The sequence below is a fragment of the Campylobacter majalis genome (genome assembly GCF_905120465.1).
Lineage (GTDB): Bacteria > Campylobacterota > Campylobacteria > Campylobacterales > Campylobacteraceae > Campylobacter_A > Campylobacter_A majalis.
Window position 1 is genome coordinate 57672 of record NZ_CAJHOF010000002.1, and the last position, 57671, is coordinate 115342.

The window sequence follows — 57671 nt, forward strand, 5'->3', positions numbered from 1 at the left end:
AAATGATGTAATTGTAACTAAAAAAATTACATTTTACAAAAGTGGAAAGTATGATATAAGTATAAATGTTAGCAATGATGCTGATTATTTTATAACTACAGGACTTAGACCAAGTGTTGCTATAGATGCATATACTGTGCATGGTGCTTTGCTTAGGCATGTCGACAATAAACTTAGCGTCTTAGAAGATGGTGATGTAGATGCAAATGAGAAATATAACGACATAAATGTAGCTGCTGCTTCAGATAGATACTATACTAGTTTATTATATGCATTTGACAAAACATTTAATGTTGTTATGAGTGTTGATGACGCAAAAAATGCATTGATTTTTATAAAAGGAAGTCAAAATTTTAACGCTTCTGGATACATAGGACCAAAAACAAATAGCGTTTTAAAATCAATCGATGAGCGTTTAAGTGATGTTGTTGAATATGGTTGGTTTACTTTTATCGCTAAGCCTATGTTTAAATTTTTAGATTTTTTACATAACTATATAGGCAACTGGGGATGGGCTATAGTGGCTCTTACTATTATAATTAGAGTTGTGCTTTTCCCACTTACTTATAAGGGTATGCTCTCTATGAATAAACTAAAAGAATTAGCTCCAAAAATGAAAGAGTTGCAAACAAAATATAAGGGTGATCCACAAAAGCTAAATACTCACATGATGGAGCTATACAAGAAACACAACGCAAATCCAATGGGTGGCTGTTTGCCGATATTGCTTCAAATTCCAATATTTTTTGCAATTTATCGTGTTTTGTTAAATGCTATTGAGCTTAAAGGGGCAGAATGGATTTTATGGATTAATGATCTTTCTGCAATGGATCCATTTTTTGTTCTTCCGATATTAATGGGGGCTACGATGTTTTTACAACAAAAGCTTACTCCTACGACATTTACTGATCCTATGCAAGAAAAGATTATGAAGTTTTTGCCATTAATCTTTACATTTTTCTTTGTAACATTCCCAGCTGGTTTGACGCTTTACTGGTTTGTTAATAATGTGTGTTCTGTGATTCAACAAATTTTTGTCAATAAGCTATTTGAAAAACAAAAAAACAAAAATGCGGAGGCAAAAGTATAATGCGTATAGAAGCACCAACGCTACAAGAAGCTTTTCAAAAAGCAGCAGAGAAGTTAAAGTGCTCTGTTACAGAGCTTGATATTAAGGTTATACAGCATCCACGTTCTGGTTTTTTGGGTTTTTTTAAACAAAATGCTATTATTGATGCAACGCTTGAGACTTTAGCCACCCAAAATGTAGAAAAAACCGAAAAACGTGAAAAAAATAAACAAGAAAAAAATCTTAGCGAAAAACAAGAACGCAACCCTGAAAAACAACATAAAAATGAAAAAAAACGCGAAAAACGTAGAAATAAAAAGCATAATGAACCAAAATCACATACTGATGAAATTAAAAAACAAAATAGCATAAATGATCCATTTGTCGAAAAAGATGAGACAAAAGCGACAGAGTATATCATAAAAAAGACAGATGAAGTTGTGATAAAAAAAATTGATAGCAAGACCATACTTGATACATCAATTATTGAAAATTTTAATGCAGACACACCGGTTAAAATGGATGAAAAGCAAAAAAAACAAGAGCAAAAGGTTGTTATAAATTTTGATGAAATTTTACCTATTATCAGATCTGATTTAGTTAAACTGTTTAAAGTTAGCAGCTTTAGTATAAACAAAATCGAAGTTAGTAAATATAGTGATGATTGTGTTTTGATAGAATTTGATGGAGAAGATGCTGCACTTTTAATAGGCAAAGAGGGTTATAGATATAAGGCTATTTCATACTTATTGCATAATTGGCTTAACTCAAAATATAATTTATCTGTTAGACTAGAAATTGCTGAGTTTTTAAAAAATCAAGAAAATACGATGGAGCAATACCTTCAAGGGGTTATTGAGCGTGTTGAGCAAAATGGAAAGGCTCAAACAAAACCACTAGATGGTGTATTAGTTAAAATTGCACTTGCAAAACTTCGTGAGAAATTTCCAGATAAATATGTTGGTATTAAATCAAATGGTAATGAGAAGTTTGTAGTAGTAAATGAGTTTTTTAAAAAATGATACAATAGTGGCTATTGCCACAGCTCATGGTATAGGCTCAGTTAGCATTGTTAGGGTTAGTGGTGATGATGCTTTAAAAATTGCACTAAAACTTACAAAAAAAGATAGTTTAACTCCACGTCACGCTACATTTGGTGGTGTTTATTCGCTTGATGGTGAGTTTATTGATGAAGCGGTGATGATATATTTTAAATCCCCTGCAAGTTTTACTGGTGAGGATATTGTAGAATTTCAAACCCATGGTGGAATTGTGGTTTGTGATATGATACTAAATGAACTGGTTAAGGCAGGTGCTAGAGTGGCCAATCCGGGAGAATTTAGCAAAAGAGCGTTTTTGAATAATAAGCTAGACTTAAGCAAAGCAAATGCTATAAGCTCACTTATAAACTCAAAAAGCGAAAGTGCGGCTAAAATTTTAGCACGTCAGATGCGTGGTGAGCTTGAAAAGTATGCTGATGATATGAGAGCAGGGCTTGTAAGGACGCTGGCTTATGTGGAAACTAGTATTGATTACGCAGATGATGATTTGCCAGATGATTTATTGGCTCAAATACAAAATATGTTAAAAGATAACATAAAAAAATTAGATAATATTGTAAGTATTTCTGAGCGTCGTCGTGGTTTAATAGACGGATTTAAGATAGCAATTATTGGTAAGCCAAATGTTGGAAAAAGCTCTATGCTAAATGCTTTGTTAAACTATGAAAGAGCTATTGTCTCAAATGAGGCTGGAACAACAAGAGATAGGGTTGAAGAAAGCTTAAAAATAGGCACTCATTTGGTTAGGATAATTGATACTGCTGGTATTAGAAATGGTGCTGGTAAAGTTGAAGAGATAGGCATAGCTCATTCGTTAAAAGCAGTAGATGAGGCAGATATTATACTTGCGGTTTTTGATGTTTCGCAAGAATCAGATAAACAAGACGATAGGATATTAGAAATTTTATCAAAGAGCGATAAGAAGATTTTTTATATTTTAAATAAAAGCGATTTGCAAACAAAATTTGACAAAAACTTAACAAATCCTTTAAAAATTTCAACAAAAAACAGTCTTGAGAGTGTGACAAATGCTATAAATGAGTATTTAAATACGCAAGACAGTAGCGAACTTATGCTAAGCCAGACATCGCAAATCACAGCATGTAAAACTGCAAGTGATGCCTTAAAAAGGGCAAGTCAGATATTAAGTGAGAGCGAGCTTGAACTGTTTGCATATGAGATAAATGTAGCAATAAAATGTATAGCAAGCATGACTAGACCGCTTGAGTATTCAGAGGTGCTTGATGAGATGTTTAGTAGTTTTTGCTTAGGAAAGTAGGTAGTGATGAAAAAGATGTGGTCTGGTAGATTTGAGAGTGATAGTAGCAAACTTTTAGAAGAATTTAACGCTTCAATTGGATTTGACAAAAATTTATATGAACAAGATATAGCTGGTAGTAAAGCTCACGCAAAAATGCTAGGCGTTAAGGGCATAATTAGCAAAGATGATGCTGATAATATAATTACTGGGCTTGATGTAGTTTTGTCAGAAATAAAAAGCAAAAAGTATGAATTTAAAACCGAAGATGAAGATATACATATGAGTGTTGAAAAGCGCTTAAGTGAGATTATAGGTAAAGAACTTGGTGGTAGATTGCATACAGCTAGATCCAGAAACGATCAGGTTGCACTTGATTTTAGACTATATGTTTTAAAACAAAATAGGGAAATTTTTACTAAAATTTGTGATTTTATTGATACATTGGTTGAAATTTCAAAAGAGCATATTGACACATTGATGCCTGGATATACACACTTGCAACACGCTCAGCCTGTGAGTTTGGCATATCATTTAATGGCATATGCTTTTATGTTTAAGCGTGATTGCGAAAGACTTATAAGTAGCTATGAGAGAAACAACCTTAGTCCGCTTGGTTCAGCCGCACTTGCTGGCACACCTCATCGTATCGATCGTGAGTTTGTAGCACGTGAGCTTGGATTTGCTGGAGTTACACAAAATGCTATGGATAGCGTGAGCGATCGTGATTTTGCACTTGAGATTTTATTTAATATCTCTGTATTGATGATGCATACTTCGCGTTTGTGCGAGGAGCTTATATTGTGGAGTTCTCAAGAATTTGGCTTTATTACAATAAGCGATACATACTCAACTGGAAGTTCTATAATGCCACAAAAGAAAAATCCAGATGTAGCAGAGTTGATACGCGGTAAAACTGGTAGGGTTAATGGCAATTTGATTGCACTTTTAACGACAATGAAGGGTTTGCCATTAGCTTACAATAAAGACATGCAAGAAGACAAAGAAGGGGTGTTTGATAGCGCAAATACAGCCTTAGCTTCGATTGTTATACTAAACGAGATGACAAAAGAGATTAAATTTAACACCAAAAATATGTTAAATGCTACTAAAAAAGGGCATTTAAGTGCAACTGATTTGGCTGATTATTTAGTACGTGAGAAAAATATTCCATTTAGAATAGCTCATTTTATTACTGGAAAGGCGGTGGCATTTGCTGAGAATTTAAATCTAGATTTAAGCCAATTAAATGCAAATCAACTTAAACAAATTGATGAAAATTTAGATGAAAATGCTATGAAATTTCTGGATCTAAATGCTTCAAAAGAGGCTAGAAGCTCACTTGGTGGCACAGCAAACGAGAGTGTAAAACTCCAGATTAAACAGATGAATGAGTGGCTAGAAATAACAAAAGGCTATTTTAAAAAACAAGGATAAAAACTCTTAGCAAGTTGGCTAAACATTCAAACTAGCTATAAATTTTACTTGTAGTAATAAACGCGACTATGCATATCAAAAAATAAACCGCAGTGTTTATGGCTGTGAAAATTTTAAGTGTAATGATGTCTTGTAGAGCTAGTGAATGTTTTATAGTGTGATGTTATTGTGAGCGTGAAAAAAGTGACGAGTAAGTTTTGCTTAGTTTTAGTCACAAAAATAAAAATCCAACCCACTTTTTTAAGTAATTTAAAGGCATATTATAAATTAAATTTTCATCTTTTTGTTATCTAATTTAAAACTCTTCTAAATGAAATAAGAAATTTGCTTTACTATCTAAATTTAACTATTCTGCATTTAGTAAAACTTAAAAACTTCTCAAGCCATAAAGGGCGACGGTAGCAACCAAAGCACTACCGCAAAGTGATGTTTGTTTAAAATATCCCAAACCCAAAGGGCGATGGTATCCAAGTAAAGCAATGACTAGATAGGTTTTTGTAAGCTAAATAAAGCAGGGTAAAAATATCAATGCTATTTATATATTTGTCTAATGTAAATTTATTTTTGCCTTTATTATCCTACAATGCCAAGTATCTACTAATTTATTAATATTTAACTCTACACTGTTATTAGTAACATTTTTGGCAAATTTAACTTTCATTAAGTTTTATAAATTTAGTTATTTTATAAATTTCAATTTTAAAATAGTAATTTGTGATGAGGGTGCTTTGTTATTAATAGCTGTAAATAAAGTCAATCATGATCCTTACCATCTGTGCTAGATAGCAAAATTTTAAGGTTTAATTTTAAAATTTAATCAAATATTAAAAATGGCACTTGTAAAACATTTCTTATAATCTTAAATGGAGCCAAAAGCGTATCTTGTAGGACTTGAGTTTCGTATTTTGGCTCACTCATTGTGCCACGAATTTTAATGAGTGTTGAAAATGTGCGATCCTTGCCTAAAATTATCTGATTTATAAGTGGTATGTTTGAGATGATACCACTAGCTTCTTTTAAAAATTCAAGCTCTAAGTTGATGTTAATCTCTCCGGTTTTTATATCTATTTCTCCACTTCCTAGTATGTCAGCACTGCTACCTGATATCTTAATCGCTATAAATTTAAGCACATTTTTATTTTTTTCAAATAATATTTTGCCATTTTTTGCTGTAAAGCCGTTGCTATTAAAATCTGGTGTTTTCAAGGAAAGAAGAGTTGGTATAGAATCAATAAAACTAAGTAGTTTTTGATAAAAAGTATAGTCTGTAAAATATGTATCATAAAAGCGAACTTCGCCTTTAAAATTATCAACCAATCCTACAACTTTTGCCTTAAATTTTCCGCCACTAAAGCTTTGTTTATTTAAAAATTGATTTATATACTCTCCGCTTATATCGCGCACTTCTAGATTTATGTGCTTATCAATTTTACTAAAATTTATCCTTCCGCCATCAGTATTTGAGCCAAATTTTATCTGCTTTGGAGCAATTAATACTTCGTAATTTGGAAGCTTTAGTGTGCGATTAATATCGGTAAAGATGATGTTTGAGTTTGTTGCACGTGCTATAAACTCACCATTTTCATTATTGCTATCTTGATCTAAATTTACAGTTATATCGATATCTTTTACGTCGATTTTTACGTCGTTATTTTTGGTACTAAATTTGATTTTTTCACTAGTGCTTGTGCCACTTATCTTGTCATCTTTTACTTTTATGTAAAAGCTGTCTTTTTCATATTTTTTGCCATTTTTTGATTGTAGTGGCAGATTAAATATGATATTTTGTGCAAAAATTTCATACTCATTAAAATCATCTGTGTTAATTGAAATTTTATCAGCGGCTGATATATTAAGTGATGATAAAAGCTCTGAGTTTGGCACAAAGCGTGTTGGATTGTGCATGGTGATTTGATTTTTTTTACCAAAAACAAGCGATAAATCAAGCGTATGAAAATCAAGCACTGTATCATCACCGCTAAAGTCCAAAGTAGAGTTAAAATTTTGACTATTTAGGTTTAGTATGCCAAGTTTTTGAGTGTTTAGATTAAAGCTTTTAAGCACACCTTTGATGGTTGCCTTTTTATTTTTTAGATCAAATATTGCATTTGCATCAGAGTTAAAAAAATCCATGCCAAAATCAAGTGCGTTTATAATCATTTCATTTGTGTTGTTTAGCAAAATTTCGGCATTTTTGGACTTAAAATCGGCATTTGCAATTTTTAATTTGGCGTTTTTTGTTGTAAATTTTCCATTTGCAATGACATTAAGCGTGTTAAAATCAATGTCTAAATTTAGCCTTGCGTTCATCTCTCCAGCTGTTTGCGTGATAGGCACATCAATGCCATATGCTTTTAATATCGCATTTATATGTTTGTCGTAGATTGAGTTTGTTATGATGTTTATGTTTATTCCTGGATTTTCATCTAGAGCAAAAATATCTCTGATGTATAGACTAGAGCCGTCTAATTTTTTATTGACATAGGTTGGATTGTGAAGTTTAAAATTTAAAGTTTCGTTTGCCAAAGTTATATTTGCATCTTCTACTTTTATGGGTTGTAGGCTTTTATCTAGCATAACTTCTAGATTTTTAGCTTGAGCACTCGCATTTAGATCCTTTAAAAAAAAGTCATTTGTTTTTAGGTTAATCTTGCCGTTTATTTCATTTACATGATATTCATCAGCCACGATATAGCCATAAATCCAGTTTTTTATCTCTTTATTTAGTCCGATTTTTTCATCAAGACCGACCATAAAATGTCCTAGTGAATAAGCACTCACATCATATATTTTATATTTAATTATCTCTTTTTTAAGCACAAAATCAATCTTGCCGTTTAGTTCATAACTATCAAATGAGCCTGAAAAAGCGAATTTTTTATCTTTTAAATTTGTACTTAATTTGCCTTGTAAATTTACAGCAAAGTCTTTAAACTGCATTTTATTGATTGTGATTAAATCAGTCTTGTTGTCTAGCTCATCTTCTATATTTAAATCAGCTAAAAAGTATTCACTATTTATAAAAATTTTGTTGTTTTTGTATAAAATTTGTATGTTATTGTTTGCGATTTGTAAGTCTTTTATTAAAATTTCATGAAAAATTTTATCTATAAAATACATATAATTGCTTAATTTTAAAAACTCCTTTGCGGAATTGTCATTAAAATTTTCATCGTTTTGCAACGATATTGCAATTTTATCTGCTTTTAAAATAATTTTTTTATCTAGTTTTATATATAATTGTTTTAAATTTATATTGCCAAAAGTAAGCTCATCGATATCGATGCCACGACTTAGAGCCAAACCAATAGAGAGTATAAATATGATAAAAAATGTAAAAATTACCCCTATTATTTTAGTGCTTTTTGATATTATTCTCATTTTTTCCCTATCGTTGCTGTTTTATCTATCGCGACCTATCGATACAAGTAGGGTTGTATATATCCCAAAAGGAAGCGTGAGCGAGATTATAGCATATTTAAGCGATAGGAATTTTAAATTAAGCATAATTGATAATTTTGTCGTTAGAGCATATGGACATATTCAATCAGGTTGGATAGATATGCGTCAAACAAAGCTTTCTAGACTTGATTTTTTAAAGAGATTAACTACGGCAAAAGCCGCCATGGGCGAGATAACTCTTGTGCCTGGTGAAACAGCGGAGGTATTTTTACGCCAAGTAGCAAAAGATTATGAGCTAAATCATGAAATTTTGCTTAAATACTATTATGAGCTTAGTCCTATTAAGGATGGTTTTTTGGTGCCAGATACATACAAAATTCCATTAGGAATGAGCGAACATCATTTAGTGCGTCATCTTATGCAAATTGCTACAAATGTGCATCAAAACCTTAGTAAAAAGGTTTATGGTGAATACAATCAAAGGCGTTGGGAAAAGATTTTAGTAATTGCTTCAATCATACAAAAGGAAGCAGCAAGTATCGATGAAATGCCGCTTGTATCATCTGTGATATACAACAGGCTTGAAAAAAGAATGAAATTACAAATGGACGGCACGTTAAATTATGGCATATATTCGCACGAAAAAATTACAGCACAACGAATACGCCAAGATGATAGCGAATATAACACTTATAAAATTGATGCTTTGCCACCAGCTCCGATATGTGCCGTGTCTATTGACGCTATAAAAGCAGCCATAAATCCAGCAAAGAGCGATTATTTGTATTTTGTGCTAGATAGAAAAACAAAAAAGCATCGTTTTAGTAAAACACTGAGCGAACATAATGCAAACATGAAATAAAAGGAAAAATATGAATGAAATAATATGGACAAAAACCGACGAAAGCCCATATATTGCAAGTGTTTCATTACGTGCAATGTTGGATATGATGCTAAAAAAAGCAGATATTAGATTAAAAGTGCTTGATATAAGTCTTGCTGGTAGAATTTTGTCCGTATTTAATATGGCAGACGATGAGCTTGAAATTTTAAGCAATATTATTAAAAATCCAAATGCAAATATTATAAAATTGCCAAATATATCAGCTACAATTTCACAGCTAAAATCAGCTATTAAAGAGCTACAAAATGCTGGGTATGATTTGCCAGATTATCCAGATGAAATAAAAAATGACAATGATAAAATTGTGCTTGAAAAGTATAAAAAAGTTTTAGGAAGTGCTGTAAATCCAGTGTTAAGAGATGGAAATTCTGACAGAAGAAGCACAAGAGCTGTTAAAGAGTATGCTAAAGCTCATCCGCACTATATGGGCGAGTGGGAACGTGATAGTAAAACACGAATAGCTTGTATGAGCTGTGGGGACTTTTATGCAAATGAGATGGCTAAAATTGCATCAAAAGATGAAATTTTGCGTATTGAGTTTGTGGATAAAAATGGCAAAAAAACAATTTTTAAAGACGATATAGACGTAAAAAAGGGCGATGTAATAGATGCTAGTTATATGCAAGTGGGTGAGCTTATTAAATTTTATAAAGACGAGATAAAAAAAGCAAAAAGAGATGGCTTGGTTTTTAGTTTGCACCTAAAAGCATCCATGATGAAAGTAAGCGATCCTATTATATTTGGACACTGCTTAAGGACATATTTTGATGAAATTTTCATAAAATATAGTGATGATTTGCGTTATTTTAAGCCAGAAAATGGGCTAAAAGAGCTATTTACAACGCTTGGCGATAAAGAAAATGGCAATAAGATAATTTATGAGTTTAAAAATATGCTTGATGGCGTGTATATGTTAGATAAAGACACTAGCAATTTTCACGTATCAAGTGATGTTATTATAGATGCTTCTATGCCGCAACTTTTAAGAAATTCTGGCAAATTAAAAAGCACAGATGGTATTTGGCGTGAGTGTGTTGCTGTGATACCTGATAGGAGTTATGCTGGGGTTTATCAAGCTGTTTTGAGTGATTTTAAAAATAATGGTATGCTTAATGTTACAACCCTTGGAAGCGTTAGCAATGTGGGATTGATGGCTAAAAAGGCACAAGAGTATGGAAGCCATGATAAAAGCTTTATAGCACCAGATGACGGAGAGATAGTTGTTTTAAGTGATGATGGGCTTGTATTTAAATTTAATGTAAGCAAAGGCGACATATTTCGTATGTGTTTAACTAGGGCTGAAGCGATTTCAAACTGGATAGATTTGGCTAAAAGTAGAGCTAAAAGCACAAGTCATGATATGATAGTTTGGCTAGATGAAAATAGGGCTGTTGATAGACAGATGATAAAACTTGTAAAAGATGGGCTTGATGGTGTTTGGTATGAAATTTTAAGTCCAGAAAAAGCGTGTGAAAAAACACTACAACTTATACGAGCTGGTAAGGACGTGATAAGTGTGAGTGGAAATGTTTTAAGGGATTACTTAACAGATCTATTTCCGATATTAGAACTAGGAACAAGTGCAAAGATGCTATCAGTAGTGCCACTACTAAATGGCGGAGTAATGCTAGAAACTGGAGCTGGAGGCACTGCGCCAATGCTAAGTCGCGAATTACAAACGCAAAACCATATGATTTGGGATAGCTTAGGTGAGTTTTTAGCATTAAATGCTTCACTTGAGCTTATTAAAACACCAGAAGCAAAAATTCTAGCTACAACGCTAGATTTGGCAATAAGCGAGTATTTAAATAACAATAAATCACCACAAGTTCAAGTAGGTGCGCTTGATACTAGAGGTAGTCATTTTTGGCTTATACTTTACTGGCTTAGAGCTTTAAAAGATAGCGAATTATCAAGTAAATATGATGAAATTTTAGCAAAATTTGAAAAACAAAAAGATGAAATTTTAATGGAGTTTAGTAAAGTTCAAGGTGTTGGAGTGGATTTTGGTGGCTGGTATTATTTAGATGATAAAAAACTACAAAATATCATGAGACCTAGTAAAATTTTAAATCAAATAGTGGATAATGCATGAAAATAAGTATAATTGGAGCCGGAAACGTAGGGGCTAGTATCGCATATGCACTAGCTATGAGAAATGTGTGTGATGAGATAGTTTTGCTTGATATTTATGCTGATGTGGCAAAGGCAAAGGCAATGGATATAACACAGGCAAATATTGTTTTTAATAGTGATATTTTTGTTGTTGGTGGCGATGATTATGAGCTTTTGCAAAATAGCGATATCGTGGTTATTACAGCTGGTAGTCCAAGAAAGCAGGGTGAGAGTAGGCAGGATTTGCTTTTAAAAAATGCAAAAGTTGTTAAACAAAGCACAATTCATATCGTAAAACACGCACCAAGTGCAATTATTATAGTAGTTACAAATCCATTAGATGAGATGACGTATGTTGCATTTAATTGTAGTGGTTTTAACTCTTCGCGTGTAATAGGCATGGCTGGAGAGCTTGATACAGCAAGGCTTAAGTTTGAATTAAATAAACATGCAAATGTTAAAATTTCAAACCTGACTTCGTATGTAATTGGTGCTCACAATGATGAGATGACTATTGTTAAAAATGGCTGTAATATAGATGATTTTGAAAAGATACAGATGCTTGCTAGAAAGGGTGGGGCGAGTATAGTGGCATTGCTTGGAACGTCAGCATATTATGCACCGGCAGCTGGTGTAGTAAAAATATGTGAAGCCATTAAGAATGATAGCAAAATAAAACAAAGTGTTTGTTTGGCAATAGGTAAAGATTTGGCTATAGGCGTTAGAGCTATAATTGGCAAAAACGGTGCACAAGAGATTAAAAAAAGTGATGAAATCTCAGAGCAAAGCAAACAAAATATCATAAAAAATATTAAATTTTTAAGTGAAATTTTGTAATTTTTGCGTGTTTGGCTTGAAAATTTAGTTTAGTAAAACCAATTAAAATTAATACAAGCCATTTTAAAGCAAACGGCAAAGTTTGTGTATGTTATTAAAATATGCTTTGCTTGGTTTTTAGGAAAATTATTAAAATCAATAATGGTTTTTTCAAGTAGTGAAACTAAAAATCTCATTAAAGTTAAATTAATTATTGTTTATTATTTGTTTTAAATATGTTTGTTATGCTTAGATATTTGAATTTATAATTAAAATTTTATAAAAATATTTTGACTTTAAAGTTCTTTCATTGGATAAATGCGGTTATTGTAGGCAAGGCTCAAATTTCTTTTTGTTTAAATTTAAGCCTTATTTGTTTTATGAATGCGTTATTGCTGTTTTTGTTAATTCGCAGTGTTTTACGCCTTTTAATCCAGCCATAGAGTCGCTAAAAGCTATGATTTTACGAGCCTCACCCTTTAATACCAACGTTTCTAAACAATTATGGTGATCTAAATGCACATGTGTGGTGCATACGATATCTATTTCGGCATCGTGCTGCAAGTCAAGCATACGAAGCACTAGGTCGCTGTGATGATGTGTGTAGATTATGGTTAAAACTCCAACTAGCTCTATACTGTCATCTTCCCAATTATCTTGTATCATTTTTTGGCGGATTAGATCTCTTATGTATTCGCTTCTTGAAGCGTAGCTTTTGCCATCAACTTTAGCATCTAGTTCCACTAATAAAGACTGTGGTAGCGATACGCTAAATCTTATTATGTCATTTTTATCGTTCATGCTCTTCTCCAATTAGTGCGTATTGTAGCTGACCTATGCATATATTTGAGTCATTTGCACCAAATTTTATATTTTCGTAATATTTTATATCATTTTGTTTTAAAATAAAATGAAGCCTTTTTGTTAGTTGTTGATTTAAAAACACACCACCAGATAGCAAAATTTCACTTTTTTGCTCTTTTGCTATGGCTAAAATCACGTTTGCTAAGCCATTTATAAATGCAGTTGCTGCTACTTTTGGTTTATCTTTTAATGCGTTTATAAATGCTTTTTTGTATCCTATTATCCCATTACATATTTCAAGCTCATAAGCTACATCTAAGCTTTCATCATATAGTGCTTCTAGCTCCATGCCACTTTGTGCTTCATAGCTTATACTATATTTTCTTAAAATAACAGCGGCAAATGCGTCAAATATCCGTCCAATTGAGCTTGTTTTTACACAATTTTTAGCCGCAAAGTGTAGCTTTGTTAAATTTTTAAGCTTTATTTTGTCAAAATTTTGCAAAAACCAGTTGGCTTCTTTGATTAAATCATATTTTAATATTACACTAAGTGCTATTTGCGATATGTTTTTTATGCTATTTTCGCCACCAATTAATAAAATTTCATCAAATTTATATAGCCTTTTTATCTCACGCCCTTTGATTTTAAGAATCTCTCCGCCCCATATATTGCCATCTAGACCGTATCCTGTCCCATCAAAAGCAAAGCCAACATACTCTTTTTCGATACTAAGATTATTTTCAAAAATAACACTAAGCAAATGAGCTTGATGGTGTTGTGCTTTTATGATGTTTAGCCCTAGCTCTTGTGCGTATTTTGTATTTAAAAAATATGGATGCATGTCGGCTATAGCGTAGTCAAATTTTAATTCATAAGTATCAACAAAAAGTTTTAAAACACTCTTAAATCTATCAAAAGTTGCTACATTTTTTAGGTCCCCAATATATGGGCTTATCATTATAAGAGAATTATGATAGATAGCAAATTGATTTTTTAGCTCCGCACCAAGTGCTAAAATCGTGGCTTGTTTTTTGTATTTTGTATGGATAAAATATGGATGAAGTCCGCGTGAAGTCCTGACAAAATAGTGCTTGTCGTTTATAACATATGCTATACTATCATCACTTGGACTATAAATATCTCGATCGTGATCTAAATAGTAATCTATGACATCGTTTAAGTGATTTTTAAGTGAAATTTCATCATATATTACTGGTTCTGCGGATATATTTGCACTTGTTGCAATGATGGCACAGTCTAAATACTCAAATAAAGCTAAATGTATGCCACTAAAGGGCAGCATAATGCCAAGCTTATCAAGATTTGGTGCTACGTTTTTGGCGATTTGGCTTTGTGCTTTGGCTTGCAATAACACGATTGGTTTTAAATTTGATTTTATGAGTTGCTCTTCGTGTTTATTTATATTTGCTATGGTTTTTGCTTGTGATATGTCACGACACATTATAGCAAATGGCTTATGTGGTCTTTGTTTGCGTTCTCTTAGTGTTGATACTGTTTGTTCGCATGTTGCTTTACATATTAAATGATATCCACCAAGACCTTTAACGGCTAAAATTTTGCCATCATTTATTAGTTTGGCAGCTTGTTTGATTGCATCATTTTTTATGGATAAAATTTCTGCATTTTTTGTTTTTAGCGACATTGTTGGACCGCAATCAGGGCAAGAAATCGGCTGTGCGTGATACCTGTGATCAAGTGGGTTTGTGTATTCATCATGGCATGTTTTGCACATGTTAAATTTATTCATCGTGGTATTTATGCGATCATATGGTAGTGCTTTTATGATTGAAAATCTAGGGCCGCAATTTGTGCAGTTTATAAATGGATATTTATAGCGTGTGTTGTTTGGATCGTTATACTCTTGTTCGCACTCATGGCATAGTGCAAAATCAGGCAAAATCGGAGCAAATTTCTTATCGCTTTTTGATTCAATGATGCTAAAATCATTAAATTTATCATCACAATCTTGCTTTATAATCTCATCAATCCTAGCAAGTTGCGGAAGCTCGTTAAACAGTGCTTTTTCAAACGCTTTTATATCATTTTGATTGGCCCAAATTTTTAGCTTAACGCCACTATCATCATTATACACTTCGCCATTTAGATTAAATTTCTTTGCTAAAGTATATATAAATGGGCGAAATCCAACACCTTGAACAAGTCCAGAAATTTCATATCTTACGCCCTGTTTCATGGCTATTTTTTTATGATATCGTTGTCTTTTATATAGCTTAAAAACTCATCTCTTAATTTTTGCTCTTTATGTGCGATAGCTTCATCTTTGCTAAATGTTTTTGCTGTATTTTGCTTTGTTTCTTTTGTGTTGCTTGTCATCTCTTTTTTGATCTGCTTTAGACTATCAAAAAAATCATTCATACTATATTCCTTTAAATTTGTATCTGCAAAGATTAACTATTTTTTTCTAAAAAGTGTATTAATTTATAAAAATTTTAGGAAAGTTTGGCTAAAATCACACTTTCTTTTACAAAATACCAATTTGTTGCGCTCGTAGCTCAGCTGGATAGAGCATTTGATTGCGGTTCAAAAGGTCAGAGGTTCGAATCCTCTCGGGCGCGCCACTTCTAAGATTTATCCTTATTTTTCAAATAACTTTTTTTGAGTTTTTTAAAATTTATTTTAATCAAAACAACTCTAGTTTTAAATGTTTAGCCAAAATTTCTTATTTTTTTAGTATAATCTTGCAAAATTAATTAAACTAAAGAAAATGAGCTATGGATTTTGAAAATATACAAAAAATAATAAAAGATATGGAGGCTGAAATCTCAGCTTTTGGCGAGTATGAAGAAGAGCTAGAGCCTTATCAGAGCGTAGCGGAATTTAATGCAAACATAGATGCATTAAAAGATAAAATACAAAAAGATGGAGATGAGACTGTATTTTTTAAAAATGTATTTAATACGCAAGATTATTATGAAAACATAAGCTCATATCTAAGCCAAATTCAAGTTTCAATTGAGCAAAAAATAAAAAAATCTGGCGTAAGTCCACAGGCAAATTATAATTTGCAACAAAGTCTAAAACTAGTCACTGAAACTATTGATTTATTAGTGATAGAGTATGGCAATTTGGTAAAAAACGACAAAAAAAACTTCTTTAGTCAAAACGGAACAAGGCGCAATAAAATCCGATTAACGCTTTCAAATTTAGTTGAGCTTAAGAAAAAAATTGAAAATATTATCTATAGGGACTCTAAAATCGTATCAAATGTGCTTTTAAAGGAATTTAAAACACTTTATACATTTTTTGCAAACTGTATAAAAGTTGCTAAAAGCAGACAAGATGAGCTTTTGCTTGTTGAGGTAGCGGGGATATCTGATAGGCTTATGAGTATGATATATCCGGTATTTCGCAACAAAAGCCTTAGTGTGTCAGAACTTATATATTATTATTTATTTTTTGAATTAAGAGAGTTAAAGGCTAGTGCGATAGGAAACCGACTAGCCTAATTTTTAGGCACCAAGTGCCTTTTTAACCTCGTCACTTGCCATTGTGATATTCCACTCAGGCTCCCATACTAGATCTATCTCGCACTCATTTATGCCATCAACTCTTAAGGCGGCATCTTTAACCCAGCCAAGGATTAACTCATGAAGAGGGCATGATTTTGTAGATAGTGTCATTGTGACTTTTGCTTTATCATCGCTTACACTTACATCATATATAAGCCCAAGCGAAACTATATCAAATCCGACTTCTGGATCAACTATAGTGCTAAGTTGTGCGTAAATTTTATCTCTCATTTGTAACTCCAAATTTTGTATATTTAAAAAAGTTTATTACATTTACTGCAACTAAAATAATGCTAATTAGCATAAAGATCATTGAAATTTTAGCATTTATAATGTAAGTAATTAATGCTAAAATATTAAATGCAAGTGAGATATATGCTTGGCGTTTTAGCATCATCTCATCTAAAAGCGGCACTTTAGCCTTGCCAACATATGGGCTTACGTAGTGATACCAAATCAAAAACGGTGCAATTTTATACAAATGTCCTACTATAAATGGATACAAAAATCCATAAATTAAGATAAACGAGGCTATGTATGTTTGGTTTATATAAAATAAAATAATAAACAAAGCAAGACTAACAAGCGATAAAAGCACGTTTAAATTCCAGTAATCATATGCCTTTCTTACGCGGTTTTTCATTATCAAAAACGCTTGTGATATGAAGCAAAATAGTGCTAGTCCTATAAAAATAATAGCTAAAATTTCACTAAAATATAGCAAAAATCCAGCCACTACAAATAAGACAAGTGAAATTTTACTAAGCATAAAACTGATATTATGAGCTAGTGCAAACATCGGTAGCAACACACTTGCTACACCAACTATTATAAAAAACACAAAGCCAAGCACAAAGTATATGTGATAATAAAGTGCAGTTGTAAAATCAATCGCAACCAAACCGCTAAAAATCATAACTAATAAAAAGCCAAGCACAATGCCAACTAAAAGATAGATAGATGAAATTAAAAGCGTAACACTAGCAAAACTTCTCTTTTTTGTCTTTAAAAAACTAAGCAAAAATGTAATATCAAAAAACAATAAAGATACAAAAAGCAAACCACCACCAGCATGCAAAAGTGGCATTGTTGATGTGATCATGCCATAACTAAGCAACAATGCACCAGCCACAAATGCAAATAAATTTAAAAAAGCACCTTTAATGCTAAAAAATGGCTCTTCAAGTATCACAGATGTTAGCTGATATAGTGCACCTATAATAATACTCATAGCAAAACCAACAAAAAATACATGCATAAAACCAGCCGTATTTAGGGCTGTAAGTGAGCTAAAATCAGCCTTTAAAAATGCCAAAACACTAAGTATAAGGCAGATCATACCAGCTATAAAATAACCGCCGACTAGTCTAAACGGCGGTGCAAATGTATTAAGTAGCATGTTTTATCCGTGACAAACTTGATTTGTGTTGTATTTTTCAGGCTCAACACCATCTTTGAGACTAAAAGTTAGCTTAACTTCTTCGCCATCTAAATTCTCACGCTCGATATTAAATTTATCTTGTATTTTTGGGATTAGACCAGCCGGATATTTGTGATTTATCATTACAACTTTTGTGCTTTTATCATTTATCATGTTTAGTGCCACCATTGCATTTACCATTGGTTCAGGTGGAACGCATGGACGTGAATCAAATCCTATGATTTGAATATCATTTTTGATTGTTTTATAAAAGCTCACACTGGCACCTTCGGCTTTAAACTCGCTCCAATTTTCAAAAAAACTCATTTTTTCTCCTTGATTTAATAAAATTAGGATAATTATACTCTTTTATAATTTTTTTTTATTGATTTAAGTCAAAAATTTAGCACAGTTACGCAATATTCAAAAAAATTAGTCATAATTATGTTACAATTTAATAAAAAGAAGGCACAATATGAAAAATTTAAGTATTTCTAAGAAAATAATACTTAGTGTGGTTTCGTTACTATTTGTTAGTTTCGTTCTGCTTGAAATTATTATTGTAAATGAGATAAAAAAATCATCTAACAATATTGCGACAAATAGCTTAGAAATGCTTAGTGAATCTGTGTTTTATTCTCTTCGTTCGGCTATGAATTTAGGTGACGCTGAGGCTATAAGATCATCGCTTGAATTAAACTCAAAGATAAAAAATATCAGTGAATTAAAAGTGTATAAATCAAACTCGGTTGCTGAGTTATTTGGTCTAGAGCGTGTTAGGGTTAGCGATGATGAGATAAGACAGCAGTTTATAACGCCAGGAAGCAAAAGATTAGAGGTTTATAAAAATGATGAGCATTTTGTAAGGCTCATAAAGCCACTTATGGCAGATAGTGAGTGCTTGGCATGTCATGTAAATGAGAGTGAAAATAATGTGCTTGGCGTGATGGATATGTCTTACTCTTTAAAAGATATAGACAATGATATAAAATCACAAAGCTATACTCTCATAGCTCTTTTTGTTGTATCTCTTGTTTTGACGCTAATTGTGATAATATTTACACTAAGAAGTGTTGTTATAAAGCCGATTGAAGAGTTAAGATATACTACAAAAGATTTAGCTGATGGCGAGGGTGATTTAAGGGCAAGAATAAAAGTAAAAAGTAGCGATGAGATCGGCAAGGTTGGGTATAATGTTAATACTTTTATTCAAAAAATTGAACACACCATACAAAATGTTACGACAAGCTCTGAAAATATAAGCAATCAAATAAATACTTTACGAAATAACTCATCAAGGTTGGCTAAAAGCTCCCAAAATGCAAAAGAACAAGCGGAGTTGTCGCATAAATTAACAAAAGATGTCGGAGATGATTTTACATTTGCAAAGCAAATGGCTAACAATGCCGTATCACTATCTCAAGAGTCAAATGCAAGTCTTGATGATGTATTAAATACGCTAAAAAATGTAGTTGATAGTATAAATAAAGCTAGTCAAAACGAAGAGGCCTTGGCTATAAAAACGCAAGAAGTAGCAATGCAAAGTGAAAATATAAGTAAAATTTTAGGCATCATAGATGATATTGCTGATCAAACAAATCTTTTAGCACTAAATGCAGCCATAGAAGCCGCACGTGCTGGAGAGTATGGGCGTGGCTTTGCGGTTGTTGCTGAAGAGGTGCGAAAGTTAGCCGAACAAACAAGTTCTCAGCTAACAGATATACAGATAAACTCTAAGAATATTATTTACGGAGTATCTGATTTAAATACTTCGCTTAAGCAAAATGCGTCTGATATCTCTTTGATAAATAAACGAGCAAATGAGCTTATGGATATGGCGTATCACTCAAAACAAAGCACTAGCTCATCCATAAACATCATAAAAGATGTAGAAAACAAAACACAAACAAGTCTAACAAATGTGTCTAATTTGTTAAATGAGAGTGAAAAATCTCTAAAAATTGCAGATGACAATGAAAAAATTTCAAAAGAACTATTGCAAGTGGCTTCAGTTTTGGATGAAATTTCAGCCGCATTAAAAAATGATTTAAGTAAATTTAAAGTATAAAATTAGACATTTTTATATAATTAAACAATGGTGTGCTTAAATTATAATTGTTTTAATGTAAAAACTGTATAATTACCTTAAATTGTGAAATTAGAGGTTATTTATAATGTTGAATAAAAAAATAGCTTTAAGCATGATGGCTTGTAGTGTTATTTATGCCAACAGCGATCTTAATTTAATCAATGCAAATGATTTGCAGGTTTTTGGTGACGGAGTTGTTATAGGTATAGCAGATTCTGTCGTTAGAAAAACACACATAAGCTTAAAAGATAAAGTTGTTGATGAGAAGGTTTATAAAAGTGGCGATTTTAGCGTAGAAACGCACGGTTCTCATGTTGTGTCTATCGCAGTTGGAAATATTTTAGATATGGATAAGCCTAGAGGCGTAGCAACTAAGGCTAAAATTTACGCATTTCAAAATACTTCACAACTAGGCACAATAAGTCCTAAAATTTACGATTATTTTAAAGATAAAGATGTAAAGATTATAAACAATAGCTGGGGGTCAAATTTATACCCAACGGCTGGACTTCAACAAGGACTTGGTAGTAAATATCAACCGGAATTAACCAAGAATGAGCTTTTAAGCAAGGTTGGAGAAGCTGCAAAAGATTTAATTAGATTGTCGCAAGAAAAAAATATATTAAGCATATTCGCTGCTGGAAATGAAGGAATGCCAGGATCTAGCATACAAGCTTCTATGCCATATTATGATGAAAGTTTGAGATCTTGGCTTGTGGTTGGGGCACTAAACTCAGCAGGGATTAGTAAAAATCAAAATGGCAAAATTGTAATAAGCAAAGATGGAATTTTCGAAAAAAGCAACCATTTTAGAAAGGCTGGGCTTTTTTCCATAATGGCACCAGGCACAAACATAAACGCGGCATATTCAAGAAATGATAATGATTTTATAAAAATGAGTGGCACATCTATGGCAGCACCTTTTGTAAGCGGTGTGGCTGCATTGGTGCAAGAAAAATTCCCATTTTTAAATGGCAAACAAATAGCAGATGTGATTTTAAGCACTGCAAATAGTGATTTTGAGTTTCCAAGTATAATAGTAAAAACTATACCGGATGGAAGCAAGGTAAAATATGGCGTCATATATATAAACAAAGATGTTCCAAAAGATGAAAATACAATCCGAAACGATTTAAATAAGGCAGGATATGATGCAAATAAAATTTTAAAAAATAAATATGAAGATTATGATGCGGCAAATAGTTTAACAAACTTAAATACTAATTTTGCCATCAGACTTAGCAAAGAAGAGGTCTTTGGTCAGGGTATTTTAGACGCCAAAAAAGCTTTGAATGGACTTGCTTTGTTAGATATAAATAGGATGGACGATAGTGATGTAAAAACATTTTTAAACAATCAAAAAGAGGCTTATTATACCATAGATACAGCCGATAAAATAGCCGTGTTTAGCAACGACATAGACCAGAGAAAATGGGACGATAAATATCATAGAATAAAAGGTGAACAAGCGTATGGGACATATGATGAATACTATAATAAATTTCATCCAGCCCAAAATTTACCTCAAAATTTAAGAAATCTAAATGCAGGACTTATAAAGGACGGAAGTGGGACTTTAAGACTAGAAGGCGATAATAAATACCAAGGGCTTACGGTTATACAAAATGGAACCTTAAATATATCAAAAAGAGCTGACGGAAGTGGTGGCGTGATAAGCGGTGGAGTTTTAAACCAAGAAAACGGCATTGTAACTGGAAATGGCGTAATAAAAGGTGCTGTGCTAAATAGGGGAACTTTTATGCCAGGAAATGATGATTTAGATAAACTTAAAATCGAAAACACATACACGCAAGAGGGGCAAAATAGCAAAATAGTGCTAAGCTTTGATAAAAGAGGCAATTCAAATCTAGAAGCTAACAGATATGATATAAAAGGTGGAACGCTAGAATATAGACCTTTAAAAAATGAGTTTTACGCAATCGGACACAAAGTGCAAATGCAACTTGGAGGATTAAAAGAGCATTTGGATAAATTTAGCGGCATTAAAATATACGGAACTCAAACGCTTGATTTTGTAGTATCTAATAGTGATAAGTCTATCATAAATGAAGATAAAAATTTGCCTTATTCTGATTTGATACCATTAACTCCAGCCGAGAAAGTAACCCCTTTAACGCCATTAATTCCAGCTAATAAAGTAGTTCCTTTAACCGTTTTGCAACCTGCTCAAAAAATTCAAAATGATGATGTTTTGGTTATAAAACCGGTTTTAAAGCCAAATGCCTATGAGGTTAAAGATAGTACAATAGGAAGTGCTTTAAGAGGCATACGAACTCGAAACAATTTAAGCAGTCAATATCAAGAAATATTTGCTAAGATTGATAGTGGTGCAGGTGAAATTTTAGACAGTATTTCTCAAAGTGGAGTTAGTGAGGCTATACCTAGTATAAATCAGCCTTTATATGAGCTTAGCAGAATCAATACTCTATCTATTTTAAAAACTCCAAGCACTCAAAGTTTTGCTGTAACCCTTGCTAAAAATCCAATTTATGTGGCTGGTTTAAGCGATGAAATGCTAATAAAATATGTTAAGGATACATTAGATAATGCAGCTTATAAAAACACTTGGTATATAACTCCAAAATACAAAAAATACAATAATGATAAATTTAATGGCAAAAGTGTTGGCTCCGAGATCGGATTTTATAGAATTTTGGAAAACTCAGATATTGTTGGTTTTGGATTAAATTATTTAAAAAGTGATTTAAATTTTAGATATTCAAATATTAAAAGTGATGCGTTAAATGCGGTATTTAGCTATAGTTTTGATATGAAAGATTATAAAATTTTATCAGGACTTGGCTTTGGAATTGGCAACAATGACGTAGAAAGAAAGATATATCTTGTAGATAATAAGATTAGTGCAAATTATAAAAATTCTATCTTTTTAACTCAGCTTGGACTTGCCAAAGACTTCGTAATTAACGATTTAGTAATAACTCCGATCGGTTATCTTAATGCTGGCTTTATTACACAAGATGCCTTTAATGAAAGTGGAGCAGCTTTTGCAAAGAGTTACGATAGAGTGAGACAAAACGTCTATTCTGCTGTATTTGGATTTGATACTCAGTATCATATTTTGGATAATCAAAAGCTAACTTTTAGTGTGATGTATGAAAAAATTTTAAGCGGAAAAAATATTAAAAGCAGGGCAAAATTTGTAGATTTTGCTGGATATAATTTTGAAGAAAGCACGAAATTAATCGATAATAATTTGCAGTTTAATGCAGATTGGGAAATTTTGCTTAGTAGCGGAGTGTTTTTTAAATTGGGTGGAAATTTTGAGTATTCAAAAAATCAAAATAATTTCTCAGCCCAAGCAAGTTTTGGATATAGGTTTTTATTTTGACATGAGTTAAACTTAGAAAATTTTCTAAGTTTAACTTGCCTGTTTAACATTAAAATGTAGATTTAGGATCTGATTGACTTCTATCCCAGCCTTGTTTTGCTCCGGCAAGTAGATGAAAATGCAGGTGCATGACCTCTTGTCCGCCGTTTTCTCCGCAGTTTGTTATCAATCTATAGCCACTTTTATCTACACCGATAAATCTAGCTAATTCTTGGATAAAACTTAGCATTTCGCCCATTAAACTTGGATCAAATTCTTGAATATTTTCAAAATGCTTTTTTGGAATAATTAGTATGTGTATTGGTGCACGCGGATTTATATCACGAAACGCTAGAAATTTTTCGTTTTCTAGCACTTTGTTGCACGGCAATTCACCAGCTACAATTTTTTCAAAAATTGTCATTTTTAGGCTCTCCTTTGAACTTTTTTTAATTTTTCATCGACAAAATTATAGCCAAAATTCAGTGCTTTTTAGCCAAGTTTTAATAAAAATTATATAAAATTAAATAAAATTTTTAAAAGGTGTTAGTTTTGAAAGACTATATAGATAAGATAACTCATTGCATGAGTGTAGCAGAGCTTGAAAAGGTTAGGGTTGAAATTTTTGGCAAAAAGGGAATCTTGGCTAGTGGATTTGCTAAACTTAAAGAGCTTGATGGTGATGAGAAAAAGGAATTTGCAGCTAATTTAAACAAGATGCGAGACGAGCTAAATGAGTGCATTGAGAGTAAAAAATCAAAGCTTTTAAAGGCTGAAATTTTGACCAAAATGCAAAAAGATGCTGTTGATGTTACACTTTTTAACGAACCAGTTGCGAGTGGTGCATTGCATCCAGTTATGGACGTTATGGACAGGATTATTGAGTATTTTGTATCGCAAAATTTCTCACTAGAGACCGGACCGCTAATAGAAGATGATTTTCATAACTTTGAGGCTTTAAATTTACCAAAATATCATCCTGCACGTGATATGCAAGATACATTTTATTTAAATGATAATAGACTTTTGCGAACCCATACAAGTCCGGTTCAAATACGCAAAATGCTAAGCACGCAACCGCCCATTCGCATGATAGCTCCAGGCACTGTTTTCCGCCGTGATTTTGACCTAACTCATACTCCGATGTTTCATCAAGTAGAGGGCTTGGTAGTTGAGCCAAGTGATAATGTTAGTTTTGCAAATCTTAAAAGTATGCTTGAGGGCTTTTTAAAACATATGTTTGGTGATGTAAAAGTTCGTTTTCGTCCTAGCTTTTTCCCTTTTACGGAGCCTAGTGCCGAGGTTGATATAAGTTGCATATTTTGCCATGGAGAGGGCTGCAGGGTATGTAAGCACACAACTTGGCTTGAAGTGCTAGGCTGTGGGGTGGTAGATCCTAATGTCTTTAGTGCAGTTGGCTATAAAAATGTAAGCGGATATGCATTTGGTTTAGGAGTAGAGCGATTTGCGATGCTGCTTCATAGAGTGCCTGATTTGCGTTCGTTATTTGAGGGAGATTTAAGATTATTGGAGCAGTTTAGATGATAATTTCAAAAAATTGGTTAAATGAGTGGATTGATTTAAGTAGCGTTAGTGCGGATGAGATTTTAAAAACACTTAATTCAATAGGGTTAGAAGTAGATGGATGCACCAAGGTAAAAATTCCAGAGAAAATAGTAATTGGATATGTAAAAAGCAAGGAAAAACACCCAGATGCCGATAAGTTAAATATTTGTATGGTTGATGTCGGCAGTGATAGTTTGCAAATAGTATGTGGTGCTAAGAATGTTGAAGCAGGGCAGTTTGTTGCTGTTGCTTTAAATGGTGCAGTTATGCCAGATGGTATGCAGATAAAACGTGCAAAATTACGTGGCATTGAGAGCAATGGTATGATATGCTCATCAACCGAACTAGGTCTAGCAAAGACAAATGACGGAATCATGGTGCTTGATGAGAGTATAGGTAGGCTTGAGCTTGGCAAAGAGTTAAATGAGTATGATATATTTAATGATGTTATTATAGAAGTTGATATTACGGCAAACAGAGGTGATGCAAATAGCATACATGGAATAGCAAGAGAGCTAAGCGTGGCACTTGATTTGCCGATTAAAGAGCGTTTGGCGTATGTTGATGGTGAAAATTTACCTGGAATTGGCAGAATTTTATCGCTTCACACACATGAGAAAGTAAAAAGCTTGCATATGTTTAGAGCGTTTGAGCTTATGCAAAATCCAAGTGAAAATTTAGTAACAAAACTAAGACTTGCTTTGATAGAATGTAGTGAGACGCATCCTATGCGTAGGCTATGCGAATACGCTACGCATTCAACTGGCGTAATATTTAGAATGTATGATTTTGCTAAAATTTCAACAGATGAAAAGATAAGTATAGATATTAGCGTTGGAACACATCAAGAAAGCATACTAAAAGTAGATGATAAAATTTTGGGCGTAGCTGGTGTGTATCAGAATAAAGATACAATGATAGATGAAAGCTCAAAATTGATTTTGTTAGAGGCAAGCTATGCCGATCCTAGTGTAGTAAGTGAGTATGTTGGCGAAAATAAAGACATCGTAAAGACAAATGAGCTTTATCGCTCGACTCGTTCAAGTGAGCCAAATTTGGCCTTAGGTATAGATCCAATTTTTGAAAGATTATCTTCTCAAAATATAGCAAAATTTTATGCAGGGCACCAGCTAAGTGCAACAAAAACTGAAGTAAAAACTATAAGCTTTACTATTACAGATATAAATAAAATGATAGGTCAAGATGTGCCTAAAATAGAGATTGTAAGAATTCTAAAAAAGCTTGGTTTTGACGTGGCATTTACACAAGAAAGCGAGAATATAAATGTTAAAGTGCCTAATTATAGATATGATATTATAAATATACATGATGTTTGTGAAGAAATAGTTAGGATAGTTGGAATTGATAATATCGCAAGTGCTCCAATGAAATTTAGTGAATCAAATAGGATAAACGACACTCTAAAAAGATATAAATTTGCTTTAAACCTTAGAAAAAAGGCAGCGGCTGTTGGGTTTTATGAGAGTGTGCATTATGTCTTTGATAGTAGTGATGAGCTAAGAAAACTTGGTTTTAAAGAGTGTAAAACTTCAATAATAAATCCTATAAATAACGAGCTAAACGAACTACGCCCAACGCTAGTAAATCACTTGCTAAAATCGTGTGAAAAAAATAGTAAAAATCAAAAAAAATCAATTAAATTGTTCGAATACGGCGAGGTTTTTGATGAAAATGCAAATCAAAGCATGAGATTTGGCTTTGTAGTAAGTGGATTAAAATTTGAACCAAGTTTAAATAACGGCACAAAGGTAGCTCAAGTTGATTTTATGGGTTTTGCTAGCATGATTCAAGGCATAGTTGGAGAGTTTAGTTTAGTGCCAAGTAGCGAGATGGGATACTTAAGCCCATTTGAACAGGCAAAAATTATAAAAAATGGCGATGAGATAGGCTATATAGGCAGAGTTAGTATAGATGTTGCGAGTGAGCGAGATTTATCAAAAACATATGTAAGCGAGATATATTTTGATAGGCTAGCAAACACAAACATTCAGGCACAAGCTTACTCTAAATTTCCAAGTATTAGTCGTGATTTAAGCCTAATCATTCCAAAAGATATGAAATTTAAAACAATAAAAGATAGCATAAATTCCCTTGGTTTAAATGTGCAGTTTGCTCCAAGTGATATTTATAGCTCAGATGAACTTGGCGATAATGTGAGCTTAAGTATAAAATTTACATTTCAAGATATGCAAAAAACGCTTGAAGATGAAGAAGTGGCTTGCTTAATGGATAAAATTTTAGCCAAGTTAAAAGATGATTTAAACATAGGTATAAGATGAAAATAAAAGCCATAAATGAGCCAATAAAGGCTGAAATTTCAAATATCGCATCTGATAAATCTATATCGCACAGAAGTGCTATATTTTCGTTGCTAAGCGATAAACCAAGTAGGGTAAGAAATTATCTAAGAGCAGAAGATACACTAAATACTTTAAAAATAGTGCAAAATTTAGGTGCCGATGTAATCGATAATGGCGATGAGATACTTATTGTGCCTCCAAATAAAATTACTGAGCCAAAAGTTGTATTAGAATGCGGAAACTCTGGCACAGCAATGAGAATTTTTATGGGATTGCTTGCGGCTCAAGATGGGTTTTTTGTCCTTAGTGGCGATGAATATTTAAATAAGCGACCAATGGCAAGAGTAGCTAAACCGTTGATTAAAGTGGGTGCTAAAATTGATGGCACAAGCAAAGGTGACAAAGCACCACTTTGTATACGAGGTGCGAAATTAAAATATTTTAGCTATCAAAGTCCAATCGCCTCAGCACAGATTAAAACAGCACTTTTACTAGCTGCACTTTATTCAAATGGATGTGAGTATAGCGAAAACGAACTAAGTAGAGACCATACCGAACGCATGTTGGGCGGCATGGGTGCAGATATAAAAATAGATAATTTAAATATTAAGCTAAATCCTATGACTAAGCCATTAAATCCGCTTAATATAGACGTGCCAAACGATCCAAGTTCGGCATTTTTTTATGCTGTTGCTGCTACGATTATCCCAGGTTCGCATATAGTTCTTAAAAATATCTTGTTAAACAAAACTCGCATTGAAGCTTATAATGTTTTGGCAAAAATGGGAGCGATTGTAAAATTTCATAAAAATAGTGAAAAATACGAAGATATAGGCGATATAGAGATAGCCTACTCGCCTTTAAAAGCAGTAGAAGTAAGTGAAAATATATCTTGGTTGATTGACGAAGCACCAGCTCTTGCCATAGCATTTGCTAGTGCAAATGGAACCAGTAAATTAATAAACGCAAAAGAGCTTAGAGTAAAAGAGTGCGATAGGATAGCTGTAACGGTTGCTGGGCTTAAAAAGTGCGGAATTGAAGCTAAAGAGCTTGAAGATGGTTTTGTGATTACTGGAGGTAATCCGACATCAGCTATCATTGATAGTCATGGAGATCATCGAATAGCCATGAGTTTTGCCGTGCTTGGATTAAGGTGCGGAATGATAGTTGAAAAAAGTGAATTTATAGCAACATCATTTCCAAATTTTACGCAAATTTTAAGAAAAATAGGAGTGAGTGTTGAAGATTGAGCTTGCAAGTAGTTATGGTTTTTGTTTTGGTGTTAAACGAGCTATAAAAATTGCTGAAAACGCAAAAGATGCCGCTACTATCGGACCTTTGATACACAATAATGAAGAAATAAATAGACTAAGACAAAATTTTAACGTAAAAACACTTGAAGGCATAGATGAGCTTACAGATGAAAAAAAGGCTATAATTCGCACTCACGGCATAACAAAAAGTGATTTGGAGCAGTTAAATAAAAGTGGCATAAATGTCATTGATGCAACTTGCCCATTTGTCACAAAACCACAACAAATTTGTGAAAAAATGAGCAATGAAGGCTATGATATAGTTATATTTGGAGATGAAAATCATCCAGAGATAAAGGGCGTAAAATCATATGCTAAAGGCAATGTTTATGTTGTATTAGAAGAAGATGAGCTTAAAAATGTCAAGCTAAATCAACGCGTTGCTGTTATAAGTCAAACAACAAAAAAAATTGAAAAATTTATGCAAATTGTTAGTTTTTTGATGCTTAAAGTAAAAGAAGTTAGGGTATTTAATACAATTTGTAATGCAACATTTGAAAATCAAGAAGCAGTTGATGCTTTATCAAAAAGGGCTGATGTCATGATAATAATAGGTGGCAAAAATAGCTCAAACACAAAGCAACTTTATTCAATTGCAAAGCAAAATTGCACTGATAGCTACTTAATAGAAAACGAAACTGAGCTAAACAAAATTTGGTTTAATAACAAGGATTTATGCGGAATTAGTGCTGGTGCTTCTACCCCTGATTGGATTATACAAAAAGTTATTGATAAGATAGAAAATTTCAACTAATTTTGATTGAAATTTTACTCTTTTATCTAATAGGTAATATCGAAAATTTTATTATTAGTAAAATTTAAAATTTCAAGCACAATAAAGCGATTTTTAGATAAAATCAGAAACTTTGCACTAAAGTGCGAGACATAAAATACAAAGGATCAAGATGGCTGTGAACAGAAAAGTTCAATTTGAGGTGGAAGGTATTGACGAGAGTAATGATTTCGCCGCGATGTTAGAGGAGTCTTTTAAAAGGACTGAAGAGGATAGCGAAGGCACTATCGTAGAGATAAGAGGTGACGAGGCTTTAGTGGATGTGGGTAAAAAATCCGAAGGCAGATTACCACTTAGTGAGATAACTGACGAAAATGGAAATTTAATCTATAACGTTGGTGACACTATAAAGGTTGTAATTACTGGACGCGGAGCTGTATCACACAAAAAAGCACTTCGCAAGGAAAAAGTAAAAGCATTTATTCAAAACTACAATCCTGAAACACATCAAGACGCTTTTGATGTAAAAATTATAAGCAAAAATAAAGGTGGATTTGTAGCAACTGATAATAATGGTGTTGAGTTTTTCTTGCCTAAGACTCAAAGCGGATTTAAAAACGCAAATGATGTTGTCGGAAAAAGCTATAAAGTGAAAATTATCAAAGTTGATAATGAAGAGCAAAGCATCGTGGTTTCACGCAAAAAGCTACTTGATGAAGATAGAAGAAAACGCAAAGAGGCTCTTTGCGCAATAGTGGAAAATGCCGATGTGATAGAAGGCACAATTAAAAAAATAACAACTTATGGCATGTTTGTAGATGTTGGTGGAGTTGATGGCTTAGTTCATTATAGTGAGATCAGCTACAAAGGTCCTGTAAACCCAAGCTCTTTATACAAAGAGGGTGATAAAGTAGCCGTAAAAGTAATGAGCTATGACAATGAAAAACGACACTTATCGCTATCTATAAAAGCTGCTATGCCAGATCCGTGGGATGAAATAAAAGATGGATTGGAGGTTGGCGATACGATAAAAGTAACAATTAGCAATATCGAACCTTATGGTGCATTTGTTGATTTGGGTAACGACATAGAGGGATTTTTACATATATCTGAAATTTCATGGGATAAAAATATAAAAAATCCAAAAGATCATATTTGCGAGGGCGAAGAAATAGATGTAGAAGTAATTGAAATAGACGCAAACGATAGACGATTAAGAGTAAGCTTAAAAAATTTACTTCCAAAGCCTTTTGATGAATTTAAAAAAGATTTTAAAGAGGGCATGGTTACAAAAGGTCTGATTACTAGCGTTACAAATTTTGGTGCATTTGTTAAAATTGGCTCTGTTGAGGGATTGTTGCATAACGAAGATGCTTCATGGGATAGAAACGTAAGATGTAAAGATCTTTACAAAGTAAATGATGAAGTGGAAGTAAAAATCACAAAGATTGATGACAAAGAGCAGAAAATTTCTCTGAGTGCAAAAGAACTAAAGCAAAGTCCAGTTCAGGAATTTGCATCAAAATACAAAGTTGGCGATATAGTCAAGGGAACAATACGTGATATTAAGGATTTTGGCGTATTTGTTGAGCTTGGAGATAATGTTGATGCACTTATTCGCAAAGAAGATTTAGGCAGTGCAGATATTGATGCATTAAAAGTAGGCGATGAGATTGAGGCGGCTATTGCATTTATTGACGATAGAAAAAACAGAATTAGACTAAGCGTTAAATTTCTAGCTCGCCAAAAAGAGCGTGAAGTGCTAAATGAGATAAATAGCGACGACAAAATGACATTGGGCGATCTTATCAAGGATCAGCTTAAATAATAAATGAAAAAATACACCCTTTTAGCTGTAGTTGTTTTATTGCTTCTTGTGCTGGGGGTTATTTGCGTGGCTTTGTTTAAGTTTGCAAATCAAACTAATCCAGAGCCACTTTTAACTGAAAATTTTACTGAAAATTTAAATAAAACCAATGTAAATAAAAATAAAAGTTGGATGAGTGAGTTGGCAAATGTTACTAAAAAAGACTACTCATTAGCTGCGAATGAGATATATATCGAGTATGCTAGACCTATAAAAGAGCAAAGCAAAACTGCGTATCAACTAAACATAAACAAAAATGATATTTACTCTATGTTTTGTGTTACTCAGACTTTAAGAAATGCAAATGTTGATTTTATGGTTGTTAAAGACGGTGTGCAAAGCCTTATATTTTTAAATACAACTGATTCAGAAATTTTGAGTAAAATTATAACGGAACTTAGAAATTTTAATATACAATCAAACGTAACAGAGGTAAGATTATGAAAACCATTATTGTTTGTGACGCTTTGCATCCAATCGCAATACAATTACTTAAAAAAGAAGACGATTTAAATATAATTGATGCTGTAAATACTCCAAAAAGCGAACTATATAGTATGTTGGCTGAGGCGGATGTTGCAATTACAAGAAGTCCAACAGATGTTGATGAAAAATTTTTAAGTTCTGCAAAAAAACTTAAAGCTGTTGTTCGTGCTGGTGTTGGAGTGGATAATGTCGATATTGATGGATGCTCAAGACGTGGCATAATCGCTATGAACGTTCCTACTGCAAACACAATTGCTGCTGTTGAGCTAACTATGGCACATATGTTGGCTGCTGCTAGATCGTTTCCTTATGCTCATAATGATTTAAAAGAACATAGAATTTGGAAGCGTGAAAAATGGTATGGGGTCGAGCTTTTTGACAAAAAGTTGGGCGTTATAGGATTTGGCAATATTGGCTCACGTGTGGCGGCTCGTGCAAAAGCATTTGGTATGCAAATAATAGCTTACGATCCATATATTGATCCGGCTAAAGTTGTTGATATGGGTGGGGTTTATACTAAAAATTTTGATGATATTTTGCAATGTGATTTTATAACTATCCATACGCCTAAAAACCAAGAAACTACAGATATAATAGGCAAAGATGAAATATATAAAATGAAAGATGGAGTAAGGCTGATAAACGTTGCTCGTGGCGGCTTGTATAATGAAGAAGCTTTATATGAGGGCTTAAAAAGTGGCAAGATAGCCTTTGCTGGAATTGATGTGTTTAGTAAAGAGCCAGCTACTAATCACCCTTTGCTTGATTTACCAAATGTCAGTGTGACAGCTCATCTTGGTGCAAATACTGTTGAAAGCCAGCAAAATATAGCTATTCAAGCTGTGGAAGCGGCTATAAGTGCAGCACGTGGGATAAGCTATCCAAATGCTTTAAATTTACCAATTAAAACAGAAGATTTACCGCCATTTGTATCACCATATATCGAACTTACAAGCAAAATGGCTTTTTTAGCCGCTCAGATTAATAAAAAAGCCATAAAATCAATCCATGTTGAAGCACATGGTGAGATAAGCCAATACGTAAAATCAATGCTTACTTTTGCACTTGTTGGTGCCTTAAAGGAGCATTTGGGCGAGAAGATAAACTATGTTAATGCTAAATTTATATGTGATGAAAAAGGCATAATCTATGATACTAGTGTATCTGGAAGCAGTGTATTTAAAAATAAAATTTCAGTCAAAATAGTAACAGAAACAGATGTTGCCATAGTTCGTGGAACTGTTTTTAATGAAAACGAACAACGTATAGTCGAGATAAATGGCTTTAAGACGGATTTTAAACCAAAAGGTAAGATGATAATCTTTAAAAATAACGATATACCAGGCGTAATCGCACAAATTAGTTCGCTTTTGGCAGCTGAAAATATCAACATCGCAGATTTTCGCTTGGGTCGTGATAATTACGGCAAGGCACTTGCGGTTATACTTGTTGATGAAAAAATTAGCAAAGAGCTATTGGCTAAACTAAACGCTTTGGAAGTGTGTGTTTGGGTATCATACGTCTCTATATAATACATGAGATGCAATTAATATCAAGGCTTTAGATGAGAATTTTTATCATTGTTTTTTTGATTTTTATATTTATTTTGCTTTTTGGGCTTTTGATATTTGCCGTTAGACAATACTTAAGCAGTGGTTTTGTGTCTAATAAAAAAACAACTTCAAAAGCTGAATTAAGTGCAGATAAAGAGATTGGTATAAATGAGCTTTTGCAGCTTGTTAGCGACAATAATATAAGCAGAAACGATCTATTTAGGTTATCGCAAATTTTTACAAAATTCTCCTTTCCGCCTAAAACCGGCAACGAACTTAGTAATGAGGCAAAGCTTTATTTGGATTTTGTTTTGCTTGTTGCTAGTCATAAAAATACTGATGCCAAACTTATAAGTTTTGTAAACAAAGAAAGTAAAGTAAAAAATCCAGCCTACGCCGTAGACATAGATCAATATGAACAAACAGGCATAGAACAGCGTAAAAATAGAAAATAAAATTGTTTTAAGAAAGAGACCATATGCTTTTTAACTCATATGAATTTATATTTTTGTTTTTGCCAATTGTATTTTTTGGCTATTTTTATCTAAACAAAAACGCCTTATCATATCCTAGCTAAAGGCTTTTTGGTTGCTTCATCTTTGTTTTTTTATGCCTTTTGGAATGTGCTTTATCTTGTGCTTATTTTAGGCTTCTATGATTTTTAATTTTTTGCTTAGCAAAAAGCTGATTAGTAGCCAAAATAGTCCAAATAAACGAAAAATTTTAATCTTTGGTATAAGTGCAAATTTGGCTCTGCTTGGCTATTTTAAATATGCCGATTTTTTCATAGATAACCTAAATTTTGCCCTAAACTCCGACATTTCAAGGCTAAATTTACTTTTGCCACTTGCTATTAGCTTTTTTACATTTCAACAAATCGCTTATTTAGTCTATATGTCTAGCGGGGGGGGCGCACCGCTATAGCTTATTAGATTACGCACTTTTCGTTACATTTTTCCCACAGCTTATCACGGGACCAATCGTTCATCACAAACAGATGATGTCGCAATTTGCAAACATTCGCAACAAACTCATAAACTATAAAAATATCGCACTTGGACTTTTTATATTTTCTGTTGGACTATTTAAAAAAGTTGTCATAGCTGATAGTTTTGCTGTTTGGGCAACAAACGGCTTTGATAAGGCAGAAATTTTGACATTTTTTGAAGCTTGGGCTACTAGCCTTAGCTATACATTTGGGCTTTATTTTGATTTTAGTGGATATTGTGATATGGCAATCGGTGTAGCACTGCTATTTAATATCTGTCTGTCGATAAATTTTAACTCTCCTTATAAATCGCTTGACATTCAAGAGTTTTGGCGTAGATGGCATATAACACTTGGTAAGTTTTTAAAAGACTATATCTATATCCCACTTGGTGGCAATCGCCAAGGAAAAGCACGAACATATATAAATTTAATGACTACTTTTATAATCGGTGGCATCTGGCACGGAGCTGGCTGGACATTTGTATTTTGGGGATTTTTGCATGGCTTGGCGCTTGTAGTGCATAGATTTTGGACTTCATTTGGGATAAAGATGAATAAAATTCTTGCTTGGTTTATTACATTTAACTTTGTAAATTTTGCTTGGATATTTTTCCGTGCAAAGGAATTTGATGATGCAATAAAGGTAATAAAGGGTATGGCAGGGCTTAGCGGAGTAGTCGTGCCAACATTTTTTGTAAGATTTGCTTTTTGGGTCAGCTGGGTATTGAAAGTGGAGCTTGGCTTACAGCTATTGCAAATAATGATAGTAAGAATTTAATCATATATCTTATACTCTCTTTTGTTTTTATTTTATATTTTAAAAATAGCATTGAAAAAATAGTATGTTTAAAATTTGGTGTTGCAACTTCTATATTTTGTGGATTTTGCCTTGCTTTGTTTGCTTTGTCGTTAAATAAAATCTCTGAGTTTTTATATTTTAATTTTTGAGGTCTAAAAATGTCTGTTAAAAAATGGCTAGTCTTGTGCTTTTTTATATCGTTTTGTTTTATTTTTATTATTTTTATTATTTTTATGTTTAATTTTAAGGTCGATAGCTTAGGAATTATTTCAAGCGATAAAAATTTTTTAGCGAGGGCTGCATTTGAGTTAGAAAATGGAAAAATAGTCGCCAGAATGCAAGACTATGATGATAGAATTTTAACAAAACACAGGCTAAACCACGCCACAGTAAAGGCAAAAACCATTGCCATAGGCTCATCTAGAACGATGCTTGTAACTAAAAATATGTTTTCTAAGAAATTTATTCCTTTTAAAAATTATACAGTTTCTGGTGATTATGTGGCAATTACCCAAATTTATCTAGATAAATTTAACAAATTCCCTGAAAATATCATAATCGGAGTTGATCCTTGGATTTTTAACTTTTATAATGGACAGATTAGATTTGTCTTTATTTATGATGAGTATCAAAAGATGTTGGAAAAATTAGCCATAAAAAGTAAAGATAATAAAAATAAAATATTTAAAAATTTTTTATATCTCTTTTCGCTTGAATATGCAATTAAAAACTATAATAATATGGATTTAAATTTTTATATTTCAAACACTATACAGATTGACGATTTTGTAATAGATACCGATGGAGCTAGGTATAACAAAATAAGATCTTTAAATCCCGAAAAGGTTAAACATGAGGCAGTCGCATACACCAAAGGCGATGTTTATGGCTTGGTAAATTTTAAAAATATCGAAAGGGAGTTATTTGAAAAATTTATAATATTCTTGCAAGAAAATGGCATAAATGTCTATATTTATCTTTTGCAATATCACCCTTATGTTTATGATTTTTTATCTCAAAATGCAAAATATAAGATTATAAATGATATTGAAAAATATCTGATTGAATTTGCCAAAGATAAAAACATTAAGCTTTTTGGATCGCATAATCCGCATATTTTAAATCTTGACGACTCTTATTTTATAGATGGAATGCACCCTTTGCAAGAGGCTTATTTTAAAATTTTTACAGATTTATTTAAGTAAATTTATCATAATAAAAACAAAATTTAGCTAATATCTCACAAAAATTTAAAGGCAAAATTTTGCAAAGATACCCAACAAAACAGATTAAAATCAGAGATGTAAAGATCGGTGGAGACGCTCCGATATCCGTGCAGTCAATGACATTTTCAAAGACAAAGGATGTAAAAGGCACATTAGAGCAGATAAATCGGCTCTATTTTGCTGGTTGTGACATCGTGCGTTGTGCGGTTTTTGATAAAGAAGACACGATCGCACTTCGCGAAGTGGTTGCTCAAAGTCCGCTACCAGTCGTGGCTGATATTCACTTTAATCACAACTATGCTGTGATCGTGAGTGAATTTGTCGATGCGATCCGTATAAATCCTGGCAATATCGGCTCAGCAAAGCACATCAAAGCGGTCGTTGATGCGTGTAAGCAGCGAAATTTACCGATACGAATCGGCGTAAATTCTGGCTCACTTGAAAAGCAGTTTGAAGATAAGTATGGTCGCAGTGTTGAAGCTATGGTGCAAAGTGCGCTGTATAATATAAAACTGCTTGAAGATTTTGATTTTACAGACATTAAAATTTCGCTTAAATCAAGCGATGTCGAGCGGACTATGGCGGCATATAGGGCACTTCGTCCGCTGGTTCATTATCCATTTCATCTTGGTGTAACTGAGGCTGGAACGACATTTCACGCGACCATAAAGTCAGCCATAGCACTTGGTGGACTTTTGATGGAAGGTATTGGCGATACGATGCGGGTTAGTATAACTGGAGAGCTTGAAGAGGAGATTAAAGTAGCAAAAGCGATCCTAAAAGATAGCGGTCGTCAGCGTGAGGGGCTAAATATCATCTCGTGTCCGACCTGTGGGAGGCTGCAAGCGGATTTGATGGCGGCTGTAAAGCTAGTTGAAGAAAAAACAAAGCACATCAAAGAGCCATTAAATGTGAGCGTAATGGGCTGTGTGGTAAATGCGATTGGAGAGGCAAAAGGTGCTGATGTAGCGATAGCCTTTGGGCGTGGTGATGGGCTTATAATGCGTCACGGCGAGGTTGTAGCAAAGCTAAAAGAAGCCGAGCTAGTCGATCGCTTTTTGGCTGAGATTGATGATGAGATAAAATCAAGAGCGTGAGTTTAAATCGCTCTGAAATTTTAAGAAATTTGGCTTGGTTTTAGAGCTAAATTTAGCTGTATTAGGCAAAATATAAAACAAGTAAAGGCGGCAAAGTAAGGCAAATTTAAGCCGCCAAAACAAAAGGAAAAATATGGCAAAAGCAAAATTTGAAAACATAGATATGCACAACCTTTATGACCTTGATATGGAGCGTGCAATACTTAGTTCTATTTTTTTAAATGCCGATATCTTAGGTGACTTGATTGATATTTTAAAACCGCAAGACTTCTTTTTAAAGGCACATTCTGATATATATAAAGCGATGAATGAGTGCTTAAATGAAAATAAACCAGTTGCAACAGGATTTATAAAAAACAAGCTTGGTATGGCTTATGATGAGTCAGTAATGGTGGAAATTTTTGATATAAACGCAATAGTTGATGTTATAAGTTATGCAAAAGAATTAAAAGAAAAGTCAATTAAGAGAGGTTTGGTTAAATTAGCTCAAAAAGTTCCAGAAAAAGTGAGTGAAGATAGAGCTACGCGTGATATTGTCGATGAAATTTCATCAGATATATATTCACTAACTGATGCAACTCGTCAAGGGGTGATGAAAAAGTCTCCAGAGATAATAAATGATGTTATTGAGTATCTAAAAGAGCGTGCAAAAAATAAAGATAGTGTTGGGTTAAATACTGGCTTTCATATGCTAAATCAAAAAACAAATGGTTTTAAAAATGGAGATTTGATAATCGTAGCTGCTCGTCCAGCGATGGGTAAAACTACGCTTTGTTTAAATTTTATGCAACATGTGCTTGAAGCAGACAAGGGTGTCGTGTTTTTCTCTTTAGAGATGCCAGCGGAGCAGATTATGATGAGAATGCTCTCAGCTAAGACTTCAATCCCACTTCAATCAATCATTAATTCGCAAATGAGCGATGATGAGATAGCTAGAATGACTGATGCGTGTGAGTATATGAGTAATAAAAAACTATTTGTGTTTGATAGTGGTGAAGCAAATATTCATCAAATACGAACACAAATGCGCAAACTAAAGGCGTCAAATCCTGAAATTTCGCTTTGTGTTATTGATTATATTGGGCTTATGACAAGCACTAGCAATTTTAGTGAAAGACATTTGCAAATTGCTGATATTTCGCGTGGATTAAAGCTTTTAGCACGTGAGTTAAATATGCCTATTATTGCACTATCTCAGCTTAATCGTGGATTGGAAAGTAGGGCAGATAAGCGCCCTATGATGAGTGACTTGCGTGAATCTGGTGCGATAGAGCAAGATGCTGATGTAGTGTTGTTTGTGTATCGTGAAAATGTCTATTTAGAGCGTGAAGAAAAAGAAAAAGCAGAACAAGCCAAAAAAGATGGCAAAGAGTATGTTTCAAAATTTAATCCAAATAAACTAGAAGAAAATGCAGAAATTATTATCGGCAAAAATAGAAACGGTGAGACAGGGCATGTTGATGTGAAATTTCATAGTAGATTTACTAGATTTGTTGATCCTAGTTTTGAGCCTGATGAGATTGTTGAGTTTAATGGCTAGTGCCACTATTTAAAAATTTAAGGCAATTTTTATATTTTTTATTAGTTTTATTGGTAATTTTTAGTGCCAATATCTATCTAAAATGGCGAGAATATCAAGACTTTTTGGAACTAAATGAGCATGAAATAGTTGCCAAAATACAGCGTGATTATTTTAAAAGAAACAAAAATGGCAACAAATACAGAGTTTTGCTCTTAGATGCTAAAAAATACTCTTTTTATACTGTTGCTACTAAAAATACTAAAATTTCAGATTATGTAAGAGTTGAAATTTTTACCCTTGATGTGACGTTTGCTAGTTATTTAAAAGGTAGATTTTATATGCCAACATCTAAAATTTCTAGCATAAATTTAGCAAAAAACACAAAAGACAAAGCTATAAATTTCATCGCTTCACAGCATCAAAATAGTAAAATTTCAGAGTTTTACACAGCTTTGTATTTTGCTGAGCCTATTTCATCTGAGCTTAGAAGCGAGATTACAAAATGGGGTGCATCGCATTTGATTGCTATTAGCGGATATCATTTGGGTTTTATTTTGAGCGTGTTTTATCTGTTTTTAATGCCTGCTTTTAAGATGATTTATGCTAGATTTTGTCCTTGGCGCAACTTTAAGATAGATATTTTTTGTATATCATTGCTATTTTTAAGTGGTTACTTTTTGATTTTAGGCGTTGTGCCTAGCTTTTTTAGGGCATTTGTTTTGGTGCTTATAGGATTTTATTTTGCTTATAAAAATATTAAAATTTTAAGTTTTGAGACACTTTTTATAGTTGTTGCAATTTGTATATGTGTTTATCCGTCTTTGATTTTAAATATTGGATTTTATCTGTCTGTTATGGGCGTTTTTTATATATATTTATATTTGCATCATTTTAGAGATGTTTGTGGGAAAATGGCTCATATTTTTTGTCTAAATATCTATATGTTTTTTGTAATGCAAGTTTGTGTATTATACTTTTTTCCTCTTATTAGTTTTCAACAATTTGGTGTTTTGGGGTTAAATTTCGTATTTTTGTTGTTTTATCCTATAAGTGTGCTTTTGCATATTTTTGGATATGGTTGGCTTATGGATGAGATATTGTTAAAATTTCTTGCTACGGATTTAAACCATGTAAATGCCGAAATTTCAACATTTGAATTTATTGTTTATAATATTTTAAGCATATTTGCTATCAGATCAAAATTTTTAAGCATTACTGTTTTGTTTATTGGCATTTTGACATTTTTGTTTTTGCTCTAAATAACTAGCTATTTTAAGCCCATATAAAAAAATAATCCACGACACATATACCCACAGTATAAAAAACAACATAACTGAAAATGAACCATAAATGCTTGAGTATGTTTTGTTGCTCATAGCATAATAAACAAATGCACTTTTTCCTAGATACCACACCAGTGAGCCTACAAATGAACCAATTAGTGCATTTTTAAAACGCATAGGTTCGCTTACGCTTATTAGATAAACCACGCAAAACATTATCCAAATCACAAGATATGGAAAGACACTTAAGAAATTCAAGCCACTTGTGTATTGGTTTGAATTTAGTAAATTTTGAATTAAATTAGACAGATAAAAGCTAAGAGCAAGTCCCATTGGAGCCAGCGTTAAAAGTGTCCAGTATGAACTAACCAGGCTCCATAAGCTTCGTTTTTTTGCTTTTGTTATTTTTAAGATTATCCTTTCATATTGTGTAAAAAACATTGTGCTTGTAAAAACAACAGCGACAAAGCCCATGATGCCTAAATTTACACTATTTTTCATAAAATTTTGCAAATATTTGCTCATAACATCTTGATGCGTTGGAAGCATTGAGTTAAAGATAAATTCTTCTATTTTTGAATAATATTCTGTAAAAACTGGCATTTGTGTAAATAACGAAAGAGTGATTAAAAGAAGTGGGATAATTGACATAATTGTATGAAAGCTAAGACTAGAGGCATACATGTTTATATTGTTGTCTTTTATGTCTTTTAAAATTTTAATATATTTTTTGCATTTTTCTTTCATTTTTATCCTTTTGTTTTTACGATTAAATTATTTATGATTAACTTATTATCTAGTTCGTATTCATAAATTATTTGTCCAAATTTATTTAAGGCATCGTTTAAACTCACACCATATTTGCAAAATTCTAAAATTTCATCTTTTTCTTTGAGCTTTAAAATATAGTTTGATTTAAATTTCATAGCAAACTCATCTATATCATCTATTAATGTCGCCTTGCCATCTTTTAATAGCTTATTTGTTCCATTGCTTTCATTGTATCGTTGTGGCAATACATAAATTGGCACTCCGATTTCATGGGCTATTCTTGCACTTTGCATTGAACCGCTATTTATATCGGCTTGTGCGATTACAAGTGCTTTGCTAAGTGCAACAACTATGCGATTTCGCTCTAAAAACTGATGCTGTAATGGTGTTTTGTCTGGCTCATATTCGCTTATAGCTAAAGCATTTTGATTGATTTGTGATAGTATTTTGGAATTTGTGCGAGGGTAGAGTATATTTAGCCCATTTGCATAAACGGCTATAGTGTATGGATATGCTGCTTCATGTGCTGTGATATCTACGCCTAATGCACCACCACTAACTACGCAAACACTATAGCTTTTTAAAGCATAGGCTAGATTTTGAACCATATTTTTTGTATATGCTGATGCTTTGCGTGAGCCAACTATTGCGACTTTATTCATGCTAAGTAAATTTTTATTGCCTAGGTAATTTAGTTTTTTGGGTGGATTTTTTAATCTTTTTAAGTCGTCTGAAAGCTCATCTAGGTTTATTAAATTCATTCGTAATACTTTATGATTTCGTTTAAATATACAACATCAACATTTTTTATAATATGATCCTTGTTTTGATTAATTATTTGCATTGTATTTTTTCTAGGATGAGCGATTGCGATAGCATAACCGTATTTTTTGGCTTTGGCGATTGCATTATCAAGTTGTGCTTTTATGTTTTGTAGCTCATTTGAGTCATCTAAAAATATATCTCTTGATATATAAGGATTGTTGTATTTTTTTGCAATTATTGGCACTTGTGTGTCTGCACTTGTGCGTGAATCTACAAAAATAAACCCATATTTGTTTAATGCCTTATATAGTCTATCCATCGCTGTTTGATTTGATGTAAATTTACTGCCAGTATGATTGTTTATATATTTTACGTTTTTAAAATCTTGCTTAATTTGTGATATTTTTTTATCGATGCTATCATAACTCTCATCTGTTTTTATTGTTGTTGGCATTGGATTTTTATCGAACTTTGCTTGCAGTGGAAGATGTATCATATAAAATTGAAAATCACGTGCTAAAGATGGTGTGTTTGGCGATGCAGTAGTTTTTGGAAAAAAGGATGGCGTTAGCTTAAGTCCAGTTTTTTGTATCATTTTTACATGTTCTTTTGTGGCTACATCATCTATTATTATTACAAGCTTTGGTTTTTCACCTTTTATATGTTTTTTTATATCTTTTTTTTGTTGTTTTGAGTCTTTTTTGCTCTCTTTTTGGTTTTGTTTTGGTTTTTCCTTGCTTATGTTGCTATCTTGTTTTTCTTGAGTTATTGTTGGTTTTATTATGTTTTCTTGTTCTGTTTTATTTGTGTTATTGTTTTCAAATTTTGGTTTTTTTGATACGTTTGTATCGGCTATAATTATTTTATCTTTTGATGGCGAAATTTGCTCTTTTTTGATTTCTGGTATTTTTAGCTCTTGTTTTGATTTTTCAGGATTTTGTTGTGATTTATATATGATTTTTGTCTGCTCTTTTTGCACATTTTTATCACTTTGTGTTTTTTGTTGTTTGTTTTGTGTTTGTGTTGATAGAGCGACTGTTTCATCTTTGTTTTTTGGGTCTGTAAAAATTTTAGTTAAATTTTCATCTTTGCTAAAACTGATATTTTTTTTGAAATTTTGCTTATTATTTTCTGATTTTGTTTCGTTTTGACTTAGCTTTTGTATATTTTCATTTACTATTATTGTTTCGTTTTGTTTTGGGGTAACACTATAAAAATGTGAAAAAGATAGCACAAAAAGTCCTACTAAGCCCAAAGTTACTAAGGATAAGATAATGTATGTTTTTAGGCGTCCATTTAAGCCTTTAGTGCTTTTTTTAGGACGCCTTTTTGTTGTGGATTTTGCCAAGGTTTAGTTTTTGTTTTGATCTATTAGTTTGTTTGCACCAATCCATGGCATCATCGCACGAAGTTTTTTTCCGGTTTTATTTAATAGGCTTCTTTCGGCAATGCCACGCTCAGCGTTCATTCTAGCATATCCTGTTGTTTTTTCAAGGACGAAATTTTTAGCAAAAGTGCCATTTTGAATCTCTTTTAAAATTTCCTTCATTGCCTTTTTGCTATCTTCGTTTATAACGCGAGGACCGCTTACATAATCACCGTATTCAGCAGTGTTTGAGATAGAGTAACGCATATCAGCCATGCCACCTTGATACATTAAATCAACAATTAGTTTTAGCTCATGCAAACACTCAAAATATGCCATTTCAGGCTCATATCCAGCTTCTACTAGCGTTTCAAACCCAGCATTTACTAACGCACAAAGTCCGCCACATAATACCGCTTGTTCGCCAAATAGATCGGTTTCTGTTTCATCTTTAAATGTAGTCTCAATGATTCCAGTTCTGCCACCACCTATTGCACAAGCATAGCTTAGAGCTATCTCTTTTGCTTTGCCGCTTGCATTTTGTTCTACTGCTATTAAGTCTGGAATACCACCGCCATTTACAAATTCATTTCTTACTGTGTGTCCTGGTGCTTTTGGAGCGATCATAATTACGTCAATATTTTCTGGTGCTTTAATTTGTCCAAAATGGATATTAAATCCGTGTCCAAATGCGATTGCTGCACCATTTTTTAGATTTGGTTCGATCTCGTTTTTGTAAATTTCAGCTTGGAACTCATCTGGAGTTAGTATCATAACTACATCAGCTATTTTTGTAGCCTCAGCGACTGTCTTTACTTCAAAGCCTTTTGCTTCAGCCTTACCCCAGCTTTTTCCGCCACGTGCAAGTCCAATTACGACATCTACTCCACTATCACGTAAATTTTCGGCATGTGCGTGACCTTGTGAGCCAAAGCCTATAACGGCTACTTTTTTACTCTTGATGATGCTTAAATCACAGTCTTTGTCATAATAAACAGTTACTGCCATTTTAACTCCTGTTATGAAAATTAATTCGTGATTATACATATATTCATCTCAAATATCGCTGAAATATTTAAATTTAATTAATTTAAGTTTTGTTTAGATAAAATGCGATAAAAATTTTATAGCAAAAAGAAGAAAAGATGAATGACTCTATTTATAGTAAGATAAAAACACTTCCACCACTTGATGATACAGTGATAAGGGTTCAACAAATTTGCTCTGATGAAAATAGCTCCATAAATGACCTAACAAAGGTAATAGAAAAAGACCCAATGCTTACTGCCAACATATTACATTCTGCAAATTCTCCACTTTATGGGTTTTCTAAAGAGGTAACAACGGTTGCTCGTGCGATATCGCTTTTTGGTATGGCAACTGTGCGTGGATTTGCACTAGCTAGTGCTATTAAGAGAAGTTTTTCTATAAATCTTGATCCTTATCTTATCACATCTCATGATTTTTTAAATATCTCGATGATGCAAAATGCATTGATGTATAATTGGTATACAAAAATTAAACCAAAAGACTTAGAGATATTATCCCCAGCATCGTTTATGCTAGAAGTTGGAAAGATAGTAATGGCAAAAGAGATACTTGAGAGCGGTTTTGATGTAGATTTTAAATCAAAAATAAAAGAACTTACTCATCCAAGTGATTTAGTGATGCTTGAGAGTGATTTTTTGCAAATAACAAATGAAGAGATAACGGCTAAAATTTTTGAACAATGGAATTTAGAGAGTGAGTTGGTTGGTGCCATATTATACTCAAATGAGCCTGATGATGCTCCAAAGCACATTAAGGATTACGCAAGGGCGTTAAAAGTAGTTAAAACTGCTATAAATATATTTAATCAAATCGATGAAGTAAGCATACAAAATACACTTCCGCTGCTTGATGAGTATGGTTATGATCATGATACGTTTTTAATGGCAACTGCAAAAGTCAAAGATAATCTGTGAAAGATTTTTTATACTCCCTTTTAAATGGCGTGTTTGAAAGGGAAATCTCAAACGAAAACAAGCAAATTCTTAGGAACTTAATCAATCTAAAAGCCGTGAGCGAACACAAAGGAAAATTTTATCTAAATAATGGCTTTGTGTGCGGAAAACTAGATATATCAAGTAATGGCACTGGGTATTTAATAGCATACGATGAACGCTTCAAACAAGATCTAATAATAGAAAATAAAAACTTAAATAATGCACATTTTGGCGATATAGTTTTAGCTAGAATTTTACGCACTAAAAAATCAAGAGTAAATGCTAAAGTGGTGCAAAGCTTAAAATTAGCCAATGAAACAAGTCTTGTCTATACGAAACAGTTTGGTCAAGCCGTGCTTGGGGTAAGTTTAAAAACTGGACTTAGCATAGCATTAAAAGCGACGCAAAAGAGCCTAAAGTTGCTTCAATTTGGGACTTTGCTAAAAATAAATAATGTAAATAATGAGATAATTGAAGTAATTGGCAATATAAACGATCCAAAAAGTGATGAGAAAATTTCATTAGCGACTTATAATAAAAACGATAAATTTTCAGATGAATGCGAGAATGAGGCTAGGGCGTGGGGCGACGTAGTCGATCCTAGTATGTATCCAGATAGAGTGGATTTACAAGATTTGGATTTTGTGACAATTGATCCAGTTGATGCAAAAGATTTTGATGATGCTATATATTTTGACGAAAAAAATCGTCAAATTTATATTGCAATTGCCGATGTAAGCGAGTATGTAAGTGCGTATAATAGCATAGACAATGAAGCCAAAAATCGTGGTTTTTCTATATATTTTCCACACAAATCAGTGCCAATGTTGCCAAGGGCATTGAGTGAGAATATATGTTCGCTTAAACCAAATGAGCCAAGACTAGCTTTTTGTTTTAAAATTTCATTAGATGAAAATTTAAATGTAGTAAAAGAGGATTTGATAGAGGCGATTATACTATCAAAAAGACGTTTTAACTACGATGAGATCGATGAAATTTTAAAAGGCAATCAAAAAAGTGAAATTTCATGGATTAAGCCGCTTTATAATGTGACTAAAATTCTACGCAAAAGACGACTTAAAACGGCATTTGATTTTCGCACAAATGAACTTAGAATGAGTTTGGATGATGACGAAATGATAAAGGCTACAAGGTTTGAAACTGATACTAGTTCTCATCAACTTGTTGAGGACTGTATGCTATTAGCAAATGTTGCCGCGGCAAAACGCATAAGAAAGGGTGTTTTTCGCAATCATACTCCACCAGATTTAAAAAAGATATATAACCTACTTGATGACTTGGCTACGCTTGGACTTGAGTATGTTTATGAGAGTGATTTGGCAAATTTAATCAGAAAAATACAAATAAAAGCCGATGAAATGGGCATAAGAGAAGAGGTTGATAAGCTAATTATCAAAGCACAAAAAAAAGCAGAATATGCTAGTGAAAATTTGGGTCATTTTGGACTTGGTTTTGATAGATATACTCATTTTACAAGCCCTATTAGAAGGTATTCTGATCTGATTTTACACAGACTTCTAAAAGCAAATTTAAAAAAAGATGAGAAATTTTATAATTATTTGCTTTTAAATATCTCAAATACTTGCGTAAGTTTAAGTGAGCTTGAGCGAGAAGCTGACAAGGTTGCGTATGATTTTATGGATAGAAAATTTGCTAGATGGGCGTCTGAAAATATAGGCAAAATCGTAAAATGCTATGTCGTTGAAAATCAAAATATTTTAATTGCTAAATTAGATGATGAATTAAAAGGAGCTAGGATATTTGTCGCAAATTATTATGCACCGCTTTTAAGCGAAATTTATATACAAATAATACAAGCTGACATAGCAACTGCTAAAATTTTTGGCAAAGTGTATAAAGATGTATAGAAGCGATCTAGATAGGCTTTTGCAGACCAAAACTATCGCAAATCATTTTTTTTTGTTTGGGGTTGATGAGTATCAAATAGAGAGCTATGGTAGTGAAATTTCGGCTCTTTATAAGAGCGAAAATACAAATGTTTTAGTACAGTATTTTGATGAGTATGATTTTGCTAGGGCTAAGTCACATCTATCGGAAATGTCGCTTTTTGGTGATGAAAATTTACTTCATATAAAAACAGATAAAAAAATACCATCAAAAGAGTTAAAAGAGCTAGTTGATATATGCAAGCGCGATAATGGTGCGAAATTTTTGCTTGAGATTTATGATAGCGATGCAAAGCTAGTTAGTGAAACCGCACGTATCTTTGGTGTAAATTTTGCAAGATTTTTTAAGCCATCAAATCAAAATGAAGCGATAACTTTACTTGCAAATCATGCTAGAAAAATTTCACTAAATATTACACAAAGTGCCTTGTATGAGATCTATTTTATACACAATGAAAATTTATATCTTTGTGTGGCAGATTTAAATAAACTAAAAAACTTAGATATTGATATTGATCAAAATATTGTAAAAAATCTTGTAAGCGGACTTAGCAGTGTGCCTTTTGAGACATTTTTTAATAAAATTTTATCAAATAAAGATATTAGAGATGATTTTTTTGATATTATTTGCGAAGCATCTTTTAATGAAATAATGTTTATAAATGCCTTATACTCAGCATTTTATAGACTATTTAAGCTTCATACATATATTAAGATACATGGAAAATTTGATATAAAACAAGTACTTGGATATACTCCGCCAACCCACATAATAAACCAATTAAAACAGCAATCTTTGTCGATAAGTTTAAATAAATTTCAAGATATTTTTGTTACGTTAAATGCAGCTGATTTTGACATAAAAACAAAGCCAAGTATAGATAAATCAAGCTATCTTATATCTGTGCTTTTGCGTTTGCAAAATATTATTTCAAGAAAAAATTAAGCAATATAAAGATATAATCCCAAGTTGCTTATTTTAAGCATCCTTGCCTGTTTTAATCCAAGTCAAAATAGGCTAAATATCCACAAGGAGAAAACATGAGACATTATGAGCTTTTATTCATCCTAAAGCCAACGCTTACAGAGGAAGAAGTAAAGACTAGAGTTGATTTCGTAAAAGAAGTCATTACAAAAAATGGTGGCGAAATAGCTACTGTTGTAGAGATGGGAACTAGAAAACTAGCATATACCATCGAAAAATACGAGCGTGGAACATATTTTGTAATCTATTACAAAGCGCCTCCGGCACTACTAGCTGAGCTAACAAGAAATGTTAGAATCAGTGAAGATATCATTAGGTTTTTAAGCGTAAAATATGAAAACAAACGCGAAATTGCTGCATGGGAAAGACTATGTAAAGGTATAAGACAAACAATCAAAAAAGAGAGTCGTGAGCCACGTGAGCCAAAAGCACCACGTGAGCCAAAAGCTGAAAAAATAGACGAAAAAACCTTCACACAAGAATAAGGATAAGCGATGTTTAATAAAGTAGTTTTAGTAGGAAACTTAACACGTGATATCGAACTAAGATATACAACAAACGGTTCTGCTATTGGCAATACCGGAATAGCAGTAACTAGACGTTTTACTACAAACGGCGAAAAACGTGAAGAAACATGCTTTATTGACATCTCATTTTTTGGAAAACAAGCCGAGATAGCAAATCAATACTTAAACAAGGGCAGTAAGCTTTTAGTTGAAGGTCGTTTGAAATTTGATCAATGGACGGATAATAACGGACAAAACAGAAGCAAGCACAGCATAGTTGTAGAAAATATGGAAATGCTAGGTGGCACACAGCAAGGTGGGGCAAGTCAAGGTTTTGGAAATAATCAGGCTAATTTTGGCTACAACAATCAAAATAGCTACAATCAAGGTAGTTATAATCAGCAAGGTTCTAATTTTAATAGCCAAAACAATCAAAGACAAAATAGCTCAAACTATAATCAAAATAGACAACAACAAAATGATTATATGCAAAGCGCCCCTGAAATTGACGTCGATAAATATGAAGACGAAACTATACCGTTTTAAAAAAGGATAAAAAAATGGCAGAAAAAAGAAAATATTCACGCAAATATTGCAAATATACAGAGGCTAAGATTGATTTTATAGACTATAAAGATACTTCACTGTTAAAGTATTGTTTATCAGAAAGATTTAAAATCATGCCAAGACGCTTAACTGGCACATCTAAAAAGTATCAAGAAATGGTAGAAAAAGCAATAAAACGTGCAAGACACGCAGCTATCATACCATACATTGTGGATCGCAAGGATGTAGTTGCAAATCCATTTGAAGGATTATAATTAAGATTTTGCTTAAATCCAAAGTTTATTGGATTTAAGCAGATATGCACTTTGTTATGGTATAGTTTTTTTTGAGTGAGTTGGATTTAAAACTATTTTACTAATTTAATTTAATCATATTTTATCTACGATACTTATAAGAGTTTAATGTTGATATAAAATTTAACTTCGCTATATTGATTGCTTTATTAAGAAATAGTGTAATACAAAACTATCTTTTTTGTCCATTTAAATTTTCTTATTTTATGCTTTAACTACTTTCTTTTTATTTGTATTAGCAAATTAAGCAAAACCAAAAAATCTTAATTTTGTTTATATGGTTTTTGCTATTTATTTCTTGTTAAAATTTAACAAGCCTTTGTTTTTTAATTAATCAAATCATCATAAATCTTTTGCTGTATCAGAGTAAAATACAGAGTTTAAAAGTTTTTAATATTTGCACAGTATAGACAAATAACTCATTTGTGAAGTAGTTTTAACTAAATTATTTCTTTTAAGACTCTCTTGTAAAGCAGCGAATGTAAGCGAAATTAATTTGAATCAATTTAACTTAACCCTATTTTCTATTATCAATTTTAGTAAAATTTGATAGAGATTTTCGCAAGTTTTAAATCTAAGCTCACACTCTTTTAAGTGCAACAAAAAGTTATCTCTTTTTGTGCCTTTAAATTTGCTTAATCTATGCTTTGCAAAAGCACAAAAACTCTCTATTGCATTTATATGATTTTACCATTTGCAAACTTGTTCTTACAGTGTTTAACTCTATAATGAGTCTTAGCGCCATAATCAACCAAGCCATTATAAGTTTTTTAAGTATTACTAAAAATAATTAAATATTCAAGCTCTAAATACTCTAAAAGCTCACTTGCCGAGCAATTTTTAACAATTTCACAGAAACATTTTTTGCTTTGCAAAAGCACTTCGTTTGTTTTATAGAAACATCAGCTACGCCGAACGCGTTATACTTGTTTTCTAAAAGAGAGTGCTAAAGCACAAGAAAGAAACCTGTCTCGTTTTATCCGCCATCGCTTCCGCTTGACCTTGGTTGCTATCATCATTCTTTGGGGCTTGAGAAGTTTTCAAGGAAACATTTTACTTCGTAAAACGCTACGCTTGTTTTGAAGAAACATCGACTACGCCGAACGCTACGCTTGTTTTGCAAATTCATTTTTGCAATGTTTTACTATGTAATAAGCTTTTACACCGTAATCAACAATTCGTTTGCAAAACAGTTTTTACTAAACCTTGCCATTTCTTTTTAAAAGTCCAGATACAGCTTGTTTTGCCACTAGCTGTGCGACATCTTTTATCGCACACTATTTTTGCTTTGAAATAACTCTCATTAATTTTTTATTTCATCACTAAATTTACTTGCTTTCTCGTGCTTTTTTGCCATTAATGCAAATTTGCTTAAAAATTTTGCATAAATTAAATTCTGAAATTAAATAAATTTAGAAATTTTGCAGATTTTAAATCAGTATAGAACAAGCGAAGTGCTCACGAAGTGATGTTTGTTTAAAACTTCTCAAGCCCCAAAGAATGATGGTAGCGACAAAAGCCAAGCGAAGCACTCGGCATAAAAACTTCCATTAAACCAAAGAATGAGAGCAGTAATCGTAAAAGAAAATCAAACTAATCAAAGCGGTGGTGAAGTGATGTTTTTTAAAATTTCTCAATCTTAAAAAATAAAAGCAAAAAGGGTAACAAACGCAGTAAGATAAGTTTTGTGGGTGACAAAGCGGGCAAATACGGATTTTACTACTAGCTTAACGCACTAGTTTGGTTTTAAAATAACTCTTATTTATTTTATCTCTTTACAAAGTTTAGTTTGTTTTTACACTCTCTTGCTATTAATTTTTTAATAAACTTTGCCTTGAAATTCCTATAAATTTGCAATCTTATTACCTTTAAATCTCTACTAAAATACTTTATAATTTTTAAATTTTTATATATTTTATCATTATCGCAATAATTAAAAGCTTTTTGGCAATAAGCACATTTGCTAGTTTTTGCCTATTATTGTCACTATTTTTAAATATCATCTAAATAGTTTTAAGCTTACAAAAGCAAATTTTATCGGCAATCTTTATTACAAAACTAGCAACTATCAAGCTTTTTGTATATTGCACCTCTTTTATAAATTTTCGGCTATCTCAAGCACTTCAAAATACTCATTTTCCAATCTCTCAAGCTCAACTTTTTTCTTCTCAAGCTCATCATTTATCACGACTATGCCTACTTTTTGGTAAATTTCAGGATTGCTTAAATCATTTTGCAAAGACGCTATTTCACTTTCTAAACGCTCTATTAAATCTGGGTATTCGTTTAAAATTTTGCTTTGTTTATAGCTTAATTTAGAATTTGTTTTTTGCTTACTTGTTGCTTGCTGACTAGTTGATATTTCACGCTCATACTCATTTATTTCGCCAAGCTCATCTTCTAGCTCAAGATAAGCACTATACTCATTATGCACGACTTCTATCTCTTTAGCATGAAATACCCAAAGCTTTGTTGCTATTTTATCAACAAAATATCTATCATGGCTGACAAATATAATAGCTCCAGTAAAGCTAAGCAAATACTCCTCAAGTATATTTATAGTAGCTATATCAAGGTCATTTGTTGGCTCATCAAGCACTAGCACATCATACTCTTTGGTAAATAAAAGCGCAAGTGCAACTCTGTGCTTTTCGCCACCACTTAACACACCAACTGGCTTATCTAAAAACTCCTTTGGAAACAAGAAATTTTTAAGATAGCCATAAACATGCATATTTCGCCCACGCACTTGCACGATATCGCCACCATTTGGACAAAAAATCTCAATCAAGCTCTTATCATCACTTAGTTCTGAACGCATCTGGTCAAAATACCCTATACGCACATCTCCACGCTTTATCTCGCCCTTAGTTTGTTTTAGCTCATCTAACATGATTTTTATAAGTGTGCTTTTGCCACTGCCATTTCGTCCAACTATTGCTATTCGTTCGCCTTGAAGCACTCTTGCATTAAAGCCCTCAAATAAGCATTTCTCACCCATTGTCATGCCAAGATTTTTGATCTCAAAAAGCATTTTTTTACGGTTTTGATTTAATCCGCCATGATTAAAACTCTTAACCGCTCTTTCAAGCTCAAGCTTAACCCTGCGTATAATGCCAGGATTTTTCTTAGCCTCCTCACGCATAGCCAAAACTCGCTCTTTACGCCCTTCGTTGCGCTTTAAACGAGCCTTTACGCCACGTCTTAGCCACTCCTCTTCACTTTTTAATTGCTTTAAAAGTGTCTCATGAGTTTTTGCTAGACTTTGCAAAATTTCTTGTTTTTTGGCTATATAATACGCATACCCACCATCAAAACTACGTATCTTGCACTCATCTATATCAATGCTTCTTGTCGCAATAGCATCTATAAAATAACGATCATGAGAGATGAATAAAATAGTTTGCTTTGAGTTTTTAAGCATATTTTCTAAAAACCTAACCATATAAACATCAAGATGGTTTGTAGGCTCATCAAGTAACAAAATATCTGGTTTTTTTAGTATCAAAGCACCAAGCGCAACACGGCGTATCTCGCCACCACTTAGACTGCTTACTAGTCGGTTTTCATACTCTTTTAAGCCAAATTGCACCAAAACCTGTTCTATGCTTCGCTCGATATCCCAACCATCTTTTGATTCTATAAATTTATATAAGGCCTCGGCACGAGCATGAAGTTCAGTATTTTCAGGCTCACTATCAAATCTTTGTGTGATTTTAGCATACTCATCACGTGCGTTAAATATATGCTTTAGCTCGTCATTTAATGCATCTTTTACACTTAAACAATCATTAAATTTTGGAGACTGAGATAGCATTTCTACATTTATATCACCTTGACGAATAACACGTCCGCTATCGACATCATATTCACCACTTACGATTTTCATCAAAGTGCTTTTGCCACCACCATTTTTTCCGATGATAGCTACTCGCTCACCCTCGTGCAAACTAAAGTTAGTCTCTTTTAAAATTTCATTACTGCCAAATTTCTTGCTTATTTGTATTAAGTCAATGAGTGCCAAAATATCCCCTTGAATTTAAAGGAGATATTTTAGCAAAATGAGTATTTAAATTTGATAAATTAAACCAATTTAAAACCAATTGGTATAGTTATGCGATAGTCAATATCAAGCTTAGGAAAGTCTTTACTAGCTTTTTGTATGGTATTTATCACACTTTCATCAAGGCTTGTATATCCAGAGCTTTTAATTATCTGTATGTCACCTACACTACCATCTTTTTTATATATAAATCTCACTTCAGCTATGCCTTGCTGACGCATTTTTTGTGCATTTTTAGGATATTTTTTATGTTTTTCTATCGCTTTTCTAATTTTGCCAAAATTCTCATCTCCAGCCGAACTTTGCAGATTAAACTCGCCTATTGTAGGTGCTGTTGCTTGTTTTGCAACTGGTCCAGGAGTAGCATTTACTGGAGGTGCTGGTGGCGAAGGCGGAGCTGGTGGAGTTGGTTGCTCTTTGGCAACGATTGGTTCAGGCATTGGCTCTGGTTTTTTAGCGACTTTCTTTAAAGGATCTGGTTTTTTCTTTGGTTTTTCTTTTTTGACTATTGGTTCAGGTGGCGGTGCTGGTGGCGTGACTATAGGCTCAGGTGGTGCAACAGGTGGCGTAATCTCAGGTGCTTGCACTGGTGCAGTGACTGGCTTATAGACATTTAGACTTATCTTTATTGGTGCATCTTCTACTGGCTTTACCAGTACAAACGGATTATGAAAAATAAAAAAATAAACCGCTGCTGAATGCAATAAAAAAGATATTGCAAAGCCGCTGGCATTAGCCGCTTTACTCTGTGAGTGTTGAGATTGCAAAGTTCTCATGACCTTTTCCCTTTAAAACATCTATGATCTTGACAAAATTATCAAATTTTGCATTTTTGTCACTTCTTAGTTCTATTAAAGTTTTTATATCCACTTCTGTAAGTTTTGTTTTTAACTCTTCTTCATTCACTTCAACATCATCTACAAAAAATTTATCATCTTTATCAACGACGACAACCATCTTTTTATCATCTTCTTTGTCTTGTTGCGATGATTCAGCACTAGGCAAGTCTATTTGAATTTTGCCCTGTGCGATAAATGTAGATATAGAAAGCACAATAGCAAGCAAAACCAGCATAATATCTATAAACGGAACGACATTTAGCCCGTCTTTTTTATTTAGTCTCATTTAATGCCTTATATCTATTTAAGATAACATCAACTTTTCTATTAAAGCCATTATAAATCATAAGTGTAGGAATAGCCACCATTAGACCTATCGCAGTAGCTTTAAGTGCTAATGATAGACCCACCATTATACTCTTAGTATCTATGCCACCAGCCATACCCATATCGTAAAATGTAACCATAATACCAGCAACCGTTCCAAGTAGTCCAATATATGGAGCATTTGAATAGATAATATAAAGCGTAGTCAAATTCTTTGTAAGAGCCTCTTCTAGTGCATCATAACTAGAAAATTTATTAATATCAACCTTAGAGTAATAAATAATACGTTCTATAGCATACCATACGACAATAAAACTCATAATCCCCAAAATAGCAATGATAATATGCTCAGCATTACTTTTGACAAAATCCATCTAAATCCTTTAATATTTTAGTATAACACTTATAGTTGTAATAATAACCGATGTCAATTAGTATCAAAATTAATAGCTAAATGATAATAAAAAGCTCAATTAAAATTAATATTTTATTAACAAGATAGATAACAACTACAAAATTTCGTGAAAATTTAGCACAATTATTATAAAATTTTTATAAAATCATTTACAATTGGCAATACAAAATGCGAATTTTAATAAAATTGATAGTAAGTATTAGCGACTAATATCCACAATGTTATAAATTTGTAAATATTTTATAATAAATTTATTTTATGTAAATACTCCTATTATATCGTTATTTACAGCATATATTACAATAGTGTATTTAAAATTTTATATTTTATATTTCATTTTTGTTTATAATTTATATATTATAATTCGAATTTAATAAATGAATATTAAAATCAATTTTTTAAAATAAGGAGTCATAAATGAAATTTGAACCAATCAAAATTTCATTAGTTGCATCGATATTTGTAAGCGTTGCATTTTCTAACCAAAACGTATCTCTTGATGCTATCGAAGTTACATCCACGGGGGGGGGTTATGCAAGTGTTGATGAATCAAAAATCACAACTCGCAACGCTACACTTTTAAGAGATGTTTTCCGTGATATTCCAGGCGTATATGTCGGTGGCACAAACGGAATGAATCAGAAAATTTACATGCGTGGCGTAAGCGATCGTGGTCTAAATATCACTATCGACGGTGCTAAACAAAACGGAAATACATTCCACCATAATGCAGATTTGCTAATAGATCCTGAGTTAATCAAAGCAGTTGAGGTTGAAGTAGGTTCAAAATCAGTTGTGCGTGGGGCTGGTGCACTTGGTGGCTCAGTAGCATTTAAAACAGTAGATGCGAGCGATTTGCTTGAAGATGGGCAAGACATCGGTGCTAAGCTAAAAATGGGCTATACAAGCAACAACGAGGGTTTTTCTCAAAGTGCTATGGTGTATGCTCGTGCACTTGAGAGCTTAGACTTACTTGCGGCGTTTAAACACTATGGGTATGATTTTAGCAAAGCTGGTAATCGCAAAAAATCAGGTGGAGATGGTAATGATATAAATTATCTATTTAAGGTTGGATATAGCTTTTTAGATTCTCATAAAATTTCACTTTCAAAAGAACATATGCAATACAAAGGTCAGTATCCTATGCGTGCAGAGTTTGGCTCATGGATAGATGGACAACTAGATAATAGAAAATATGAGCGTGATACTCATACTATAAAATACACCTACGCTCCAAATGAAAATTTTGAGCTTGATAATACCATATACCACACAAAACACCAACGCATAGGATCAACAAATAGCGGCGTAAAATGGGGCGTAGAGACAACTGGTGCTAAAATAGGTGCAAAGACAAAATTACAAACTGGAGATTTTGCTCACACTTTAAGGTATGGGTTTGATTACTATCAGAGCAAAAACTTTGTAAAACCAGGCAACAATACACCTGAAAAAGTAAATAACTATTCACTATATCTTGAAGATGCCATAAAATATGGCGACTTAACGCTAACACCAGGCGTAAGATACGAAAGACATGAGCTAAAAACATACAACGGAAAAACAGGAAATTTAAGCGGATATAAATATAAATTTAATGAAATTACTCCAGCTTTTGCACTTGATTATAACTTTGGATATGGATTTAGTGCATTTGCTAGTTATGCAAGAGTATTTAGAGGACCTGACGTCATGGAAAGCATGATGGCAAGTGGATCAAGTAGAGGCAAGGCACAAAACTGGGCTGCAAACGACTCATTAAAAGCCACAACAGGCGATGCTTATGAGATAGGTGCTAGATACAAAACTGAATTTTCACAAAACTCATCTTTTAGCTTTATGGCAAAATACTTTAACACAAAATATAAAAATCTAATAGTTGATAATAACGCAAACGCTGGAATAGTAGGATGCCCTAACGGACAAGGTGCACTTTGTAGGGTAAATGCCGGTGGTGCTACGATAGATGGAGTTGAGCTTTTTGCTAGATTATACCTTGATAATCTAAGCCTTGCAGCTGGATATACTCATCAAAAAGTTAAATATAAAGATAGAGTAGCTGTGACAACAAATGGTCGTGGTCGCGGCGGTGGCGGTGGCGGTGGCGGTGGCGGTCAAAAAACCACAAGCTACCTAACGTCAAACATCATAGGTTACCGCGATCAAGGCGATAAATATACATTTAATGCCGAATACACAATACCTCAAGCTGATTTATTGCTAGGATATAACTTGCTATTTTTTAAATCAAAAAATACAGTATCAGCAAGCGATTATAGTGGCAAAAATATAAAAATGCCAAGCTATGCAGTAAGCGATATTTACGCTACTTATATGCCAAGTTCAGGTCGTTTTAAAGGACTTGAGATAAATGCTGGACTATATAATATGTTTAATAAAACTTATGCTTCACACTCGCAAAGAACGGCTGATTATACAGGAGATAGCACAAGTATAGACTGGGAACCAGGCAGAAACTTTAAAGTAAGTGTTTCTTACAAATTTTAAATTTAAAGGGGTTATAATGCCCCTTTAATACGCTAAGATATTTTAATATCAAAACCACGAAATTTTATAAAAAATCTCAGTAAATTTATCTATAAACATCAAGATGATAATCACACAAAAGCTCACAAAAAGCACCATAAAATAGACTATAACAAAATGCAAATCAACGAATAAAGCGAAGTTATTCATAGGGATAACGTTTGAGTTATCATCTTGTAACGAGCGAAGCGAAGTTAAAAACCACCCCCAAACAAATTTAAGAAATCAAAACTAATAAGAGCCATTTTAAGGTCAAAGAGTATGCGATCGTGACAAGTAG

General features: G+C 32.8%; 45 protein-coding genes, 1 tRNA gene and 2 pseudogenes (1 of these 48 only partly in view). 31 read left to right on the forward strand and 17 right to left on the reverse strand.

Going from position 1 to position 57671, the window contains the following annotated elements:
• The 4 genes in view from yidC to argH are tightly spaced (at most 6 nt apart) and all read left to right on the forward strand, a layout consistent with a single transcriptional unit that may run on beyond the window.
• Positions 1-1090, forward strand: the 3' portion of a protein-coding gene (yidC, locus tag LQU93_RS01395) for a membrane protein insertase YidC (RefSeq protein WP_229932099.1). 482 nt of this gene lie to the left of the window's left edge; only the last 1090 of its 1572 coding nucleotides appear in the window; its start codon lies beyond the left edge, outside the window; its stop codon occupies positions 1088-1090.
• A complete protein-coding gene (locus tag LQU93_RS01400; protein WP_229932100.1) occupies positions 1090-2091 on the forward strand; it encodes a Jag N-terminal domain-containing protein in 1002 nt (333 codons plus the stop codon). The genes yidC and LQU93_RS01400 overlap by 1 nt, the downstream gene beginning before the upstream one ends.
• Positions 2072-3409: a tRNA uridine-5-carboxymethylaminomethyl(34) synthesis GTPase MnmE gene (gene mnmE, locus LQU93_RS01405; protein WP_229932101.1), complete on the forward strand. Its 1338-nt coding sequence runs from the start codon at positions 2072-2074 to the stop codon at positions 3407-3409. Before LQU93_RS01400 ends, mnmE begins: the two co-directional genes overlap by 20 nt.
• A 6-nt stretch (positions 3410-3415) precedes the next feature.
• Complete coding sequence (argH, locus tag LQU93_RS01410) at positions 3416-4825, forward strand: argininosuccinate lyase (protein WP_229932102.1); 1410 nt, start codon at positions 3416-3418, stop codon at positions 4823-4825.
• 813 nt (positions 4826-5638) lie between these two features.
• Here argH and LQU93_RS01415 read toward each other — a convergent pair.
• Positions 5639-8206: a YhdP family protein gene (locus LQU93_RS01415; protein ID WP_229932103.1), complete on the reverse strand. Its 2568-nt coding sequence runs from the start codon at positions 8204-8206 to the stop codon at positions 5639-5641.
• On the opposite strand from LQU93_RS01415, the gene mltG reads away from it, so the two are divergent.
• Genes mltG through LQU93_RS01430 form a run of 3 tightly spaced genes read left to right on the forward strand, consistent with a single transcriptional unit; the run spans position 8148 to position 12083 of the window.
• Positions 8148-9089, forward strand: a complete 942-nt coding sequence (mltG, locus tag LQU93_RS01420) for an endolytic transglycosylase MltG (protein WP_229932104.1) — start codon at positions 8148-8150, stop codon at positions 9087-9089. The two genes, LQU93_RS01415 and mltG, sit on opposite strands and share 59 nt — an antisense overlap.
• A gap of 10 nt (positions 9090-9099) precedes the next feature.
• On the forward strand, positions 9100-11226 hold the full coding sequence (locus LQU93_RS01425) for an NADP-dependent isocitrate dehydrogenase (RefSeq protein WP_229932105.1): 2127 nt from the start codon (positions 9100-9102) through the stop codon (positions 11224-11226).
• Complete coding sequence (locus LQU93_RS01430; protein WP_229932106.1) at positions 11223-12083, forward strand: lactate/malate family dehydrogenase; 861 nt, start codon at positions 11223-11225, stop codon at positions 12081-12083. Before LQU93_RS01425 ends, LQU93_RS01430 begins: the two co-directional genes overlap by 4 nt.
• Positions 12084-12440: 357 nt before the next feature.
• Here the strand turns inward: LQU93_RS01430 and nikR are convergent, their stop codons facing one another.
• From nikR to LQU93_RS01445, 3 genes are read right to left on the reverse strand one after another with little or no spacing between them, the layout of a single operon-like run.
• The gene (gene nikR, locus LQU93_RS01435) at positions 12441-12863 is read right to left on the reverse strand and encodes a nickel-responsive transcriptional regulator NikR (RefSeq protein WP_229932107.1); all 423 of its coding nucleotides are present in this window, start codon (positions 12861-12863) and stop codon (positions 12441-12443) included.
• Positions 12853-15084 (reverse strand): carbamoyltransferase HypF, encoded by a 2232-nt coding sequence (gene hypF, locus LQU93_RS01440; RefSeq protein WP_229932108.1) that lies wholly within the window; start codon positions 15082-15084, stop codon positions 12853-12855. Before hypF ends, nikR begins: the two co-directional genes overlap by 11 nt.
• A 2-nt stretch (positions 15085-15086) precedes the next feature.
• Positions 15087-15266, reverse strand: a complete 180-nt coding sequence (locus LQU93_RS01445; RefSeq protein WP_229932109.1) for a hypothetical protein — start codon at positions 15264-15266, stop codon at positions 15087-15089.
• A 126-nt stretch (positions 15267-15392) separates the two neighbouring features.
• Here LQU93_RS01445 and LQU93_RS01450 point away from each other — a divergent pair.
• Together LQU93_RS01450 and LQU93_RS01455 are read left to right on the forward strand one after the other, a co-directional pair.
• A tRNA-Arg gene (locus LQU93_RS01450) sits at positions 15393-15469 on the forward strand.
• Positions 15470-15622: 153 nt separating this feature from the next.
• Positions 15623-16357 carry a hypothetical protein gene (locus LQU93_RS01455; RefSeq protein ID WP_229932110.1) on the forward strand — a complete coding sequence of 245 codons (735 nt, stop codon included), beginning with the start codon at positions 15623-15625 and terminating at the stop codon, positions 16355-16357.
• A 3-nt stretch (positions 16358-16360) separates the two neighbouring features.
• Here the strand turns inward: LQU93_RS01455 and LQU93_RS01460 are convergent, their stop codons facing one another.
• From LQU93_RS01460 to LQU93_RS01470, 3 genes are read right to left on the reverse strand one after another with little or no spacing between them, the layout of a single operon-like run.
• A complete protein-coding gene (locus LQU93_RS01460) occupies positions 16361-16651 on the reverse strand; it encodes a metal-sulfur cluster assembly factor (RefSeq protein ID WP_229932111.1) in 291 nt (96 codons plus the stop codon).
• Positions 16641-17819 (reverse strand): peptidase M50, encoded by a 1179-nt coding sequence (locus LQU93_RS01465; protein ID WP_229932112.1) that lies wholly within the window; start codon positions 17817-17819, stop codon positions 16641-16643. The genes LQU93_RS01460 and LQU93_RS01465 overlap by 11 nt, the downstream gene beginning before the upstream one ends.
• Before the next feature lie 3 nt (positions 17820-17822).
• Positions 17823-18167 (reverse strand): hypothetical protein, encoded by a 345-nt coding sequence (locus LQU93_RS01470; RefSeq protein WP_229932113.1) that lies wholly within the window; start codon positions 18165-18167, stop codon positions 17823-17825.
• Between the two features lie 625 nt (positions 18168-18792).
• On the opposite strand from LQU93_RS01470, the gene LQU93_RS01475 reads away from it, so the two are divergent.
• On the forward strand, positions 18793-19908 hold the full coding sequence (locus LQU93_RS01475; protein WP_418884056.1) for a methyl-accepting chemotaxis protein: 1116 nt from the start codon (positions 18793-18795) through the stop codon (positions 19906-19908).
• Between the two features lie 106 nt (positions 19909-20014).
• Entirely contained in the window at positions 20015-23299 is a 3285-nt protein-coding gene (locus LQU93_RS01480) for a S8 family serine peptidase (protein ID WP_229932115.1), read from the forward strand.
• Positions 23300-23348: 49 nt separating this feature from the next.
• Here LQU93_RS01480 and LQU93_RS01485 read toward each other — a convergent pair whose 3' ends face one another.
• Positions 23349-23702 (reverse strand): histidine triad nucleotide-binding protein, encoded by a 354-nt coding sequence (locus LQU93_RS01485; protein ID WP_229932116.1) that lies wholly within the window; start codon positions 23700-23702, stop codon positions 23349-23351.
• Between the two features lie 128 nt (positions 23703-23830).
• On the opposite strand from LQU93_RS01485, the gene pheS reads away from it, so the two are divergent.
• From pheS to LQU93_RS01550, 13 genes and pseudogenes are all read left to right on the forward strand, one after another.
• On the forward strand, positions 23831-24823 hold the full coding sequence (gene pheS / locus LQU93_RS01490; RefSeq protein ID WP_229932117.1) for a phenylalanine--tRNA ligase subunit alpha: 993 nt from the start codon (positions 23831-23833) through the stop codon (positions 24821-24823).
• On the forward strand, positions 24820-27144 hold the full coding sequence (pheT, locus tag LQU93_RS01495) for a phenylalanine--tRNA ligase subunit beta (RefSeq protein ID WP_229932118.1): 2325 nt from the start codon (positions 24820-24822) through the stop codon (positions 27142-27144). Before pheS ends, pheT begins: the two co-directional genes overlap by 4 nt.
• On the forward strand, positions 27141-28415 hold the full coding sequence (gene aroA / locus LQU93_RS01500) for a 3-phosphoshikimate 1-carboxyvinyltransferase (protein ID WP_229932119.1): 1275 nt from the start codon (positions 27141-27143) through the stop codon (positions 28413-28415). The genes pheT and aroA overlap by 4 nt, the downstream gene beginning before the upstream one ends.
• Entirely contained in the window at positions 28405-29232 is an 828-nt protein-coding gene (locus tag LQU93_RS01505; protein WP_229932120.1) for a 4-hydroxy-3-methylbut-2-enyl diphosphate reductase, read from the forward strand. The genes aroA and LQU93_RS01505 overlap by 11 nt, the downstream gene beginning before the upstream one ends.
• Positions 29233-29383: 151 nt before the next feature.
• A complete protein-coding gene (locus LQU93_RS01510) occupies positions 29384-31039 on the forward strand; it encodes a 30S ribosomal protein S1 (protein WP_229932121.1) in 1656 nt (551 codons plus the stop codon).
• Positions 31040-31042: 3 nt separating this feature from the next.
• Positions 31043-31522, forward strand: a complete 480-nt coding sequence (locus LQU93_RS01515) for a hypothetical protein (RefSeq protein ID WP_229932122.1) — start codon at positions 31043-31045, stop codon at positions 31520-31522.
• Positions 31516-33096, forward strand: coding sequence for a phosphoglycerate dehydrogenase (gene serA, locus LQU93_RS01520; protein ID WP_229932184.1), 1581 nt, complete (start codon positions 31516-31518; stop codon positions 33094-33096). Before LQU93_RS01515 ends, serA begins: the two co-directional genes overlap by 7 nt.
• Positions 33097-33128: 32 nt before the next feature.
• A complete protein-coding gene (locus LQU93_RS01525; protein ID WP_229932123.1) occupies positions 33129-33572 on the forward strand; it encodes a fatty-acid--CoA ligase in 444 nt (147 codons plus the stop codon).
• A gap of 23 nt (positions 33573-33595) precedes the next feature.
• Positions 33596-35055, forward strand: a pseudogene (locus tag LQU93_RS10070) (MBOAT family O-acyltransferase).
• An 84-nt stretch (positions 35056-35139) separates the two neighbouring features.
• Positions 35140-36111 (forward strand): DUF1574 domain-containing protein, encoded by a 972-nt coding sequence (locus tag LQU93_RS01535; protein ID WP_229932124.1) that lies wholly within the window; start codon positions 35140-35142, stop codon positions 36109-36111.
• A 59-nt stretch (positions 36112-36170) separates the two neighbouring features.
• Positions 36171-37229: a flavodoxin-dependent (E)-4-hydroxy-3-methylbut-2-enyl-diphosphate synthase gene (ispG, locus tag LQU93_RS01540; RefSeq protein ID WP_229932125.1), complete on the forward strand. Its 1059-nt coding sequence runs from the start codon at positions 36171-36173 to the stop codon at positions 37227-37229.
• Between the two features lie 133 nt (positions 37230-37362).
• Complete coding sequence (locus LQU93_RS01545) at positions 37363-38769, forward strand: replicative DNA helicase (protein ID WP_229932126.1); 1407 nt, start codon at positions 37363-37365, stop codon at positions 38767-38769.
• A 50-nt stretch (positions 38770-38819) separates the two neighbouring features.
• Positions 38820-40010 carry a ComEC/Rec2 family competence protein gene (locus tag LQU93_RS01550; RefSeq protein WP_229932127.1) on the forward strand — a complete coding sequence of 397 codons (1191 nt, stop codon included), beginning with the start codon at positions 38820-38822 and terminating at the stop codon, positions 40008-40010.
• On the opposite strand, the gene LQU93_RS01555 is transcribed toward LQU93_RS01550, so the two are convergent.
• From LQU93_RS01555 to ilvC, 4 genes are all read right to left on the reverse strand, one after another.
• A complete protein-coding gene (locus LQU93_RS01555; RefSeq protein ID WP_229932128.1) occupies positions 39957-40781 on the reverse strand; it encodes a YihY/virulence factor BrkB family protein in 825 nt (274 codons plus the stop codon). The two genes, LQU93_RS01550 and LQU93_RS01555, sit on opposite strands and share 54 nt — an antisense overlap.
• Before the next feature lie 2 nt (positions 40782-40783).
• Positions 40784-41566: a DNA-processing protein DprA gene (gene dprA / locus LQU93_RS01560; protein ID WP_229932129.1), complete on the reverse strand. Its 783-nt coding sequence runs from the start codon at positions 41564-41566 to the stop codon at positions 40784-40786.
• The gene (locus LQU93_RS01565) at positions 41563-42804 is read right to left on the reverse strand and encodes a divergent polysaccharide deacetylase family protein (RefSeq protein WP_229932130.1); all 1242 of its coding nucleotides are present in this window, start codon (positions 42802-42804) and stop codon (positions 41563-41565) included. Before LQU93_RS01565 ends, dprA begins: the two co-directional genes overlap by 4 nt.
• A gap of 117 nt (positions 42805-42921) precedes the next feature.
• Positions 42922-43944 carry a ketol-acid reductoisomerase gene (gene ilvC, locus LQU93_RS01570; RefSeq protein WP_229932131.1) on the reverse strand — a complete coding sequence of 341 codons (1023 nt, stop codon included), beginning with the start codon at positions 43942-43944 and terminating at the stop codon, positions 42922-42924.
• Between the two features lie 137 nt (positions 43945-44081).
• Here ilvC and LQU93_RS01575 point away from each other — a divergent pair, with 137 nt between their 5' ends.
• The 6 genes from LQU93_RS01575 (at position 44082) to rpsR (ending at position 49161) form a co-directional block, all read left to right on the forward strand.
• Positions 44082-44900 carry an HDOD domain-containing protein gene (locus tag LQU93_RS01575; protein WP_229932132.1) on the forward strand — a complete coding sequence of 273 codons (819 nt, stop codon included), beginning with the start codon at positions 44082-44084 and terminating at the stop codon, positions 44898-44900.
• Positions 44897-46810, forward strand: a complete 1914-nt coding sequence (locus LQU93_RS01580; protein WP_229932133.1) for an RNB domain-containing ribonuclease — start codon at positions 44897-44899, stop codon at positions 46808-46810. Before LQU93_RS01575 ends, LQU93_RS01580 begins: the two co-directional genes overlap by 4 nt.
• Positions 46803-47795, forward strand: a complete 993-nt coding sequence (gene holA / locus LQU93_RS01585) for a DNA polymerase III subunit delta (RefSeq protein WP_229932134.1) — start codon at positions 46803-46805, stop codon at positions 47793-47795. Before LQU93_RS01580 ends, holA begins: the two co-directional genes overlap by 8 nt.
• Before the next feature lie 95 nt (positions 47796-47890).
• Positions 47891-48319 carry a 30S ribosomal protein S6 gene (gene rpsF, locus LQU93_RS01590; protein WP_229932135.1) on the forward strand — a complete coding sequence of 143 codons (429 nt, stop codon included), beginning with the start codon at positions 47891-47893 and terminating at the stop codon, positions 48317-48319.
• 9 nt (positions 48320-48328) lie between these two features.
• Positions 48329-48886: a single-stranded DNA-binding protein gene (locus LQU93_RS01595; protein WP_229932136.1), complete on the forward strand. Its 558-nt coding sequence runs from the start codon at positions 48329-48331 to the stop codon at positions 48884-48886.
• A gap of 14 nt (positions 48887-48900) precedes the next feature.
• Positions 48901-49161: a 30S ribosomal protein S18 gene (rpsR, locus tag LQU93_RS01600; protein ID WP_229932137.1), complete on the forward strand. Its 261-nt coding sequence runs from the start codon at positions 48901-48903 to the stop codon at positions 49159-49161.
• Positions 49162-49701: 540 nt separating this feature from the next.
• Here the strand turns inward: rpsR and LQU93_RS01605 are convergent.
• The 5 genes and pseudogenes from LQU93_RS01605 to exbB all read right to left on the reverse strand — a co-directional run.
• Positions 49702-50081, reverse strand: a pseudogene (locus tag LQU93_RS01605) (IS1595 family transposase); the annotation flags it as partial.
• 1214 nt (positions 50082-51295) lie between these two features.
• Positions 51296-53224, reverse strand: coding sequence for a ribosomal protection-like ABC-F family protein (gene abc-f, locus LQU93_RS01610; RefSeq protein ID WP_229932138.1), 1929 nt, complete (start codon positions 53222-53224; stop codon positions 51296-51298).
• 59 nt (positions 53225-53283) lie between these two features.
• Positions 53284-54039, reverse strand: coding sequence for an energy transducer TonB (locus LQU93_RS01615; protein WP_229932139.1), 756 nt, complete (start codon positions 54037-54039; stop codon positions 53284-53286).
• On the reverse strand, positions 54005-54388 hold the full coding sequence (gene exbD, locus LQU93_RS01620; protein ID WP_229932140.1) for a TonB system transport protein ExbD: 384 nt from the start codon (positions 54386-54388) through the stop codon (positions 54005-54007). Before exbD ends, LQU93_RS01615 begins: the two co-directional genes overlap by 35 nt.
• Positions 54375-54803: a TonB-system energizer ExbB gene (gene exbB, locus LQU93_RS01625; protein ID WP_229932141.1), complete on the reverse strand. Its 429-nt coding sequence runs from the start codon at positions 54801-54803 to the stop codon at positions 54375-54377. The genes exbD and exbB overlap by 14 nt, the downstream gene beginning before the upstream one ends.
• 458 nt (positions 54804-55261) lie before the next feature.
• On the opposite strand from exbB, the gene LQU93_RS01630 reads away from it, so the two are divergent.
• The gene (locus LQU93_RS01630; RefSeq protein ID WP_229932142.1) at positions 55262-57352 is read left to right on the forward strand and encodes a TonB-dependent receptor domain-containing protein; all 2091 of its coding nucleotides are present in this window, start codon (positions 55262-55264) and stop codon (positions 57350-57352) included.
• Positions 57353-57671: the final 319 nt, after the last annotated feature.

Excerpts from the sequence above, each read along its gene's own strand:
- LQU93_RS01400 (WP_229932100.1), top strand. The coding sequence starts at position 1,090 with ATGCGTATAGAAGCACCAACGCTACAAGAAGCTTTTCAAAAAGCAGCA.
- mnmE (WP_229932101.1), top strand. The coding sequence starts at position 2,072 with ATGAGTTTTTTAAAAAATGATACAATAGTGGCTATTGCCACAGCTCAT.
- argH (WP_229932102.1), top strand. The coding sequence starts at position 3,416 with ATGAAAAAGATGTGGTCTGGTAGATTTGAGAGTGATAGTAGCAAACTT.
- mltG (WP_229932104.1), top strand. The coding sequence starts at position 8,148 with ATGATAAAAAATGTAAAAATTACCCCTATTATTTTAGTGCTTTTTGAT.
- LQU93_RS01415 (WP_229932103.1), bottom strand. The coding sequence starts at position 8,206 with ATGAGAATAATATCAAAAAGCACTAAAATAATAGGGGTAATTTTTACA.
- LQU93_RS01425 (WP_229932105.1), top strand. The coding sequence starts at position 9,100 with ATGAATGAAATAATATGGACAAAAACCGACGAAAGCCCATATATTGCA.
- LQU93_RS01430 (WP_229932106.1), top strand. The coding sequence starts at position 11,223 with ATGAAAATAAGTATAATTGGAGCCGGAAACGTAGGGGCTAGTATCGCA.
- nikR (WP_229932107.1), bottom strand. The coding sequence starts at position 12,863 with ATGAACGATAAAAATGACATAATAAGATTTAGCGTATCGCTACCACAG.
- hypF (WP_229932108.1), bottom strand. The coding sequence starts at position 15,084 with ATGAAACAGGGCGTAAGATATGAAATTTCTGGACTTGTTCAAGGTGTT.
- LQU93_RS01445 (WP_229932109.1), bottom strand. The coding sequence starts at position 15,266 with ATGAATGATTTTTTTGATAGTCTAAAGCAGATCAAAAAAGAGATGACA.
- LQU93_RS01455 (WP_229932110.1), top strand. The coding sequence starts at position 15,623 with ATGGATTTTGAAAATATACAAAAAATAATAAAAGATATGGAGGCTGAA.
- LQU93_RS01460 (WP_229932111.1), bottom strand. The coding sequence starts at position 16,651 with ATGAGAGATAAAATTTACGCACAACTTAGCACTATAGTTGATCCAGAA.
- LQU93_RS01465 (WP_229932112.1), bottom strand. The coding sequence starts at position 17,819 with ATGCTACTTAATACATTTGCACCGCCGTTTAGACTAGTCGGCGGTTAT.
- LQU93_RS01470 (WP_229932113.1), bottom strand. The coding sequence starts at position 18,167 with ATGAGTTTTTTTGAAAATTGGAGCGAGTTTAAAGCCGAAGGTGCCAGT.
- LQU93_RS01475 (WP_418884056.1), top strand. The coding sequence starts at position 18,793 with ATGTCTTACTCTTTAAAAGATATAGACAATGATATAAAATCACAAAGC.
- LQU93_RS01480 (WP_229932115.1), top strand. The coding sequence starts at position 20,015 with ATGTTGAATAAAAAAATAGCTTTAAGCATGATGGCTTGTAGTGTTATT.
- LQU93_RS01485 (WP_229932116.1), bottom strand. The coding sequence starts at position 23,702 with ATGACAATTTTTGAAAAAATTGTAGCTGGTGAATTGCCGTGCAACAAA.
- pheT (WP_229932118.1), top strand. The coding sequence starts at position 24,820 with ATGATAATTTCAAAAAATTGGTTAAATGAGTGGATTGATTTAAGTAGC.
- aroA (WP_229932119.1), top strand. The coding sequence starts at position 27,141 with ATGAAAATAAAAGCCATAAATGAGCCAATAAAGGCTGAAATTTCAAAT.
- LQU93_RS01510 (WP_229932121.1), top strand. The coding sequence starts at position 29,384 with ATGGCTGTGAACAGAAAAGTTCAATTTGAGGTGGAAGGTATTGACGAG.
- LQU93_RS01515 (WP_229932122.1), top strand. The coding sequence starts at position 31,043 with ATGAAAAAATACACCCTTTTAGCTGTAGTTGTTTTATTGCTTCTTGTG.
- LQU93_RS01525 (WP_229932123.1), top strand. The coding sequence starts at position 33,129 with ATGAGAATTTTTATCATTGTTTTTTTGATTTTTATATTTATTTTGCTT.
- LQU93_RS01535 (WP_229932124.1), top strand. The coding sequence starts at position 35,140 with ATGTTTAATTTTAAGGTCGATAGCTTAGGAATTATTTCAAGCGATAAA.
- LQU93_RS01545 (WP_229932126.1), top strand. The coding sequence starts at position 37,363 with ATGGCAAAAGCAAAATTTGAAAACATAGATATGCACAACCTTTATGAC.
- LQU93_RS01555 (WP_229932128.1), bottom strand. The coding sequence starts at position 40,781 with ATGAAAGAAAAATGCAAAAAATATATTAAAATTTTAAAAGACATAAAA.
- dprA (WP_229932129.1), bottom strand. The coding sequence starts at position 41,566 with ATGAATTTAATAAACCTAGATGAGCTTTCAGACGACTTAAAAAGATTA.
- ilvC (WP_229932131.1), bottom strand. The coding sequence starts at position 43,944 with ATGGCAGTAACTGTTTATTATGACAAAGACTGTGATTTAAGCATCATC.
- LQU93_RS01575 (WP_229932132.1), top strand. The coding sequence starts at position 44,082 with ATGAATGACTCTATTTATAGTAAGATAAAAACACTTCCACCACTTGAT.
- holA (WP_229932134.1), top strand. The coding sequence starts at position 46,803 with ATGTATAGAAGCGATCTAGATAGGCTTTTGCAGACCAAAACTATCGCA.
- rpsF (WP_229932135.1), top strand. The coding sequence starts at position 47,891 with ATGAGACATTATGAGCTTTTATTCATCCTAAAGCCAACGCTTACAGAG.
- LQU93_RS01595 (WP_229932136.1), top strand. The coding sequence starts at position 48,329 with ATGTTTAATAAAGTAGTTTTAGTAGGAAACTTAACACGTGATATCGAA.
- rpsR (WP_229932137.1), top strand. The coding sequence starts at position 48,901 with ATGGCAGAAAAAAGAAAATATTCACGCAAATATTGCAAATATACAGAG.
- LQU93_RS01615 (WP_229932139.1), bottom strand. The coding sequence starts at position 54,039 with ATGAGAACTTTGCAATCTCAACACTCACAGAGTAAAGCGGCTAATGCC.
- exbD (WP_229932140.1), bottom strand. The coding sequence starts at position 54,388 with ATGAGACTAAATAAAAAAGACGGGCTAAATGTCGTTCCGTTTATAGAT.
- exbB (WP_229932141.1), bottom strand. The coding sequence starts at position 54,803 with ATGGATTTTGTCAAAAGTAATGCTGAGCATATTATCATTGCTATTTTG.
- LQU93_RS01630 (WP_229932142.1), top strand. The coding sequence starts at position 55,262 with ATGAAATTTGAACCAATCAAAATTTCATTAGTTGCATCGATATTTGTA.